General features: G+C 75.5%; 55 protein-coding genes and 1 tRNA gene (2 of these 56 cut by a window edge). 36 read left to right on the forward strand and 20 right to left on the reverse strand.

Annotated elements, in window-relative coordinates:
- From leuC to J1G43_RS08020, 5 genes are all read left to right on the forward strand, one after another.
- Window positions 1-95, forward strand: the end of a protein-coding gene (gene leuC / locus J1G43_RS08000; RefSeq protein ID WP_207370622.1) for a 3-isopropylmalate dehydratase large subunit. The gene continues 1,369 nt to the left of window position 1, outside the view; the window shows 95 of its 1,464 coding nt (coding positions 1,370-1,464); its start codon lies off the left edge, out of view; it ends in the stop codon at window positions 93-95.
- A gap of 31 nt (window positions 96-126) precedes the next feature.
- Window positions 127-795: a 3-isopropylmalate dehydratase small subunit gene (gene leuD / locus J1G43_RS08005; protein WP_207340983.1), complete on the forward strand. Its 669-nt coding sequence runs from the start codon at window positions 127-129 to the stop codon at window positions 793-795.
- Between the two features lie 147 nt (window positions 796-942).
- Entirely contained in the window at window positions 943-2,274 is a 1,332-nt protein-coding gene (gene murA / locus J1G43_RS08010) for a UDP-N-acetylglucosamine 1-carboxyvinyltransferase (RefSeq protein WP_207370621.1), read from the forward strand.
- Between the two features lie 47 nt (window positions 2,275-2,321).
- Entirely contained in the window at window positions 2,322-3,056 is a 735-nt protein-coding gene (locus tag J1G43_RS08015) for a 1-acyl-sn-glycerol-3-phosphate acyltransferase (protein ID WP_207370620.1), read from the forward strand.
- Window positions 3,053-4,096: an NAD(P)H-dependent glycerol-3-phosphate dehydrogenase gene (locus J1G43_RS08020; protein WP_307859517.1), complete on the forward strand. Its 1,044-nt coding sequence runs from the start codon at window positions 3,053-3,055 to the stop codon at window positions 4,094-4,096. The genes J1G43_RS08015 and J1G43_RS08020 overlap by 4 nt, the downstream gene beginning before the upstream one ends.
- A gap of 7 nt (window positions 4,097-4,103) precedes the next feature.
- Here J1G43_RS08020 and J1G43_RS08025 read toward each other — a convergent pair whose 3' ends face one another.
- Window positions 4,104-5,387 (reverse strand): PLP-dependent transferase, encoded by a 1,284-nt coding sequence (locus J1G43_RS08025; RefSeq protein ID WP_307859518.1) that lies wholly within the window; start codon window positions 5,385-5,387, stop codon window positions 4,104-4,106.
- Between the two features lie 74 nt (window positions 5,388-5,461).
- Between J1G43_RS08025 and J1G43_RS08030 the strand changes: the two genes are divergently transcribed.
- On the forward strand, window positions 5,462-6,634 hold the full coding sequence (locus J1G43_RS08030) for a D-alanine--D-alanine ligase family protein (protein ID WP_207340986.1): 1,173 nt from the start codon (window positions 5,462-5,464) through the stop codon (window positions 6,632-6,634).
- Between the two features lie 12 nt (window positions 6,635-6,646).
- Here the strand turns inward: J1G43_RS08030 and J1G43_RS08035 are convergent, their stop codons facing one another.
- Window positions 6,647-7,120, reverse strand: coding sequence for a DUF3515 family protein (locus J1G43_RS08035; RefSeq protein WP_207340987.1), 474 nt, complete (start codon window positions 7,118-7,120; stop codon window positions 6,647-6,649).
- 78 nt (window positions 7,121-7,198) lie between these two features.
- On the opposite strand from J1G43_RS08035, the gene J1G43_RS08040 reads away from it, so the two are divergent.
- Window positions 7,199-8,173, forward strand: coding sequence for a thiamine-phosphate kinase (locus J1G43_RS08040; protein WP_207340988.1), 975 nt, complete (start codon window positions 7,199-7,201; stop codon window positions 8,171-8,173).
- Between the two features lie 30 nt (window positions 8,174-8,203).
- Here J1G43_RS08040 and J1G43_RS08045 read toward each other — a convergent pair whose 3' ends face one another.
- Window positions 8,204-8,728, reverse strand: a complete 525-nt coding sequence (locus J1G43_RS08045) for a GNAT family N-acetyltransferase (RefSeq protein ID WP_207340989.1) — start codon at window positions 8,726-8,728, stop codon at window positions 8,204-8,206.
- A 124-nt stretch (window positions 8,729-8,852) separates the two neighbouring features.
- Entirely contained in the window at window positions 8,853-9,044 is a 192-nt protein-coding gene (gene rpmB / locus J1G43_RS08050) for a 50S ribosomal protein L28 (protein WP_046528726.1), read from the reverse strand.
- 404 nt (window positions 9,045-9,448) lie between these two features.
- On the opposite strand from rpmB, the gene J1G43_RS08055 reads away from it, so the two are divergent.
- The 5 genes from J1G43_RS08055 (at window position 9,449) to rsmD (ending at window position 16,144) form a co-directional block, all read left to right on the forward strand.
- Window positions 9,449-10,939, forward strand: coding sequence for a DAK2 domain-containing protein (locus tag J1G43_RS08055; protein WP_207340990.1), 1,491 nt, complete (start codon window positions 9,449-9,451; stop codon window positions 10,937-10,939).
- A 1-nt stretch (window position 10,940) separates the two neighbouring features.
- A complete protein-coding gene (locus tag J1G43_RS08060; RefSeq protein ID WP_207340991.1) occupies window positions 10,941-13,184 on the forward strand; it encodes an ATP-dependent DNA helicase RecG in 2,244 nt (747 codons plus the stop codon).
- Between the two features lie 73 nt (window positions 13,185-13,257).
- Window positions 13,258-13,944 carry an ABC transporter ATP-binding protein gene (locus J1G43_RS08065; protein ID WP_207340992.1) on the forward strand — a complete coding sequence of 229 codons (687 nt, stop codon included), beginning with the start codon at window positions 13,258-13,260 and terminating at the stop codon, window positions 13,942-13,944.
- Window positions 13,941-15,575 (forward strand): DUF6297 family protein, encoded by a 1,635-nt coding sequence (locus tag J1G43_RS08070; protein WP_249670565.1) that lies wholly within the window; start codon window positions 13,941-13,943, stop codon window positions 15,573-15,575. The genes J1G43_RS08065 and J1G43_RS08070 overlap by 4 nt, the downstream gene beginning before the upstream one ends.
- A complete protein-coding gene (rsmD, locus tag J1G43_RS08075) occupies window positions 15,572-16,144 on the forward strand; it encodes a 16S rRNA (guanine(966)-N(2))-methyltransferase RsmD (protein ID WP_207370616.1) in 573 nt (190 codons plus the stop codon). The genes J1G43_RS08070 and rsmD overlap by 4 nt, the downstream gene beginning before the upstream one ends.
- A gap of 186 nt (window positions 16,145-16,330) precedes the next feature.
- Here the strand turns inward: rsmD and J1G43_RS08080 are convergent, their stop codons facing one another.
- Window positions 16,331-17,305 carry a GlxA family transcriptional regulator gene (locus tag J1G43_RS08080; protein ID WP_207340994.1) on the reverse strand — a complete coding sequence of 325 codons (975 nt, stop codon included), beginning with the start codon at window positions 17,303-17,305 and terminating at the stop codon, window positions 16,331-16,333.
- A gap of 70 nt (window positions 17,306-17,375) precedes the next feature.
- Between J1G43_RS08080 and J1G43_RS08085 the strand changes: the two genes are divergently transcribed.
- Window positions 17,376-18,056, forward strand: coding sequence for an HD domain-containing protein (locus J1G43_RS08085; protein ID WP_207378313.1), 681 nt, complete (start codon window positions 17,376-17,378; stop codon window positions 18,054-18,056).
- A gap of 94 nt (window positions 18,057-18,150) precedes the next feature.
- Window positions 18,151-19,098: a class A beta-lactamase gene (bla, locus tag J1G43_RS08090; protein WP_242635522.1), complete on the forward strand. Its 948-nt coding sequence runs from the start codon at window positions 18,151-18,153 to the stop codon at window positions 19,096-19,098.
- A gap of 31 nt (window positions 19,099-19,129) precedes the next feature.
- Here bla and J1G43_RS08095 read toward each other — a convergent pair whose 3' ends face one another.
- From J1G43_RS08095 to J1G43_RS08105, 3 genes are read right to left on the reverse strand one after another with little or no spacing between them, the layout of a single operon-like run.
- A complete protein-coding gene (locus J1G43_RS08095) occupies window positions 19,130-20,359 on the reverse strand; it encodes a trans-acting enoyl reductase family protein (RefSeq protein ID WP_207340996.1) in 1,230 nt (409 codons plus the stop codon).
- 4 nt (window positions 20,360-20,363) lie between these two features.
- Window positions 20,364-20,981, reverse strand: coding sequence for a hypothetical protein (locus tag J1G43_RS08100; protein ID WP_207378314.1), 618 nt, complete (start codon window positions 20,979-20,981; stop codon window positions 20,364-20,366).
- A 45-nt stretch (window positions 20,982-21,026) separates the two neighbouring features.
- Window positions 21,027-21,629, reverse strand: coding sequence for a GNAT family N-acetyltransferase (locus J1G43_RS08105; protein WP_207370612.1), 603 nt, complete (start codon window positions 21,627-21,629; stop codon window positions 21,027-21,029).
- A 61-nt stretch (window positions 21,630-21,690) separates the two neighbouring features.
- Between J1G43_RS08105 and coaD the strand changes: the two genes are divergently transcribed.
- The 6 genes from coaD to mutM all read left to right on the forward strand — a co-directional run bounded on the left by coaD (window position 21,691) and on the right by mutM (window position 25,549).
- Window positions 21,691-22,197, forward strand: coding sequence for a pantetheine-phosphate adenylyltransferase (gene coaD / locus J1G43_RS08110; RefSeq protein ID WP_207340999.1), 507 nt, complete (start codon window positions 21,691-21,693; stop codon window positions 22,195-22,197).
- Window positions 22,194-22,694 carry a hypothetical protein gene (locus tag J1G43_RS08115; RefSeq protein ID WP_207341000.1) on the forward strand — a complete coding sequence of 167 codons (501 nt, stop codon included), beginning with the start codon at window positions 22,194-22,196 and terminating at the stop codon, window positions 22,692-22,694. Before coaD ends, J1G43_RS08115 begins: the two co-directional genes overlap by 4 nt.
- Before the next feature lie 237 nt (window positions 22,695-22,931).
- Window positions 22,932-23,432 carry a DUF177 domain-containing protein gene (locus tag J1G43_RS08120; protein WP_207800394.1) on the forward strand — a complete coding sequence of 167 codons (501 nt, stop codon included), beginning with the start codon at window positions 22,932-22,934 and terminating at the stop codon, window positions 23,430-23,432.
- Between the two features lie 2 nt (window positions 23,433-23,434).
- Window positions 23,435-23,632: a 50S ribosomal protein L32 gene (gene rpmF / locus J1G43_RS08125; protein ID WP_089799764.1), complete on the forward strand. Its 198-nt coding sequence runs from the start codon at window positions 23,435-23,437 to the stop codon at window positions 23,630-23,632.
- Window positions 23,633-23,809: 177 nt separating this feature from the next.
- The gene (gene rnc / locus J1G43_RS08130; protein WP_307859519.1) at window positions 23,810-24,610 is read left to right on the forward strand and encodes a ribonuclease III; all 801 of its coding nucleotides are present in this window, start codon (window positions 23,810-23,812) and stop codon (window positions 24,608-24,610) included.
- 3 nt (window positions 24,611-24,613) lie between these two features.
- Window positions 24,614-25,549 (forward strand): bifunctional DNA-formamidopyrimidine glycosylase/DNA-(apurinic or apyrimidinic site) lyase, encoded by a 936-nt coding sequence (mutM, locus tag J1G43_RS08135; protein ID WP_207370611.1) that lies wholly within the window; start codon window positions 24,614-24,616, stop codon window positions 25,547-25,549.
- A gap of 6 nt (window positions 25,550-25,555) precedes the next feature.
- Here the strand turns inward: mutM and J1G43_RS08140 are convergent, their stop codons facing one another.
- The gene (locus J1G43_RS08140; RefSeq protein ID WP_307859520.1) at window positions 25,556-26,500 is read right to left on the reverse strand and encodes an NAD(P)-dependent oxidoreductase; all 945 of its coding nucleotides are present in this window, start codon (window positions 26,498-26,500) and stop codon (window positions 25,556-25,558) included.
- An 85-nt stretch (window positions 26,501-26,585) separates the two neighbouring features.
- Here J1G43_RS08140 and J1G43_RS08145 point away from each other — a divergent pair, with 85 nt between their 5' ends.
- Complete coding sequence (locus J1G43_RS08145; protein WP_207341005.1) at window positions 26,586-27,212, forward strand: response regulator transcription factor; 627 nt, start codon at window positions 26,586-26,588, stop codon at window positions 27,210-27,212.
- 64 nt (window positions 27,213-27,276) lie between these two features.
- On the opposite strand, the gene J1G43_RS08150 is transcribed toward J1G43_RS08145, so the two are convergent.
- From J1G43_RS08150 to J1G43_RS08170, 5 genes are read right to left on the reverse strand one after another with little or no spacing between them, the layout of a single operon-like run.
- On the reverse strand, window positions 27,277-29,028 hold the full coding sequence (locus J1G43_RS08150; protein WP_207370663.1) for a GAF domain-containing protein: 1,752 nt from the start codon (window positions 29,026-29,028) through the stop codon (window positions 27,277-27,279).
- A 17-nt stretch (window positions 29,029-29,045) separates the two neighbouring features.
- Window positions 29,046-30,899: a thiol reductant ABC exporter subunit CydC gene (gene cydC / locus J1G43_RS08155; protein WP_207370609.1), complete on the reverse strand. Its 1,854-nt coding sequence runs from the start codon at window positions 30,897-30,899 to the stop codon at window positions 29,046-29,048.
- Window positions 30,896-32,563 carry a thiol reductant ABC exporter subunit CydD gene (cydD, locus tag J1G43_RS08160; protein WP_207370608.1) on the reverse strand — a complete coding sequence of 556 codons (1,668 nt, stop codon included), beginning with the start codon at window positions 32,561-32,563 and terminating at the stop codon, window positions 30,896-30,898. The genes cydC and cydD overlap by 4 nt, the downstream gene beginning before the upstream one ends.
- A gap of 19 nt (window positions 32,564-32,582) precedes the next feature.
- Window positions 32,583-33,632, reverse strand: coding sequence for a cytochrome d ubiquinol oxidase subunit II (gene cydB / locus J1G43_RS08165; RefSeq protein WP_207341008.1), 1,050 nt, complete (start codon window positions 33,630-33,632; stop codon window positions 32,583-32,585).
- Window positions 33,633-33,642: 10 nt separating this feature from the next.
- Entirely contained in the window at window positions 33,643-35,166 is a 1,524-nt protein-coding gene (locus tag J1G43_RS08170; protein ID WP_207341009.1) for a cytochrome ubiquinol oxidase subunit I, read from the reverse strand.
- 470 nt (window positions 35,167-35,636) lie between these two features.
- Here J1G43_RS08170 and J1G43_RS08175 point away from each other — a divergent pair, with 470 nt between their 5' ends.
- From J1G43_RS08175 to J1G43_RS08230, 12 genes are all read left to right on the forward strand, one after another.
- Window positions 35,637-38,984: an Rne/Rng family ribonuclease gene (locus J1G43_RS08175; RefSeq protein WP_207370606.1), complete on the forward strand. Its 3,348-nt coding sequence runs from the start codon at window positions 35,637-35,639 to the stop codon at window positions 38,982-38,984.
- Window positions 38,985-39,295: 311 nt separating this feature from the next.
- Entirely contained in the window at window positions 39,296-39,604 is a 309-nt protein-coding gene (rplU, locus tag J1G43_RS08180) for a 50S ribosomal protein L21 (RefSeq protein WP_201775302.1), read from the forward strand.
- Between the two features lie 58 nt (window positions 39,605-39,662).
- Window positions 39,663-39,920: a 50S ribosomal protein L27 gene (rpmA, locus tag J1G43_RS08185; protein ID WP_207341011.1), complete on the forward strand. Its 258-nt coding sequence runs from the start codon at window positions 39,663-39,665 to the stop codon at window positions 39,918-39,920.
- A gap of 107 nt (window positions 39,921-40,027) precedes the next feature.
- The gene (obgE, locus tag J1G43_RS08190; RefSeq protein WP_207370605.1) at window positions 40,028-41,548 is read left to right on the forward strand and encodes a GTPase ObgE; all 1,521 of its coding nucleotides are present in this window, start codon (window positions 40,028-40,030) and stop codon (window positions 41,546-41,548) included.
- 77 nt (window positions 41,549-41,625) lie between these two features.
- The gene (proB, locus tag J1G43_RS08195) at window positions 41,626-42,774 is read left to right on the forward strand and encodes a glutamate 5-kinase (protein WP_207341013.1); all 1,149 of its coding nucleotides are present in this window, start codon (window positions 41,626-41,628) and stop codon (window positions 42,772-42,774) included.
- A 69-nt stretch (window positions 42,775-42,843) separates the two neighbouring features.
- Window positions 42,844-44,145 (forward strand): glutamate-5-semialdehyde dehydrogenase, encoded by a 1,302-nt coding sequence (locus J1G43_RS08200; protein WP_207341014.1) that lies wholly within the window; start codon window positions 42,844-42,846, stop codon window positions 44,143-44,145.
- A 111-nt stretch (window positions 44,146-44,256) separates the two neighbouring features.
- Window positions 44,257-44,433, forward strand: coding sequence for a hypothetical protein (locus J1G43_RS08205; RefSeq protein WP_177199618.1), 177 nt, complete (start codon window positions 44,257-44,259; stop codon window positions 44,431-44,433).
- A 2-nt stretch (window positions 44,434-44,435) separates the two neighbouring features.
- Entirely contained in the window at window positions 44,436-45,053 is a 618-nt protein-coding gene (nadD, locus tag J1G43_RS08210) for a nicotinate-nucleotide adenylyltransferase (RefSeq protein WP_207341015.1), read from the forward strand.
- Between the two features lie 1,048 nt (window positions 45,054-46,101).
- Window positions 46,102-46,389: a hypothetical protein gene (locus J1G43_RS08215; RefSeq protein WP_207341016.1), complete on the forward strand. Its 288-nt coding sequence runs from the start codon at window positions 46,102-46,104 to the stop codon at window positions 46,387-46,389.
- A gap of 140 nt (window positions 46,390-46,529) precedes the next feature.
- Window positions 46,530-46,913, forward strand: coding sequence for a ribosome silencing factor (gene rsfS, locus J1G43_RS08220; RefSeq protein ID WP_207341017.1), 384 nt, complete (start codon window positions 46,530-46,532; stop codon window positions 46,911-46,913).
- Window positions 46,910-47,611: a histidine phosphatase family protein gene (locus J1G43_RS08225; protein ID WP_207341018.1), complete on the forward strand. Its 702-nt coding sequence runs from the start codon at window positions 46,910-46,912 to the stop codon at window positions 47,609-47,611. Before rsfS ends, J1G43_RS08225 begins: the two co-directional genes overlap by 4 nt.
- A gap of 113 nt (window positions 47,612-47,724) precedes the next feature.
- Window positions 47,725-47,797: transfer RNA gene (locus tag J1G43_RS08230), tRNA-Ala, on the forward strand.
- Window positions 47,798-47,873: 76 nt separating this feature from the next.
- Here the strand turns inward: J1G43_RS08230 and J1G43_RS08235 are convergent.
- Window positions 47,874-48,167, reverse strand: a complete 294-nt coding sequence (locus J1G43_RS08235; RefSeq protein ID WP_207341019.1) for a hypothetical protein — start codon at window positions 48,165-48,167, stop codon at window positions 47,874-47,876.
- A 241-nt stretch (window positions 48,168-48,408) separates the two neighbouring features.
- Between J1G43_RS08235 and J1G43_RS08240 the strand changes: the two genes are divergently transcribed.
- Window positions 48,409-49,977, forward strand: coding sequence for a polysaccharide lyase family 1 protein (locus J1G43_RS08240; protein ID WP_307859522.1), 1,569 nt, complete (start codon window positions 48,409-48,411; stop codon window positions 49,975-49,977).
- 58 nt (window positions 49,978-50,035) lie between these two features.
- Here the strand turns inward: J1G43_RS08240 and J1G43_RS08245 are convergent, their stop codons facing one another.
- Together J1G43_RS08245 and J1G43_RS08250 are read right to left on the reverse strand one after the other, a co-directional pair.
- Window positions 50,036-50,533: a MarR family winged helix-turn-helix transcriptional regulator gene (locus tag J1G43_RS08245; protein WP_207341021.1), complete on the reverse strand. Its 498-nt coding sequence runs from the start codon at window positions 50,531-50,533 to the stop codon at window positions 50,036-50,038.
- A 59-nt stretch (window positions 50,534-50,592) separates the two neighbouring features.
- The gene (locus tag J1G43_RS08250) at window positions 50,593-51,027 is read right to left on the reverse strand and encodes a hypothetical protein (RefSeq protein ID WP_207370603.1); all 435 of its coding nucleotides are present in this window, start codon (window positions 51,025-51,027) and stop codon (window positions 50,593-50,595) included.
- Window positions 51,028-51,109: 82 nt separating this feature from the next.
- Between J1G43_RS08250 and J1G43_RS08255 the strand changes: the two genes are divergently transcribed.
- Window positions 51,110-53,785 (forward strand): phosphoenolpyruvate carboxylase, encoded by a 2,676-nt coding sequence (locus J1G43_RS08255; protein WP_207370602.1) that lies wholly within the window; start codon window positions 51,110-51,112, stop codon window positions 53,783-53,785.
- A 147-nt stretch (window positions 53,786-53,932) separates the two neighbouring features.
- Here the strand turns inward: J1G43_RS08255 and J1G43_RS08260 are convergent, their stop codons facing one another.
- From J1G43_RS08260 to J1G43_RS08270, 3 genes are all read right to left on the reverse strand, one after another.
- Window positions 53,933-55,429 carry an AAA family ATPase gene (locus tag J1G43_RS08260; protein WP_207370601.1) on the reverse strand — a complete coding sequence of 499 codons (1,497 nt, stop codon included), beginning with the start codon at window positions 55,427-55,429 and terminating at the stop codon, window positions 53,933-53,935.
- Between the two features lie 153 nt (window positions 55,430-55,582).
- A complete protein-coding gene (locus J1G43_RS08265; protein WP_207370600.1) occupies window positions 55,583-56,089 on the reverse strand; it encodes an NUDIX domain-containing protein in 507 nt (168 codons plus the stop codon).
- A gap of 35 nt (window positions 56,090-56,124) precedes the next feature.
- Window positions 56,125-56,550, reverse strand: a complete 426-nt coding sequence (locus tag J1G43_RS08270) for a VOC family protein (protein ID WP_372437913.1) — start codon at window positions 56,548-56,550, stop codon at window positions 56,125-56,127.
- A gap of 118 nt (window positions 56,551-56,668) precedes the next feature.
- On the opposite strand from J1G43_RS08270, the gene J1G43_RS08275 reads away from it, so the two are divergent.
- Window positions 56,669-56,870, forward strand: the beginning of a protein-coding gene (locus J1G43_RS08275; RefSeq protein WP_249670562.1) for a sigma-70 family RNA polymerase sigma factor. Its footprint extends 881 nt past the window's final position; only the first 202 of its 1,083 coding nucleotides appear in the window; its start codon is at window positions 56,669-56,671; the stop codon falls past the right edge of the window.

Here is a 56,870-nt window from a genome sequence, read left to right on the forward strand (position 1 = left end):
GCGGGACGCTGTCCTCGGTCGCCGACCTCGGCCCCGACGTCGAGGTCCCCGACGGCAGCCCGCTGCACACCGACGACGCGCTGCAGACCGTCTGACGCCCCCGAGACCCCGACAGGCAGGCCCATCATGGAGAAGTTCACCCGGCACACCGGGGTCGGCGTCCCGCTGCGGCGCAGCAACGTCGACACCGACCAGATCATCCCCGCCGTGTACCTCAAGCGGGTCACGCGCACAGGCTTCGAGGACGCGCTGTTCGCGGCGTGGCGCGGCGACCCCGCGTTCGTGCTCAACCAGGACGCCTACCGGTCCGGCTCCGTCCTCGTCGCCGGCCCCGACTTCGGGACCGGCTCGTCGCGCGAGCACGCCGTGTGGGCGCTGAAGGACTACGGCTTCCGTGTCGTGATCTCGCCGCGGTTCGCCGACATCTTCCGCGGCAACTCCGGCAAGCAGGGCCTGCTGGCGGCCCAGGTCGCGCAGGAGGACGTGGAGCTGCTCTGGAAGGTCCTCGAGACGCGGCCCGGCACCGAGGTGACGGTCGACCTCGGGGCGCGCACGGTCGTCTGCGACGACATCGTGGTGCCGTTCCAGGTCGACGACTACACGCGCTGGCGCCTCATGGAGGGGCTGGACGACATCGGTCTGACGCTGCAGCACGCCGACGAGATCACGGCGTTCGAGCAGCGTCGCGAGTCGTGGCGCCCGGCCACGCTCCCCGCGAAGCACCTGCCGCCGGTCCCGGTGCGCCCGGCGCGGCCGGTGGTGACGCTCGACCTCGGACCGACCCGCGGCGTCTGACGACGTCCCGACCCGCCGGCTCGACGGGGGCGGGGGTGCGGCACCGGCCGTGCTCCCGCCCCGCCGCCTTGTGAGGGTTCTGCGAGAACCACGCGCAGCCGGGCCCGGATGACGCGCACATCCCGTCGGGTGGGGGACGATATGGGCATGAGCGACCTGCTGTACGTCGAGGGTGGCAACCCGTTGCGCGGCGAGATCACCGTCCGCGGAGCCAAGAACTTCGTGTCGAAGGCGATGGTGGCCGCCCTGCTGGGCGAGACGCCGAGCGAGCTGCGCAACGTCCCCCAGATCCGGGACGTCGCCGTCGTCTCGGGGCTGCTGCGGCTGCACGGTGTGACGGTCGAGATCGACGACGACGCCGGCACGATCAGCCTGGACCCGACGGACGTCGAGTCGGCGCACGTCGCCGACATCGACGCCCACGCCGGGTCCAGCCGTATCCCGATCCTGTTCTGCGGCCCCCTGCTGCACCGCCTGGGGGAGGCGTTCATCCCGGACCTGGGCGGCTGCCGCATCGGCGACCGGCCGATCAACTACCACCTCGACATCCTGCGGCAGTTCGGCGCGGTCGTGGACAAGACCGACAACGGCATCCGCATCCGTGCCCCGCACCGCCTGCAGGGCACCAAGATCGCGCTGCCGTACCCGAGCGTCGGCGCCACCGAGCAGCTGCTGCTGACGGCCGTGCGTGCCGAGGGCATCACCGAGCTGTCGAACGCCGCGATCGAGCCCGAGATCATGGACCTGATCAACGTGCTGCAGAAGATGGGCGCGATCATCTCCGTGGACACCGACCGGGTGATCCGCATCGAGGGTGTCGACCGGCTGGTCGGGTTCCGGCACACCGCCCTGTCCGACCGCATCGAGGCCGCGTCGTGGGCCTCGGCGGCGCTGGCCACCGGCGGGGACGTCTACGTCCGCGGGGCGACCCAGCCGGAGATGACGACGTTCCTCAACACCTTCCGCAAGGTCGGCGGGGAGTTCGCGATCGACGACGAGGGCATCCGGTTCTTCCACCCGGGCGGCGACCTGCGGTCGATCCAGCTCGAGACGGACGTGCACCCGGGGTTCATGACGGACTGGCAGCAGCCGCTGGTCATCGCCCTGACGCAGGCGCGCGGCCTGTCGATCGTCCACGAGACGGTGTACGAGAACCGGTTCGGGTTCGTCGACGCCCTGCTGGGCATGGGCGCGACGATCCAGGTCTACAAGGAGTGCCTGGGCGGGCGGCCCTGCCGCTTCGGCCAGCGCAACTTCTACCACTCGGCCGTCATCTCCGGGCCCACGCCGCTGTCGGCGGCCGAGATCGAGGTGCCGGACCTGCGTGGCGGCTTCAGCCACCTCATCGCGGCGCTGACCGCCAAGGGCACGTCCGCGGTGCGGGGCATCAGCCTCATCGACCGCGGCTACGAGCACTTCGCCGACAAGCTCGAGGCCCTGGGCGCGACGTTCAGCCGCGAACCCGACACGCGACGCTGACGCAGCGCGGACCGCGGCACCCTGCGGCGCGGCTACGATCGGGTCCCGTGCCGTCGCCGTCGCGTTCCAACCTCGCCTACCGCAACGTCGCACGCATCGTGCGCCCGTTGATGTTCGCGACGACCCGCCCCGACTGGCACGGTGCCGAGCACCTGCCGACCGAGGGCGGGTTCGTCGCGGTCGCCAACCACATGACGGAGGCCGACCCGCTCACGTTCGCCCACTACCTGTGGGACAACGGGCACGTCCCGCGTGTGCTGGCCAAGGCCTCGCTGTTCCGGGTCCCCGTCGTGGGGGCCGTGCTGCGCGCGACGGGTCAGATCCCGGTGCACCGTGACACCGCGGCGGCGGGCGACTCGCTGCGGGCTGCCGTCGAGGCGGTGCGGCAGGGGGAGTGCGTGGCGGTGTTCCCCGAGGGCACCCTCACGCGTGACCCCGACCTGTGGCCGATGGCCGGACGGACGGGCGCCGCGCGCCTCGCGCTGACGACGCGGGCGCCCGTCGTGCCCGTCGCGCAGTGGGGTCCGCAGGACCTCCTCGCGCGGTACGGCAAGGTCCCGCACCCCGTGCCGCGCAAGAAGGTCACGATCGTCGCCGGGCCCCCCGTCGAGCTGTCCGACCTCTACGACCGGCCGCAGGACACCGCGACGCTGCGTGAGGCGACCGAGCGCATCATGACGGCCATCACCGTGCTGCTCGAGGGGATCCGCGGGGAGCACGCGCCGGCGGAGCGGTACGACGTGCGCCGGCGACGCACGGCCGAGGACGGGACGGCACCGTGACGCGGCCGACCGGTCCGCTGCGGGCCGCCGTCCTCGGGTCGGGGAGCTGGGGCACGACCTTCGCCGCCGTCATGGCCGACGCAGGGTGCGACGTCACCGTCTGGGGGCGCGACGCGGCCACGGTGGACGAGATCGCACGCGACCGCCGCAACTCCCGGTACCTGCCGGGCGTGGAGCTGCCCGCCGCGGTCACCGCGACGCAGGACGCACGCGCGGCGGTGGCCGACGCCGACGTGGTGGCGGTCGCCGTGCCGTCGCAGCGCGCCCGTGCCGTGCTCGCGCCCCTGGCCGACGCGGTGCCCGGCCATACCGTGCTGGTGTCGCTCATGAAGGGCGTCGAGCTGGAGACCGACCAGCGGATGAGCGAGGTCGTCGCGGAGAGCCTGGGCATCGCCGCCGACCGTGTCGCGGTGCTGTCCGGGCCGAACCTCGCGCGGGAGATCGCCCTGCGCCAGCCGACGGCCACCGTCGTGGCGTCCACGAGCCCCGACACGGCTGCCCTCGTGGCGCGGGCGTGCGCGTCGTCCTACTTCCGCCCGTACACCAACCCCGACGTCGTGGGGGTCGAGCTGTGCGGCGCGGTGAAGAACGTCATCGCGCTGGCCGTCGGCATCTCGCAGGGGCGGGGCATGGGCTTCAACACCATGGCCACGGTCATCACGAGGGGCCTGGTCGAGATCACCCGCCTGGGGCTGGCGCTCGGTGCCGACGCCGAGACGTTCCCCGGCCTGGCCGGGATGGGTGACCTCATGGCGACCTGCGCGTCCCCGGACTCGCGCAACCACACGCTGGGCGTGCACATCGGGCGGGGGATGCGCCTCGACGAGGCGGTCGTCGCCACGGGTGGGACGGCCGAGGGTGTGAAGTCCTGCCGCTCGGTGCTGGAGCTCGCCACGTCCCTCGGCGTGGAGATGCCCATCACGTCGGCCGTCGTGCAGGTGCTGCACGAGAACCTGCCCGTCGACGAGCTGGCCGGGCTGCTGCTCGCACGCCCGCACAAGGCCGAGGGCGTCCGACCCGACGCGACCCGCGTGCCCTGACGGGACGTCAGCCGGCTCCGCCCGGCTGCGGTGCCGCTGTGCCCGTGCGCGTGGCCGCGCTGCGGGTCCGCGCTGCCGCGGCCAGCGCGGCGTCGAGGTCCGCCCACAGGTCCTCGACGTCCTCGATCCCGACCGACAGCCGGACCAGGTCGTCCGGCACCGTGGGCGACTCGGTGGCGAAGCGGCGGCGGCGCTCCAGCGTCGACTCCACCCCACCCAGGCTGGTGGCCGGCACCCACAGCCGTACCGCCGCGACCAGGGCGTCGGCGCCGCCGGCGCCGCCGACGGGACGCACACCGAGGATCGCCCCGAACCCGTCCATCTGCGCGGCCGCGCGCAGGTGGCCCGGATCGTCGGGCAGGCCCGGGTAGCGCACCTCGACGACGTGCGCGTGCGCGGCGAGCCGCCGCGCCAGCTCGGCCGCGTTCTGCTGGGCGCGCTCGACGCGCAGCGCGAGCGTGCGCAGGCCGCGCAGCGCCAGCCACACCTCGAACGGGCCCGCGATCGCGCCGCGCGTGGTGCGGTGGGCAACCAGGCGGGCGTGCAGCTCCGGGTCGTCGGTGACGGTGGCGCCCAGCACGACGTCGGAGTGGCCCGCGAGGTACTTGGTGACCGAGTGCACGACGACGTCCGCGCCGTGCGCCAGCGGGCGCTGCAGCAGGGGGGTGGCGAAGGTGCTGTCGACGGCCACGAGCGCCCCGACCTCGTGCGCTGCCGCCACCAGCGCCGGCAGGTCCGCGACCTCGAGCATGGGGTTGGTGGGCGACTCGAGCCACAGCAGGTCGGCGGGACCGTCCGCACCGCCCCGTACGGCGGCGACCACCGCGTCCGTGTCGGCCACGTCGACGGGCTCCACCCGCAGCAGGCCGCGCCCGGCGAGCTCGCCCAGCAGCACGAGCGTCACCTGGTACGCGTGGCGCGGCACCACCACGCGCCCGCCCACCGGCACGAGCGAGAGGGCGGCGTCGACGGCCGCCATGCCGGACGCGTACACAGTGGCGGGCGGGCCCGTGACCGCGCGCCCCGTCGCCGGGTGGTCGGTGCGCTCGAGCACCGCCAGCGCCTCCTCGAACGGCTCCCACGCCGGGGTGCCGATGCGGCCGTACACGTGCTCGCCCGCGGCGGGCGCGCCCTGCGAGACGAACGTCGAGGTGAGCACCACCGCCGGGTTGAGCGCCGCACCGGGCGTGCGTGCAGGGCGGCCGGCGCTGACCGCGAGGGTGCGCGGCGAGGGGGCCGCGGGGCGGCCGTCGGGTCGCGGGGCGGGGGCGTCGGGCACCGGCGTGGTCACCGGGGCAGGCTACGCCCGGCGGGGGTGCCGCGCGGGTCCCCGACCGCAGCGCGGGAGGGTAGGGTCGGTGCGCGATGGACGCCACCGAGATGCCCCTGCCCGACGACGGCACCCGCAGCGGTGGTGACGCTCCCGCGGGCGGTCGCCGCCCGCGGGTCATGGTGCTCTTCGGAGGTCGCTCCGGTGAGCACGCCATCAGCTGTGCGACGGCCGGTGGCGTCCTGCGCGCCATCGACCGCACCCGCTACGACGTGGTCGCCGTCGGCATCACGCGCACCGGCCAGTGGGTCCTGGCCGACGACGACCCCGAGCGCTGGGCGATCCGCGACGGGCACCTGCCGGAGGTCGAGGACACGGCGACGCGCGTGCTGCTGCCGCAGGGGACGGGCGAGCACGACGTGCAGGTCGTCCGCGACGGGCGCCTCGACGCCCCGCTCGGTGCCGTCGACGTCGTCTTCCCGCTGCTGCACGGCCCGTTCGGTGAGGACGGCACGCTGCAGGGCCTGCTGGAGCTGGCCGACCTGCGGTACGTCGGCTCCGGCGTCCTCGCGTCGGCCGTGGGCATGGACAAGCACATGATGAAGCTCGTGCTGGCCGGCTCCGGCCTGACCGTCGGCCCGTTCCGCGTGCTCCCGGGCGGGCGGCCGGCCGACGACGCGCTCCTCGCGTCGTGGGTCGAGGAGCTCGGCCTGCCGTTGTTCGTCAAGCCCGCACGCGCGGGGTCGAGCCTGGGGATCTCCCGGGTCGACGACGCCGCGGACCTCGCCGCGGCCGTCGCCGCCGCGCGCGAGCACGACCCGAAGGTCATCGTCGAGGCCGGTCTCGCCGGCCGCGAGATCGAGTGCGGCGTGCTCGGCGGCCGCGGCGGCGCCGCGCCCCGCGCGTCCCTTCCCGGGGAGATCGTCGTCACCGACGCCCGCCACAGCTTCTACGACTTCGAGGCCAAGTACCTCGACGAGGCGGGCGTGACGCTGTCCTGCCCCGCCGACCTCGACCCCGACGTCGTCGCCCGGGTGCAGGACGCCGCGGTGCGGGCCTTCGAGGCCGTGGGCTGCGAGGGCCTCGCGCGCGTCGACGTGTTCGTGACCCCCGACGGCGAGGTCGTGGTCAACGAGATCAACACCATGCCCGGCTTCACGCCGTACTCGATGTACCCGCGGATGTGGCAGGTCACGGGCCTGGAGTACGCGGACCTCGTCGACGAGCTGGTCGGCCTCGCGCTCGAGCGGCCCACCGGCCTGCGCTGAGCGCGACGCCCGTCACAGGCAGCTGCGCTGCTGCTCCGTGAGGGCGACCGCCGGTCCGAGCAGGTCGACGAACGACGTCGAGTGGGTCGTCGCGACGGCCTCGGGCACCAGGAGCTCGACCGCCGGCACGCGGCCGTACGTCGTGAAGGTCCAGTCGCCGTCGTCCTCGACGACCACCCAGTCGATCGTCGGGCCCTGCGGTGTGGTGACCGACCGGCACTGGTCGGTGGTGGGGCCCGGCGGCTCGACGCCGCACCGCAGCACGAGGGCCGCACCGGGCTCGCCCCACGCCGTGGTGGCCTGGGCGTCGGTGTCGAGGCGGTCCAGGCCGTCGCCGAGCGAGTCGGGCAGCGCCAGCACGACCGAGGCGCACACGGGGTCGGTGGCGTGCGGCGCGACCGTCACGGGCACGGTCGGGGCGCAGGCCGTCAGGAGGAGGAGCGCGCCGGTCGCGGCGAGGGCGGCGGCGGTGGGACGGTGGTGCACGCCGCCACGCTACCCGGCGCGCGGCGGTGCCCACGCCCGCGGGCCCGCGCACCGCGGCGCAGCGTCTAGCGTGGTCCCGTGCCCCGGGATCCTGCCGTCGTGTCCGACCTCGCCGAGCAGGACCTGCTGGACCTGATCCTCCCGCACCTGCCCGTGGGCTCGGGCACGCTGGTCCCGCCCGGGGACGACGCGGCCGTGGTCGCGGCCCCGGACGGCCGCTACGTCGTGACCTGCGACGTGCTGGTCGAGGACGTGCACTTCCGCCGCCGCTGGTCGAGCGGGCAGGACGTCGGTCGACGGGCAGCCATGCAGAACCTCGCCGACGTGGCCGCCATGGGCGCGCGGTCCGTCGCCCTCGTCGTCGGGCTGGTGGTGCCGGGCGAGACGCCCGTCGCGTGGGTCGAGGACCTCGCCCGCGGGCTCGGGGACGCGTGCCGCCCGCTCGACGTCGGCGTCGTGGGCGGCGACCTGTCGTCCGGGCCGGCGCTCATGGTGTCGGTCACGGCGCACGGGGACCTCGAGGGGCGCGTGCCGGTGCGGCGCGGGGGCGCGCGGCCCGGTGACGTGATCGCCCACGCGGGACGCCGGGGGTGGTCCGCGGCCGGTCTCGGTCTGCTGACGGCGGGGCGCGAGGACACCGACCCCGGTCTGGTGGCCGCCTACCGCTCGCCCGAACCGGTCCTGGCCGCGGGGCCGGCGGCGGCCCGCGCGGGGGCCACGGCCATGCTCGACGTGTCCGACGGGCTGCTCGTCGACGCCGGGCGCCTCGCCCGGGCGAGCGGGGTGACGCTCGCGCTCGACGCCCCCGGTGACGCGTTCGCCGACGACGTCGCGCGCCTCGCGCCCGCGGCCGCGCTGCTGGGCGCGGACCCGCTCGACTGGGTGCTGGCCGGGGGTGAGGACCACGGTCTGCTCGCGACGTTCCCGCCGGGCGCGGTGCTGCCGCCGCCGTTCCGTGCGGTCGGCGTCGTGCGCGAGCGGGGGACCGAGGCCGTGCTCGTGGCGGGTGCGGCGCCGACGGTCGCCCCGGGGTGGGACCACTTCGGTCGGTGACGCACCCGGCCGTGGCGCACCGCGTGCGGGTCAGCCGCGGCGGTACCGCACCTCGAGCAGGTCGGCGCCGCCGATGGTCTCGAGGCGCTCGACGCCGTCCGGTGAGAACCCGTGGCGCCGGTAGAAGTGCCGGGCGCGGGTGTTGTCGGCGAGCACCCACAGCGCCATCGGCGTCCGCTCACCCACCTCGGCGAGCACGGTGCGGATCAGGTCCCGTGCGACGCCGTGCCCCCACGTGCCGGGGTCCAGGTAGATCGAGTAGATCTCGCGCTCCCCGCGTCGGGCGTCCTCGTCACGGCTCGGGCCGTACGTCGCGAAGCCGAGCAGGTGCCCGTCGGACTCCGCGACGAGCGTGCGCACGTGGTCGGCCGGCCCGTCGGCGAGCATCCGGGCCCACCGCTCCCTGCGGCTGTCGGGGTCGAGCGAGCGCAGGTGCTCCGCCGGGACGATGCCGGCGTACGCCTCCTGCCACGAGCGCACGTGCACGGCGGCGATCTCCGCCGCGTCGTCGGTGGTCGCGGGACGGATGGTGACCTCGTCGATGTGCTCGACCATGCCGACACCCTGCCACAGGTCCCGGGCAGCACGAAGGCCCGCGAGCTGATGCTCGCGGGCCCTCGGCGTGTCGTTCGTGTGTCCGCGCCGTGCGTCCCGTCGGGTCGCCGGGCGGTGCAGCGGCTCAGACGGCGCGCTGGACCTTGCCGGCCTTGAGGCACGAGGTGCACACGTTGAGGCGCTTCGGGGTCCCGGCGACGACGACGCGCACGCGCTGGATGTTCGGGTTCCAACGCCGCTTCGTACGCACGTGGGAGTGCGAGATGCTGTGCCCGAAGCTCGGGCGCTTGGCGCAGACGTCGCAGTTGGCAGCCACGGTCTTCTCCTGGTTCTGTCCTGTCGCGGGCCGACGGGCGACCCGGGGTCGTGCACGTCCCGCGCTCCCGCGCATCGGCCGGGCCCGCGGGCCCGGGACCGCACGGCGGTGCGTCGGAAGGTCTGTGGGGGTGCCGGACGGTGGTCCGGGCAACCGGGCAAGACTAGCCCATCGTCGGGGCAGCACCCAAATGTGGGCGGCGTGCGGCACAGTGGGCGCCGACGGTCCCGCGGGGTGCCAGTCGATACCGTCGGTCGCCGATGCCGTCGGTCGTCGATGCCGTCGTTCGTCGACTCCGTCGTTCGTCGATACCGTCGATGGTCGACCGCCGTCGGTCGTCGACCCACCGTCGGCTGCCGCAGCACGTCACCCGCGCCGGACCGGCGCAGCGAGCGGAGAGGGAGATGCGCGTGGAGGTCGCGGCGCGACAGGTCGTGCTCGACGGCGACGCCGTGCGCGCGTGGGCGGCCGGGGCGCTCACCGCGTGCCGGGCCGCGCGGGAGCTCATCGACGCCGTCAACGTGTTCCCCGTCCCTGACGCGGACACCGGCTCGAACGTCACGCTGACCGTCGCGGGCGGCGCGGCGGCCGTCGCAGCGGACGGGGGGCTCGACGGACCGACAGAGCTCCTGGCGACCTTCGCCCACGGTGCTGCCAGGGCCGCGCGCGGCAACTCCGGGATCATCCTGAGCCAGTGGCTCGTCGGCCTGTCGGCGGGCCTGGCGGACGGTTCGCCGACGGACCGGGACGGCACGGCGGCTCTCGTCAGCGGCCTCGAGCGGGCCGCCCGCGCCGCACGGGCCGCGGTGCCGGACCCCCAGGAGGGCACGGTCCTCACGATCGCCCGCGAGGTCGCGACGCACGCGCGGCACGGCATGCGGCGCACCGAGGGCTCGCCCGCCGACGTCCTGGCGGCTGCGACGGACGCCGCCCGCGCCGACCTGGACCGGCTCAGCGCGAGCCACGACGTCCTGCGTGCGGCGCACGTGGTCGACGCGGGGGCGTGCGCGCTGCTCGTCGTGCTCGACGCGCTCGTGCACACCCTGCGCACCGGTGGGCGGGCCCTGCAGGAGGCCGACCTCGACCTGACGTGGCTGCCCCGGGCAGGACCGGACGTCGTCGCGGGGTGCGCGCCGGCGTCGGGCGGCGCGTACGAGGTGATGATGCTGGTCCGGGCCACGTGGCCGGGAGTCACCGACCTCGCCGTCGCGCTGCAGGGCGTCGGGGAGGCCGTCGCCGTCGTCGACGCCGGGGCATCGCGGCACGCGCACGTGCACTGCGACGACCCGGCAGCGGCGATCGCGCTGGTGCCCGACGCCGCGCGGGAGCAGGTCGTGGTGCGGCGGGTCGACGAGCCGACGCCGGCCGATCGCGGGCTCGTCGTGCTCACGCCGTCGCCCGGGTTGTCGGCCTGGTACGCGACGTGCGGCGCGGTGACGCTCGTGGGCCCCGACCCCGACGTCGAGCAGGTCGCCCGTGCGGCCGTCGACACGCGCGCCGGGCGGGTCGTCGTGGTCGGCGCGGGCGTCGCGCCGGTGGCCGCTGCTCCCGCCGATCCGCGCTTCGACCTGCTGGCGACGACGGGGGACGGCCCCGCGGTCGTCGCGTGCCTCGCCCTCGTCGCGGACCCGCAGGTCACGCCCGAGGCGGGAAGCGACGCCCTGCGACGTCTGCGTGCCGGCACCCCGACCGGCGCTGACGAGGTGCCGGCGGTCGTGGCAGCCCTGCTCGCGGACGCGCGCGGCGCGCAGGGGGTCACGCTCGTGCACGGCGTCGACGTCGACCGAGCGGCGGTACGCGCCGCGGCGGACGTGCTGCGTGCGGCGCACCCTCAGCTGGAGGTGGTCGTCGCCGGCCCGGCCGCCGGTGCCGCGTGGTGGGTGGGGGTCGACTGACGTGCTCGCCGCCGACCCGCTCACCGTCCCCCTGACGCGTCTGAACGCCCGCACCGCGAAGGCGCTGGGCAAGCTCGGGCTCGTGACCTCCGGCGACCTGCTGCGGCACTACCCGCGCAGGTACGCCGAGCCGGGCACGCTGACCGACATGGCGAGCCTGCGCGTGGGCGAGCACGTGACGGTCGTGGCGGAGGTCGTCCGGACCTCCTTGCGCCCGACGGCGCAGGGTCGCGGTCTCCTGCAGTCGACCATCACCGACGGGCACAGCCGCATCGAGCTCACGTTCTTCGCGTCGCACGTCAAGAAGCTCGAGTGGCGCCAGGGCCAGCTGCGCCCCGGTCGGCGCGGCCTGTTCACCGGCGAGGTGTCGCTCTACCGCGACACCCTGCAGCTCATGCACCCGGAGTGCCGGCTGTTCGGCGCCGACGACGACGCGCACGAGGAGGACGAGGCGCTGGTCGAGGCCGGTCGCCCGATCCCGGTGTACCCGGCGGTCGCGGGCTTCGAGTCGTGGAAGGTCGCCCAGGCCGTGCGCACGGTGCTCGACCCCCTGCGCGAGGATGACGTGCCGGACCCCGTCCCGCCGCAGCTGCGGGAACGCGACGCGCTGCCGACGCTGGTCGAGGCGCTGCGCCTGGTGCACCTGCCGCAGGACGAGTCGGACTGGCAGCGCGGTCGCGCCCGGCTGCGCTACGAGGAGGCCCTCGTGCTGCAGGCCGAGCTCGCGCGCCGCCGGGCCCGCGTCGCACGCGAGGAGGCGGTGGCCCGTCCGGCCCGGGAGGGTGGGCTGCTCGAGGCGTTCGACGCGCGCCTGCCGTTCACCCTGACGGCCGGGCAGCGAGCGGTCGGTGAGGAGATCGCCGGTGAGCTCGCCGCCCCGCGTCCCATGCAGCGCCTGCTGCAGGGCGAGGTCGGCTCGGGCAAGACCGTGGTCGCGCTCCGCGCGATGCTGCAGGTCGTCGACGCCGGCGGGCAGGCGGCGCTGCTCGCGCCCACGGAGGTCCTGGCGGCGCAGCACGCGCGCACGCTGCGCGGGCTGCTGGGCGACCTCGCCGAGGGCGGGTTCCTCGGTGGAGCGGCCCTGGCCACGCGTGTGGCGCTGCTGACGGGCTCGCTGCCGACGGCGGCGCGGCGCAGCGCGATGCTCGACGCCGCGAGCGGGGCCGCCGGCATCGTGGTGGGCACCCACGCGCTGCTGTCGCAGGACGTGCAGTTCGCGGACCTGGGCCTGGTGGTCGTCGACGAGCAGCACCGGTTCGGGGTCGAGCAGCGCGACGCGCTGCGGGCGAAGGCCGGCCGCACGCCCCACACGCTGGTGATGACGGCGACGCCCATCCCGCGGACGGTGGCCATGACCGTCTTCGGCGACCTCGAGACGTCGGTGCTCAGCGAGGTGCCCGCCGGGCGGCAGGGCATCACGACGCACGTCGTGCCCGCGGACAACCCGCGCTGGACCGACCGGACCTGGCAGCGCGTGCGGGAGGAGGTCGACGGTGGTGGCCGCGCGTACGTCGTGTGCCCCCGCATCGACGGCGACGCGGTGGCGGGCGACGCGGCCGACGAGGACGGCAGCGACCTCGTGCTGGACGCCGGCCCGACCGTCGGGGCACCTGACGCCGGGGTGCGCCGCCCGCTGCGGGCGGTGCTCGACGTCGCCGAGGAGCTGCGTGCCCGCCCCGACCTCGCCGGTGTCGGGGTCGGCGTCCTGCACGGCCGGCTCACCCCCGAGGAGAAGGACAGGGCGTTCGCGGCGTTCGCGACGGGCGAGGCGCCCGTGCTCGTGTCCACGACGGTCGTCGAGGTCGGTGTCGACGTCCCCGACGCCACGGTCATGGTCGTGCTCGACGCCGACCGGTTCGGCATCTCGCAGCTGCACCAGCTGCGGGGCCGGGTCGGGCGGGGGACCCGCCCGGGCCTCTGCCTGCTGGTCAGCGCGGCGCAGCCGGGGACGGACGCCCACACACGTCTCGAGACGCTCGCGGCGACGACGGACGGCTTCGAGCTCGCCGCGCTCGACCTCGAGCTGCGGCACGAGGGCGACGTGCTGGGCGCCGCCCAGCACGGGCGCGGCAGCTCGCTGCGGCTGCTGCGAGTCACCCGGGACGCCGACGTCATCGCGCGGGCCCGCACCGACGCGCGCGCGCTCGTCGAGCAGGACGGTGACCTCGACGCGTGGCCGGCGCTGCGGGCCGCCATCGAGGCGTCGCTGGCGGGGGAGCGCGAGGAGTTCCTCGATCGGACGTGACCGTCGGCCCACGACCCGGTCCACCGGTCCGTCGCCGGGCCGGACGGCCGCGGTTGCTGACTACCCTGGCCGCATGGCTCCCGTGGTGCACGCTCGTGACTTGCAGGTCGGCTACGGCGAGGCACCCGTGTGCGCCCCCGTCACCTTCACGCTCGAGGAGGGTGCCGCGGTCGCGCTCGTCGGGGCCAACGGGTCCGGCAAGTCCACGGTCCTCAAGACCGTCCTCGGGCTGCTCGACCCGCTGGGCGGGGACGTCCAGGTCCTCGGTCGCCCGGTCGACGAGCGTGAGACGTCGTTCCGGCGCGAGGTGTCCAGCGTGCTCGACGACGACGCGTACTTCCCCGCCCTGACCGTGGCGGAGCACCTGTACCTCACCGCGCGCGGCCACGGCGTCCTCGGGGCGAAGGCGGAGGTCGCGGCGCTCCTCGAGGAGTTCGGCCTCGCGGACCACGCGCGCGCCACGCCCGTCTCGCTGTCCTCGGGTCAGCGCCGCCGTCTCCTGCTGGCCGCGGGCTTCGCCCGGCCCCGGTCCCTGCTGGTGCTCGACGAGCCCGAGCAGAGGCTCGACCAGCGCATGCGCGCGCGCCTCGCGGACCTCCTCCGGGCGGAGCGGGACGCCGGCGGTGCCGTGCTCATCGCGACGCACGACCCCGACCTCGTCGCCGCGGTCTGCACCCGGGCCGTGCACGTCTCCGACGAGGCGTCGCTGGTCCTGGAGCCCGCCGAGGCGGCCGACCGGATCGCCCGGGTCGCGTTGTGACCGACGTCGACGCCCGCGCGGACGACCCGCGCGACGTGCGCGACGACCCGCGGGTCGGGGACTTCGAGCTGGGGGAGGTGCCCTCCGCGCGGGAGATCCGCCGGTTCACTGCCAGGGCCGCGCGGGCCCGAGCCGGCGTGGGTGCCGGATCCCTGCTGACGGAGCTGTACACCGTGGCGGTGAGCGTCGCGCTCTCGGTGCTCATCGTGCTGGGGATCGTCCAGCAGCTCGGTGACGCGCTGCCCCCGGCGCCGCCGACGGCCGAGCCGGGCGGGCTCAGCCTGCCGGTGCTCGTCGCGACGATCCTGCTGGCGGCCGTCGGTGCGCTCCTGTCCACGGCCGGACGTCTCGGGCCCGTCGGCGCCGAGGGGGCGCAGGCCGCGTGGTGGCTCCCGCTGCCGGTGGACCGGCGTGGCCTCCTGCGCCCTGCCGCCACCCGCGTCCCGCTCGTGGCGGCCCTCGCCGGGGGCATGGTCGTGGTGGTGCTCGAGGCCGGCCTGCTGGAGCGCCGGGGCGCGGAGCTGGTCCGCGCCGGCGTGCTCGGCGCGGCGGTCGCCGCCCTCGTCGTGCTCGCCGCCGCGGTCGCGCAGTCCCGCGGCGTGCCGCGGCGCCGGACCGCGCTGGTCGGCGACCTCCTCCTCGTCGCCGCACCCGTGCTCGCGGCCCTGGTGGTCCTGAGCGGACGCACACCCAGCTCCCTGCCGTCGGTGACGTGGGCGGCCGTCGCGGTGGTGGTCGTCGTGGCGGGCGCGCTGGCCGCACTCGTGGACCGCCGCCTCGGCGCGCTGCCGGGCCGCACGCTGCGCGAGGGCGGCTCCGTCGCCACCCACGCCGTCGGGGCGGTCGTGTCGCTCGACTCGCGCGAGCTGGGGCGCGCGTTGTCCGGTGGTGTGGCGGCACCCTCTCGTCGCCGGACGTCCCGGTTGTCGACCGTCCGCGGGCCGATGACCGCGCTGGTGACGGCCGACCTGGTCGTCCTGCGCCGGTCGTTGCGGCACGTGGTGCAGATCGTCGTGGCGACGGGCCTGCCCGTGCTGGCCACGGTGGTGCCGCAGCTCGCCGGCCCCGTCGGCATCCTGGTGACGGTGCTGCTGGGGGGCTGGATGATGTCGAGCGCGAGCGCCGAGGGCTCGCGGTGGGCCGAGATGGCGCCCGTGATCGACCGTCTCCTGCCGCTCGGCGACCGCACCGTGCGGCGGCTGCGCATGGTCGTCCCCGGTCTGGTCGCCCTCGTGTGGTCGGTCGTCGTGTTCACCGCGGTCGGCCGCTGGGCGGGCGCGACGCTGGACTGGCTCCTGCTCGGGGTCGGCGCAGCGCCGGTGTGGGCTGCGGCCGCCGTCCGGGCCGCCTACCGCCCCTCCCCGCGCTGGGACAAGCCGCTGATCTCGACGCCCGCCGGCGCGCTGCCCATGGGGGTGATGCAGGTGATCGCCCGCGGGCCGGACCTCGTGGCCTTCTGCCTGCTTCCCGTGTGGGTCGCGATCGCGCTCGGCACGGTGACGACGATCATGGTGACCGGGCAGGTCTGGATGTCGGCCATCGCGGTGATGATCGCGTCGTCGACGGCGGAGAAGGGCTGGATGGAGCGCATGCTCGAGGAGCAGGACCAGCGCAAGGCCGGTGCGCCGTGACGCGGATCGTCGCGGGCAGCGCGGGCGGGCGCACGCTCGCGGTACCCGCCTCGGGGACACGCCCGACGAGCGAGCGGGTGCGCGAGGCGCTGTTCTCGCGGTTGGAGCACCTCGACGCCGTCGACGGTGCGCGCGTGCTCGACCTGTTCGCCGGCTCCGGCGCCCTCGGCCTGGAGGCCGTCAGCCGGGGGGCGGCCCACGCCGTGCTCGTCGACGCCGCGCGTGGGGCCGTCGACGTGTGCCGCCGCAACGCCCGCACGCTCGGGCTCGCCGACCGCGTCGACGTGGTCGCCGACAAGGTCGACCGGTACCTCGCGCGCGTCGCCCCGGTGGGATCGCCGGATGTCGAGGCCTTCGACCTGGTGCTGGTCGACCCGCCCTACGACCTGCCCGACGACGCCCTCGCCACGGCCGTCGCCGGCGCGGCGCGCTGCACCGCACCGGGAGGCGTGGTCGTCGTCGAGCGCTCGTCGCGCGCCGCGGCGCCGACGTGGCCGTCGCCGCTCGTCGCGCTCGCCGACCGGCGCTACGGCGAGACCCGGGTGTGGTTCGCGGAGCACCCCGTCTGAGGGCGTGCACCATCCTGCCGCTCACTCCACGGCGACCGTGACCACCGCGATGTCGTCGCGCGCGTCACCCGCCTGGTGAAGCGGTCCGTGTCCGCACGCCGCAGCGCTCGTGGAGCGCGCGCAGGACGTCGCGCGGGGCGTCGTGCTCCACGGACGCCGCCCGTACCGTGCGCCGGGCGAGCGCCGTCACGGCGGCGGCCCCGGCGCCCTTGCCGGCGTGCCGAAGGCGCTCCGGTACGCGGACGGCGTCGTGCCCAGGTGCCGACGGGTGTGCAGGCGCAGGTTGTCGCCCGTGCCGAGCCCTGTGCGCCGGGCGACCTCCTCGACCGGCATCGTCGGGTCGGCCTCGAGCAGCTCGCGCGCGCGGTGGACCCGCTGCTCGCTGAGCCAGCGGAGCGGTGAGGTCCCCGTCTCGTCGCGCCAGCGCCGCTGGAGGGTGCGCGTCGAGACGTGGGCGTGGTGGGCGAGGGCGTCCAGGGTCATCGCCTCGCCCAGGTGCTCGAGCGCCCAGGCCCGGGTGTCGGCGAGCGAGCCCCCGGCGACGTCGGGCACGGGTGCCGCGACGAACTGCGCCTGACCTCCCTCCCGGTGGGCGGCGACGACGAGCCGCCGCGCGACCTCGCGTGCCGCCCGGGCGCCGTGGTCACGGCGCACGACGTGCAGGCACAGGTCGATCCCGGCCGCCATGCCGGCCGACGTGAGCACGTCGCCCTCGTCGACGAACAGCACGTCGCGCTCGACGACGACGGTCGGGTGGCGTGCCACGAGCTCGTCCGTGTGCCGCCAGTGCGTCGTCGCGCGGCGACCGTCGAGCACCCCTGCGGCCGCGAGGGCGAACGCGCCGGTGCAGATGGACACGAGGCGGACGCCGCGGTCGTGCGCCGCGCGCAGCAGCTCGAGGGCCGGGCCCGGAGGCGGCGCCCAGGTGGGCCAGAAGCCCGGGACGACGACGGTCCGTGCCTCAGCGAACGCCTCGGGCCCGGCGTGCGGGGTGACTCCGTAGCCGGAGCTCGTGGTCACCGGCGCGCCGTCCGCGGTCACGAGTCGCACGGAGTACGGCGCGTCGGTCCCGGCGAAGACCTCGAGCGGGATCGTCATGTCGAACGCGACCACGCCGGGCAGGGCGAGGACCGCGACGCGGTGGGGCTGCGGCTGGTCCATGGCGGGATCCTACGGAAGGCCGGCGTTCACGACACTGGTCCACGGTGCGCGACGGCGCCACGATCGAGCCATGACGACGCCCGCCGCACTCCCACCGGCCCTGGCCGACCTGCTCGACGGGGGCCGTCTGGTGCTCCCGCCCGGCGACGTCCCGCGCGCGGCGCTCGCGCTCGCGCGGGACCTCGAGCCCGACTACCTCCTGCACCACAGCGTGCGCAGCTGGGTCCTCGCACGGGTCGCGGCCGCAGAGCGCGGGTGGCGGCCGGCCGACTTCGACGACGTGGCGCTGTTCGTCGCGTGCGTGCTGCACGACACCGGGCTGCACCTGGCCTCACGCGGTGACCGGCGCTTCGAGGTCGAGGGTGCCGACCTGGCGCGGTCGTTCGTGATCTCCCAGGGCCTGCCGACGAGCACGGCCGACACGGTGTGGGACGCGGTCGCCCTGCACACGTCGGTCGGGATCGCCGAGCACAAGCAGGCCGAGGTCGCGCTCGCGCGCGCGGGCATCGCCATGGACTTCGGGTCCGGCGCGGACGCCGTGCCGGACACCCTGGCAGCGGTGCTCACGACGGAGCTGCCTCGCCTCGACCTGACGCGCCGGATCGTCGACGCGATCGTCGAGCACGCCGCCGGCAGCGACGTGCGCGCTCCTGCGGCGAGCCTGCCGGGCCTGCTCGTGCGTGAGAGGCGCGAGCCGCCGCACGTCACGTCGATGGAGCGCGCGGCCGCGGCGGGGCGCTGGGGCGTCTGACGTCCGAGGAGGTGGTGCTCGGCAGTTGTTCGGCCGTCGCACGGGACCCGAGCCCGCACGGCGGATGTCCGTGCCCTGTCGCAGCATGGTCGTCATGCCCAGCACGTCGACCATGAACCGTGTCCTCGTCGTCCTCGTCGCCGCGGGTGTCGCCGTCACCGCAGGGTGCGGTGCCGCGCCGCGGGAGGCGCCGACGGCGGTCCCCACCGCGAGCAGCACCCCGGCCCCGACGACCACGCGGTCGCCGACCGCCACGCAGCTGCCGCTCGCACTCGAGGAGCTCGAGGCCCGCTACGACGCCCGCCTCGGCGTGCACGCCGTCGACACCGGCACCGGTGCCGCGGTCGCGTGGCGCCCCGACGAGCGGTTCGCGTACGCGTCGACGATCAAGGCCCTCGCGGCCGGCGCGGTCCTCGACCTCGTCGGCGTGGACGGGCTTGCCCGCGAGGTCCCGGTCCGGGCCGAGGACATCGTGACCTACTCGCCGGTGACGGAGACGCGCGTCGGGGGCACGATGACGCTCGCCGAGGTGGCGGAGGCGGCCGTGACGCGCAGCGACAACACCGCCGGCAACCTGCTCTTCGAGGTGCTGGGCGGCCCTGCGGCGCTCGACGAGGCGCTCGCGGTCCTCGGCGACGACGTCACCGTCGTCGCCCGCACCGAACCCGACCTCAACGAGGCCACGCCGGGTGACGAGCGCGACACCACGACGCCGCGGGTGCTGGCCGCGGACCTGCGCGAGTACGTCCTCGGAACGACGCTCACGGACGACGAGCGGGCCGTCCTCACCGCCTGGCTCACCGGGACGCAGACCGGCGACACCCTGGTGCGCGCCCTGCTGCCTGCCGACTGGGTGGTCGGCGACAAGTCCGGCACCGGGGGCTTCGGCACCCGGAACGACGTCGCGGTCGTGTGGCCGACGGACGGTGCACCGATCGTGGTCGCCGTCATGTCCGACCGTGCGGAGCGCGACGCCGAGCCCGACGACGCCGTCGTCGCCGAGGCGGCGGCAGCCGCGGTCGCGGCCCTCGGGCGGTCCTGACGTCGCGCCTCGTCCGGCTGTCGCCGAACGCTCAGCGCACGGACGCCACGTACCGGTGGTCGGCTGCCCGTAGCCGCTCGACCAGCACGTCGCCGACGGCCGTCGCGGGCGTGAGCGACCCGGCACGGTCCGGGAGCCGGTCGCCGTCCAGCGCCAGGGCGAGCGCCGCCTCCCCGAGCATCACGGCCGTCGCGGAGTAGCCGGGGTCACCCCGGCCGGCGGCCAGCGCGCGGTAGTGCTGACCGGTCGTCGTCACCGCGTGGAGGTCCATGCGGAACCACCCGGCGCGCCGGGTCTCCGCGTCCGGGCCCGTGCCCGGGGCCGGCAGCACCCGGTCGAGCAGCGCACGCGTCGGTGGCGCCGCCAGCGCCGCGAGCGCGAGCGGCAGCCCGACCGTCAGCCCGGCGGCCCTCGCCGCCCCGCGCAGCCCGGAGCCGGTCGCCGCCACCTCCTGGTAGCGCAGCTCGCGGCCGTACGCCCAGCCTTGCAGCGCGTTCGACCGCCGCACCACGCGCGTGTTGAACGACCCCATCGGCGACGTCGCGACCCAGCGGCCGTCGACCGTGCGCCCGGGCGCCGGGGTGTCCGAGGGCTGCGGCACGTCCGGCTCGGCGGTGCGGTCGGGACTCAGGGAGAACGGGTCGGCGAGCAGGCGGCGGACTGCCGGGTCCCGTCCGGCCAGCTCGGCGATGCCGCGCGCCGACGCGACGGTGCCGCCGCTGACACCGCCGCGCGCGCTCGCGACCAGGCGGACGCGCCCCAGCGAGCCGGCGCCGTCGGCGGCGACGCGCCGGTGCAGCACCAGGACGGCGAGGTCGGACGGGACGGCGTCGTACCCGCACGCGTGGACGAGGCGCGCTCCGGTCGCCCGGGCGACCTCGTCGTGCGCGTCGGCGGCCTGCCGGACGAACGGCACCTCGCCGGTCAGGTCGGCGTAGTGGGTGCCGGCGCGGGCGCACGCCTCGACGACCGGAAGCCCGTGCTGCAGGTACGGCCCCACGGTGCTGACCAGGACGCGCGTCGACGCGGCCAGCGCGCGCAGGGACGGCGCGTCGTCGGTGTCCGCGACGAGGACCGGCCACGCGTGGGCGCGCTCGGGAAGCGCCGCCCGCGTCCGTACCAACCTCTCGTGGGACCGTCCTGCCAGCGCGATGCGGGTCCCGGCAGGGGCCTGCCGCGCGAGGTGCTCGCACAGGAGCGTCCCGACGAACCCGGTCGCCCCGAGGACGACGACGTCGTGCTCGCGTGCGGTGCCGACCATCCGGTCAGCGTGTCGCCGCCCGCGGGGGAGTGCAACCGCGGGCGTCGCCGACGGTCGTGACGAAGCGGTCCAGCACGGCGACCCAGCGGTCGCGGGCCTCGTCCTTCGCCGCGGGCGTGGGCAGGCCGGTCTGCGTCGCGACGAGCGTGGCCGTGGCGCCACCGCGTGGCTCGCTCGTCACGGCGACGGGCCACCCCTCGCGCGAGCGGGCGCGCCAGGTGATCCGCCGTTCGGTGCCGCTGACGCGCGGCTCGCCGACGACGCAGTCGCGGACCTCGTCGTCCTCGGTGGCGAAACGCGTCCACGCCGCCATGAGGTCGGTCATGTCCCACGGCGTCGCTCGGCTCACGCTGGTCTGGAACGTGCCGTCCGACCGCTGCCCGGGCGGCCGCCGGCCGATGTGCTGCTCGTACGCGACGGTCACGGACCGGGCCCACCACGCGGCGGAGGGCGTCGTGCCCTCCATCTCGGCGGTCACGCGTCCGGCGATCGTGCCGTGGTCCGGCCGCGCGGCACCCCACGACCCCAGGAGCCCGAGCCACGCGTCCCAGGTCCGGCCCGTCGCGCGTTCGAGCTGCTCGATCCGGCGGTTCGCCGTCGTGGTCCCTCCTGCGTCGAGCATGCGCTCTGCACGCGGGGCGACCCGGTCCGGCGGGGCGGTGCCTGCTCAGCCGTGCAGGACGGTGAGCACGGGCCCGTCGTCGCCGAGCACGTGCGTGCCGGCCGTCGAGAAGCCGTGCCGCTCGTAGAACGGCAGGTTGCGTGGATCGGTCGTGCCGAGCCACGGCGTGCCGGTGACGTCGCGCAGGGCGCCGATGCCGTGGTCGAGCAGCTCGCCACCCCGACCGCGCGACTGGTGCGCCGGGTGCACCGCGAGGTAGTTGAGGTAGGGGCCGGGGGTCGTCGGGGCGAGGGCGCCCGCACCACCCAGCGCGCCGAGCACCTGCGTCGCCCTGCGCGCGCCGACGAGGGCGCGCAGCACGCCGGCGGGTGACGGCAGCGTCGAGGTGGCGGACGTGGCGGCGACGTCGGCACCCGGCAGCCGCCACGCCGCGACGGCGACCGGGACGTCGTCGACCGCCAGGACGTCGACCCGACCGGCCGCCAGGTAGCGCTCGAGGGACGGGCCGAGCCAGGCCGCGCACGCCTCGGTACGGGTCTCGTCGTCCGGCAGCACCCAGCGCATCAGCGGGTTGTCGTCGTAGGCCAGCGCGCACACCGTGCGCAGGACCGGCAGGTCGGCGTACGTCGCGGTGCGGACGTGGCTCACGGAGGAACGCTAGCGCGTCGCCGTCGGGTCCGTCGGGGGCCGGTGACGTAGGTTGGCGTCCGTGAGAACCGCCGTCTGCCCCGGGTCGTTCGACCCGATCACGCTGGGTCACGTGGACGTCGTCCGGCGCGCCCGGTCGATGTTCGACGAGGTCGTGGTGGCGGTGGCGCACAACGCCTCGAAGCGGTCGCTGCTGCCGCCCGACGAACGGGTCCGGCTGGCGGCGGACGCGCTGGCGGGGTGGGAGGGCGTGCGGGTCGTGTCGACGGACGGGCTGCTCGTCGACCTCGTGCGGGACGTCGGGGCGTGCGCGGTCGTCAAGGGCCTGCGCAGCGGCGCGGACCTCGACGCGGAGCTCGCGATGGCACTGATGAACCGGCACCTGTCCGGCGTGGAGACGGTCTTCGTCCTGGGCGACCCGGCGCGTGCGCACATCGCGTCGTCCCTGGTCAAGGACGTGGCACGGCACGGCGGGCCGATCGACGACATGGTGACGCCCGAGGTGGCGGCAGCGGTGCGACAGGCACTGGCACCGTCCCCGGGCGTCGGGGGAGAGGACGGACGATGACCGAGCACGTGGACGACGGCGTGGAGCGGACGGAAGGTGTCGGCGGTGTGCTCGACGCGCTCGAGGACGCGGTGACGCAGGCACGGGCGATGCCGATGTCCTCGTCCGTCCTGGTGAACCGGGCGGAGATCCTGGAGCTGGTCGACCAGGTGCGCGCGGCGCTGCCGTCCCAGCTGCACCAGGCGGACGAGGTCCTGGCCGACGCGGACGCCGCGCGCGCCGCGGCGCAGGCGGAGGCCGACGCGCTCCTGGCCCGTGCTCGCAGCCGTGCGGCCGCGCTCGTGGAGCAGGAGAGCATCGTGACGGCGGCCCAGTCGCGGGCTGCCGAGATCCTCGCCGAGGCGCAGGAGACGGCCGAGGCGCTGCGCCGTGACGCGGACGACTACTGCGACCGTCGGCTCGCGGACTTCGAGATCGACCTGGGCAAGGTGCTGTCGCAGGTGCAGGCAGGACGCGCGAAGCTCGCGGGCCGGCTGGTCCCGGGCGAGAACGCGTAGCGGCTGCGGCCACGGCGGGCGACACCGGTTTGGGACAGCGCACCACGTGCCGTAGAGTTCTCGGTTGGTCCTGCCGGTCGTGGCGTGGGCCGAGCCGTCATTGCCGCAACTAGGTGCCGCGCGCCCGCGCACGGTGCCGCCTGGAAACGAGGGGACCGGACCGTGCGCCCATCCCACCTCGATCCCAGCTCGCCGTTCGTGCTCGAGACACACGAGCTCGGACGACGTCCGGGATCGATGCGGACGGTGCAGCGGACGGTCGCGGCACCTGACGAGCTCGGCAGCGGCATGATCGGCATCCCTGCCGGGAGCGACCTGGAGCTGGATCTTCGGCTCGAGGCGGTCATGGAAGGGGTCCTGGTCTCCGGATCGATCCGCGGCGAAGCCGTCGGGGAGTGCGTGAGGTGCCTGGAGCAGGTGGTCGAGCCAGTCGACGCGCCGCTGCAGGAGCTGTACGTGTACCCCGAGCGTGCCGACGCCGCGGCGGCGAGCGGTGACGAGGACGAGGACGTGCGTGAGCTGGAGGGCGACCTGGTCGACCTCGAGCCCGCGCTGCGTGACGCGGTCGTGCCCGCGCTGCCCTTCCGGCCCCTGTGCCGGGTGGACTGCCCGGGCCTGTGCTCCGAGTGCGGGGCGCGGCTCGCCGACGACCCGGACCACGCGCATGAGACGATCGACCCCCGGTGGGCGGCCCTCGGCGGCCTGCAGGGCACAGACGACGAGAAGAGAGAGAGCTGACCGTGGCGGTTCCGAAGCGCAAGATGTCGCGCAGCAACACCCGTGCGCGTCGGTCGCAGTGGAAGACCACTGCCACGACGCTCACCACCTGCCCCCAGTGCAAGTCGCAGACGCGCCCGCACATCGCGTGCCCGTCGTGCGGTGCGTACAACGGCCGTCGCTACGTCGAGGCCGTGCGCAGCGAGCACGAGGCCGTCTGACCGACACGGCCACGATGACCGGCACACCCGTCGACACCGACGTCGCGTGAGCACGGCAGCGCAGTCGCTCCTCGAGAAGCGGGGGGGGCCCCCCGCCCCCCCCCCGCGGGGGGGCGCCCCCGCCCCCCCCCCCGGCGCCCCCCCGATGACCGGCACACCCTTCGACACCGCGGTCGCGTGAGCACGGCAGCGCAGTCGCTCCTCGAGAAGCTCGGGGTCCACCTGGACCCCGAGCTTCTCGTGCTCGCCCTGACGCACCGCTCGTTCGCCCACGAGGCCGGCGGCATCCCCACCAACGAGCGCCTGGAGTTCCTGGGCGACACCGTGCTGGGGCTCGTCGTCACCGAGCACCTGTACCGGGCCCACCCCTCGCACTCCGAGGGCGACCTGGCCAAGATGCGCGCGGCCACCGTGTCGCAGCGCGCCCTCGCTCGGGTCGCCCGCACCCTCGACCTCGGCGACTACGTGCTGCTGGGCAAGGGCGAGCTCGCCACCGGCGGCAAGGACAAGGACTCGATCCTGTCCGACACGCTCGAGGCGATCTTCGGCGCGGTCTACCTCTCCCACGGCCTCGAGCCGGCGCGCGAGCTGGTCGACCGCCTGGTGAGCCCGACCCTGGCGGCAGCAGCCGACCTGGGCGCCGGCCTCGACTGGAAGACCTCCCTGCAGGAGCTGTCCGCCGCGCTCGGGCTCGGTGCCCCGTACTACGAGGTCACGGGCGAGGGCCCCGACCACGCCCGGACGTTCACGGCCCGGGCGGTCGTGGGCGGCGAGGTCCGCGGGAGCGGCACCGGACCGGCCAAGAAGGTCGCGGAGCAGGAGGCCGCCGCAGCGGCGTGGACCACCCTGAGCGCGCTGCGCGACGCCGCAGCGTCCGACGCCGCGACGGCCGACGCCGCGACGGCCGACGACGTGACCGCCGACGACGTGGCCGCCGACGACGTGGCCGCCGACGACGTGGCCGCCGACCCGCGCTGACGCGTGCCCGAGCTCCCCGAGGTCGAGACCGTCCGTGACGGGCTCGAGCGGCACGTGCTCGGCCGCACCGTCGTCGGTGTCGAGGTGCGGCGGGACTACTCCGTGCGCCGGCACGACGGCGGCCCGGTCGACCTCGCCGCGCGCCTGACGGGACGACGCCTGGAGGCCGCGGTGCGGCGCGGCAAGTTCCTGTGGCTGCTCCTCGACACCGGGGCGCGGCAGGGTGACGACGCCCTGCTGGCGCACCTCGGGATGAGCGGGCAGCTGCTGGTGCGTGGGCCCGGCCCCGCGGCTGCGCCCGGCCCGGCGGGCTGGGTCGACCACCCGCACCTGCGCGTGCGGTTCGCCCTCGACGACGGGTCCGCCCTGGACTTCGTGGACCAGCGCACGTTCGGGCACCTGTCGGTGCCGGACCTGGTCCCCACCGCGGACGGGGCGCCCGGTGGGCGCGGCTCGCCGCGCGCCGTCGTGCCGGCGCCCGTCGCGCACATCGCCCGCGACCTGCTTGACCCCGCGCTGGACCGCCCGGCCCTCGTCGACGCCGTGCGGTCCCGGCGCACGGAGCTCAAGCGCGCGCTGCTCGACCAGACGCTCGTGTCGGGCATCGGCAACATCTACGCGGACGAGGCGCTCTGGCGGGCGCGGCTGCACGGCGCCCGTCCCACGGCGACGCTGCGACGCGCCGAGGTGACGCGCGTCCTGGACGCCGCCGCGGAGGTCATGTCCGAGGCGCTGGCCCAGGGCGGGACGAGCTTCGACGCGCTGTACGTGAACGTGAACGGGGCGTCGGGCTACTTCGACCGGTCCCTGGCCGTCTACGGCCAGGAGGGCGGCCCGTGCCCGCGGTGCGGCACGCCCGTGCGGCGCGACGCCTTCGCCAACCGCTCGTCGTTCAGCTGCCCGCGCTGCCAGCCGCGGCCCCGGCGCCCACGCGTCTGACGCCGCTCAGCGCGGCACGACGTTGCGCAGGGGGCGGTCGGCCAGGAAGAGGTCGACGTTCTGCGCCACCAGGTCCTGCCAGCCGACCGGGCGCCCGCCGGCCGCGTGCGGGCTGATCAGCACGTCCGGCTCGTCCCACAGCGGTGAGTCCGCCGGCAGCGGCTCGGTGGCGAGCACGTCGAGCGCCGCGCCCGCGACGGTGCCCGCGCGGACCGCGGCGAGCAGCGCGTCCTCGTCGAGCGTGGAGCCGCGGCCCGCGTTGACGACCCACGCGCGGGACGGCAGCAGCCCCAGCACCCGCGCGTCGATCGCACGGTGGGTCGCGTCGAGCGCCGGGAGCAGGCCGATGAGCACGTCGGTCGTCGGCAGGATCCCCGGCAGGTCGGCGGGCGTCACCACGCGCACCCCGTGGCGCACCCCCGCCGTGGTCGCCACGCCCGTCACGCGGGCCCCCAGACCCGTCAGGAGGGGCGCCAGCCGCGCCGCGATCGAGCCGAAACCCCAGACGGTGACGTGCGCGTCCGTCAGGGTGCGCACCCGCCCGGGGTCGTGCAGGGGCTGCAGGCCGCCGAGCTCGGCGGCCCAGCGGTGCGCCGCCTGCGCCCGGACCATGGCGGGAACGCTGCGCAGGCAGGCCAGCGTCAGCGCCAGGACGTGCTCCGTGACGGTCGCGTCGTGCAGGCCGCGTCCGTTGGTGATGACGGCCTCGGGGGCGAACCCCGCGGCGAGGACGGCGTCGGGCCCCGCCGCCAGGGTCTGCACCCACCGCACGTGCGGCGCGGCGGCGGCGAGCTCCGCCAACCGGTCGGCGGGGTTGCCCCAGACGACGATCGCGTCGGCGTGCGCGGCCTGCGGCGGGGGCGCTGCGGCGACGTCGTAGGGGACCGGCACGACGCCCGCCGGCAGGGGCGGCGCGCCGTCGACGGACGTGGGCAGGAGGATCGTGGTCACGGGTCGATACGATGCCAGTGTGTCAGCCACGAGCCAGTCGACGCCGCCGCCCGCACCGGGTGCTCGGCCCGGGCCCATCTCCGTCATGATCGTCGACGACCACGAGGTCGTCCGCCGCGGCATCGCCGAGGTCGTCGAGCGCACCGACGGCATGACCGTCGTCGCCGAGGCCGGGTCCGTCGCCGACGGCGTCCGGCGCGCCAACCTCGTCCGGCCGCAGGTCATGCTCGTCGACCTGCAGATGCCGGACGGCACGGGCATCGACCTCATCCAGGCGGTCCGCGAGACGCTGCCCGAGGCGCGCGCCATCGTCCTGACGTCGTTCGACGACGACGACGCGCTCGCGGCGGCGCTCGACGCCGGGGCGGCCGCCTACCTGCTCAAGAGCGTGCGCGGGGCGGAGATCACCGACGTGATCCGCGCTGTCGCGGCCGGACGCACGCTGCTCGACGACCGCACGGTGGCCCGCCGCCGCGCCGGGCACGAGGACCCGACGGAGTCGCTGACGCCCAGCGAGCTGCGCGTCCTGGACCTCATCGGTGAGGGCATGTCCAACCGCGAGATCGCCGAGCGTCTCGGCGTCGCCGAGAAGACGGTGAAGAACCACATCACGTCGCTGCTGGCGAAGATGGGGCTGCAGCGGCGCACGCAGGTCGCCGCCTGGGTGGCGTCGCGCAAGAACTCCGGCTGGCGGGCCGAGCCCGGGCACTGACGGGCCCGCGGCGCACCGCCGGACGGTGCGCCGCAGGCGCCGCCCGTGCGCCCACGGCGCCCGGTCAGCCGAGCGGCGCCTGCCACATGAGCAGCGTGCCCGTTCCGCTGGGTGCGGTGCCGATGCTGAACGTCCCGCCGTGCTGCCGCGCGCGGGCCGCGAGGTTGCCGGTCCCGGAGCTGCGCTCCCGGCCGGCAGGCAGGCCCACGCCGTCGTCCTCGACGTCGACCTCCACCGAACCGGTCGGACCCGACCCGCGCACCGCGACGCGCACGGTGACCGACGACGCCTGCGCGTGCCGCGCGGCGTTGGCCAGCCCTTCGCGCACCACCGCCACCACGTCGTCCGTCAGCTGCTGCTCGAGGCGTTCGTCGAGGTGGTCCTGCGCGTCGGCGTCGTCCTGCGACAGGTCCTCGCCGTCGAGCGAGAGCACCAGGGACGGGGCGAAGCCCAGGCCGGTGCGGGCGAGCGACGCCTCGCGGCGCAGGCGCTCGACCAACCCCGTGGCGGCGTCCGGGTCACGCAGCGCGTAGACGATCTGCCGGATCTGCCGCACCGAGCTGTCGACGTTGTCCAGCGCCTCCTCGACGATGCTCGTGAGCTCCTGGGGGTCGACGCCGCGCGCCGCCCGGCGGCGCACGGTCTCCAGCTGCATGCCGGTCGCGAACAGCTGCTGGATGGCCAGGTCGTGCAGGTCCCGTGCGATGCGCTCGCGCTCGTCGAGGAGGGCCGCGACGTCCTGCGCGTGCCGGGCCTCGGCGAGCACGTACGCGAGCGCGGCCTGGGCGGCGAACGACTCGGCGGTGGCCAGGTCCCGCTCGTCGAACGGGGTGCGGCCGATGCGGCGCAGCAGGACGAGCACGCCGACGCCGCGGCCCGAGGAGTGCAGCGGGGCGAACATCGCCGGGCCGAAGGCGCGCATCTCGTCGACCTTGACGGTCCGCGACGCGGACAGGGACGGCGTGAGCAGCCCGCGCCCCTCCTCGAGGACCGTCCAGGCGCGCCCGCCGCGGGGCATGACCAGGCCCGTCAGCTCGGCCGCGTGGTAGCCGTCGGCCAGCTCGATGAACAGCTCTCCGCCCATGCCGGGCAGGGCGAGCGCGGCGGTGTCCGCACCGGCGACCTCGCGCGCGGTGCGCGCCACGTGCTCCAGCGCCGACTCCTCGTCCACGCCCTCGAGGAGCATGGTGGTGATGTCCTGGCCGGCGCGCAGCCAGTGCTCACGACGCTCCGCCTCGGCGTAGAGCTGAGCGTTGGCGACGGCGACCCCGGCGGCGGCGGCCAGGGCGAGCACCATCCGCTCGTCGCCCACGGTGAACGCGCCGCCGCCCTCCTTCTCCGACAGGTACAGCTGGCCGAAGACGTGCTCGCCGACCTTCACCGACGCCCCGAGGAACGACCCCATGGACGGGTGGTGGGCGGGCCAGCCCTGGAACGCCGGGTGCTGGGTCAGGTCGTCCAGCCGCAGCACGCCCTCGTGGGGGATCTGCCCCAGGACGCCGTGCGCGTGCGGGGGGTGCCGCAGCATCCGGGCCACGGCCGTCGGCACGCCGGTGTAGACGAACGTCGTCGAGGTCCCCGAGTCGTCCAGCACGTTGATCGCGCCGTACCGGGCGTGCGTCAGCTCGGCGCTGACCTGGACGAAGCGGTCGAGGACGGCCGACAGCTCGAGGTGCCCGGCGACCGCCAGCATCGCGCCGAGCAGGTCCGTCAGCGCGTCCCCGGTCAGGAGAGCGGGCGGCGGTGGGCGGTCGGAGATGACCCCGTGCTCGAACGGCGTCCCCGCCGTCGGCAACCTGCCGGGCACCTCCCGCATCTCGCCCCGGTACTCGTTCACGACGTCTCCTGCTGCTCGGCCTGCACGGCCTCACGGTAGCCCGGCACGCGCGTGACCAGCTCCGCGTGCGTGCCGCGCGCCGCGACCCGCCCGCCCGCGAGCCACAGCACCTCGTCGGCGGCGGTCAGCGGTGCGAGCCGGTGGCTGACGACGAGGACGCCCCGGGCCCGGCCGTCGCGCGTCGGTGGCGCGTGCCACAGCTCGTCCAGGAGGGCGTCCGCGGTGGGGGCGTCGAGGTGCTCGGCGGGCTCGTCGACGAGCAGGAGCAGGGCGTCGCTCAGCAGCGCGCGGGCCAGCAGCAGACGCCGGCGCTCGCCGCCGGACACCGTGCGGGCGTCGGAGCCCACGATCGTGTCGAGCCCGTCGGGCAGGCCGGCCAGCCACGGGCCCAGACCCGCGCGGCGCAGGGCGTCGGTGGCCTCGTCGGGCGACACGTCGCCGCGCGCGACGCGCAGGTTCTCCAGGACGGAGGTGCCGAAGACGTGCGCGTCCTCGCTCGTCATGACGACGTCGCGCACGACCCGCTCACGGCCGGCGACCGCCAGCGGCGACCCGTCGAGGGTGACCTCGCCCTCCACGGGCGGCAGCAGTCCCGCGAGCGTGAGCAGCAGGGTGGTCTTGCCCTCGCCGCTGGGTCCGGCGACGGCCAGCCGGCGGCCCGGCGACAGCGTCAGGTCGACCCCGGTGAGGACCGCGGGACGCCCGGGCCAGCCGCAGGCCAGACCGCGCGCGACGAGCCTCGGGGCACCCGCGGTGCCCGACGGTGCGGGCGCCGGTGCGGACGGCCGCGGCGCCACGGCGGTCGGGGCAGACGGCTCCGCGGTCCCGCGCGCGTCGTCGGCGTCGTCGAGCAGCGCCAGCACGCGCGCCGCGGCGGCGCGCGAGCGCTGCACCTGCACGGCCGCCGCCGGCAGCAGCGAGGTCGCCTCGAACGCGGCCAGGGGCGTCAGCACGATCACCGCCAGCTCGACCGGGGCGAGCAGCCCCGCCCGGACCGCCGGCACGCCGGTGACGAGCGCCGCCAGGACGGCCGCGCCGACGGCGAGCTGGCCGATCGCCGCCGCCACCGCCGCCGGGCGCGCCCCCGCGTCCGTGGCACGCGCCAGGTCCGCGTCCGCGGCCCGCAGCGCGTCGAGCTCGCCGCCCAGGCGCCCCGAGACGGCCAGCGGACCGGCGTCGTCGAGCACGCCCAGCGACGTGGCGCTCATGCGCGCGCGGGCCAGGACGCCGCGCTCCTCGGTCGTCCGGGCGCCCCGGGCCGCGAGCCAGGGGGCGAGCACGCCCGCCGCCAGCAGGCTCAGCGCCAGCGCGAGCCCCGCCGGTGGCCAGAACAGGGCCATCGCGACCGACGTGCCCACGCCGAGGGTCACCGCGACGCCCGCCGGGAGCAGCCCGCGGACCACGACGTCGCCCACGGCGTCGACGTCGGCACCGACCCGCGCGAGCAGGTCCCCGCGGCGCACTCCCAGCAGGGCGCGGGGCGAGCCCGCGGCGAGCCGCTCGTAGAGGGTGGTGCGCAGGTTCGCCATGCCGCGCAGCGCGACGTCGTGCGACACGAGGCGCTCCAGGTACCGCATGAGGCCGCGCCCGATGCCGAAGGCGCGGACCGCCACGGTGGCGACCGAGAGCTCCAGCACGGGCGGCATCTGGGACGCGCGGGCGATGAGCCACGCCGAGACGGCGGCGAGCGCGACCGCGCACCCGAGCGCGAGGGTGCCGAGCAGGACGGCCAGCGCGACGCGCCGCGGGTTCACGTCGAGCAGGCGGACCGCGCGTCGCAGCGTGCCCCGCGGCGGCGGGGTCGGCCCGTCGACGGCCGGGGGAGCGGTGGTCGGGGGAGCGGTGCTCATCGCGTCACCTGCTCGGTGACCGTGGCCGAGGAGACGACGTGCACCAGGTCGTCCGCGCGGCTCGCGAGGGACGCGCGGTGGGCGACGAGCAGCACGGCGCAGCCCGCGGCCCGCAGCGCGTCGAGCGTCGCCAGGACCACCTGCTCGCCGGCGGCGTCCAGGTGGGCCGTGGGCTCGTCGAGCACGACCACCGGGCTGGGACGCAGCAGCGCCCGGGTCAGGGCGAGCCGTTGGCGCTGCCCGACGCTCAGTCCCGCCCCGCCGGTGCCCAGGACGGTGTCCCAGCCCGCGGGCAGGGACGCCACGACGGCGTCCAGGCCGGTGAGCGCGGCCGCCCGGTCCCGGTCGCCCGGTGCGGGGGACCCGAGCACCTCCTCGACCGTCCCCGGCTCGAGCACCGGGCGCTGCGGGAGCCAGGTGACCTGACGCCAGTAGCCGTGCAGGTCCACGTCGCTCAGCGCGGTCACCGTGCCGTCCGCCGCCACGAGCTCGACGCGCCCCTCGTCGGGGGGCAGCAGGCCGAGCAGCACCTCGACGGTCGTGGACTTGCCGACGCCCGACGGCCCGACGAGCGCGACCACCCGCCCGGGGCGCAGTGCGACGTCCACGGGGGCCGGCGCCCAGCCGCCCCGGGCGCGCACGGCGACCCCGCGGGCCCGCACGACGCCGGCCGTCAGGTCGGGAGCTGGCCGGGTCCCGGCGGCCGGCACGGGGACCTCGAGCACCGCGAAGGCGCGGTCCGCGGCGGCGACGCCGTCGGTGGACGCGTGGAAGTGCAGGCCGACCTGGCGCAGCGGGTTGAACACCTCCGGTGCCAGCACCAGCACCGCGAGGCCCGTCACGAGGTCGAGGTGGCCGTACACGAGCCGCAGGCCGATGCCGACCGCCACGAGCGCGACGGAGAGCGTGGTGAGCAGCTCGAGGACCATGCCCGAGAGGAAGGCGATCCGCAGGGTGCCCATGGTGGCCCGGCGGTGCGCGTCCCCCAGGTCACGGACGCGGGCGGCCGGTCCGCGCTCGCGCCCGAAGGCCCGCAGCGTCGTCAGGCCGGCCAGGAGGTCGAGCACCTGCGCGCCCAGCCGCTGCATGACCGCCAGGCCACGCTCGGAGCGTCCCTGCGTCATGACGCCCACGAGCCACATGAACAGCGGCACGAGCGGCACGGTGCCCGCGAGGATCGCTGCCGACACCCAGTCCAGCCCGAGGACGACGAGCAGCGTCGCCGGCGTGAGCGTGGCGGCCAGCACGAGCTGCGGCAGGTAGCGCACGAAGTACGGCTCGAGCGCGTCGAGGCCGCGGGTGGCCAGGGTCACGAGGCTCGCGCCGTCGGTCGGTGCCGCGCGCCGTGGCCCGACCGCGGCGGCGTGCGCGACGACACGCTCGCGCAGCTCGGCGACGGCGCGCGTCGCGGCCCGGTGCGCGTAACGCTCCTGCGTCCCGGCCACGAGCGCCCGTGCGACGACGACGAGCACCAGCCACCCGGCGAGCGGGGCGACCTGCGCGAGCGTCGCCCCGTCCGCGACGGCGGATCCCAGGGCGTGCGCCAGCAGCAGGGCCTGGGCGACGACGAGCCCGCCCGTCAGCACTCCGAGCGCGACCGTGAGGGCGAGGTAGCCCCGGGCTGCCCGTGCGTACCGCAGCAGGCGGGGGTCGAGGGGCTTCACACCGTCCAGCAGATCATGCTCAGGACCGCGAGACCACGCGCTCGAACGTGAGCCCGGTCGCCTCGGGGATGTGCTCGATGGTCAGCCGCTTGCGGAAGACCCAGTAGGTCCAACCCTGGTACAGCAGCACGATCGGCGTGAGGATCACCGCCACCCAGGTCATGACCGTCAGGGTGTAGTCGGTGGACGACGCGTTCTCGACCGTCAGCGAGTTCGCCGGGTCGAACGCGGGCATCACGTCGGGGAACATCGAGCCGAAGATCAGCACCACGGCGGCGACGATCGTCACGACGGAGGCGCCGAACGCCAGGGCCTCGCGGCGCTGCCGCGTCGCGACCACGACGAGGACGAGCGCGACGGCGGCGACCAGCACGGCCGCCCACGTCCAGGCCTCGCCGCTGTAGGCGACCTGCGCCCACACGGCCCACACGCCCGCCGCGAGCAGCGTGACGACCGAGCTGCGGGCCGCGAACGTGCCCGCCCGCTCGCGCATCTCGCCGTCGGTCTTCATCGCGAGGAAGATCGCGCCGTGCGTGAGGAAGATGCTGAGCGTCACCACGCCGCCGAGCAGGGCGAACGGCGAGAGCAGCGCGAAGAACCCGCCGACGTACTGGTGGTTCGCGTCCAGCTCGACGCCGCGCACGAGGTTGGCGAACGCGACACCCCAGAGAAGGGCGGGGACGAACGAGCCGAAGATCAGCGCCCGGTCCGCCCAGGTGCGCCACTGCGGGGAGTCGATCTTGCCGCGCCACTCGAACGCGACGACGCGCACGATCAGCGCGATGAGGATGAGGAACAGCGGCAGGTAGAACCCGGAGAACAGGGTGGCGTACCACTCGGGGAACGCGGCGAACGTCGCTCCGCCGGCGGTGAGCAGCCACACCTCGTTCCCGTCCCACACGGGGCCGATGGTGTTGATCATCAGCCGGCGCTCCTTCTCGCGGCGCAGCTTGTCGCCCCGCGGCAGGATCGCGAGCAGCATGCCGACACCGAAGTCGAAGCCCTCGAGGACGAGGTAGCCGGTCCACAGGACCGCGATGAGGAGGAACCAGACGACGGGGAGGTCCATGACGGGCTCCTCAGTAGGCGAAGGACAGCGGACGGGTGGTCCCGTCGGCGTCGTCGGCGGGCGGGTTGGCCTCGGGACTGGGGTCGTGCTCGGTGTCGGCGACGCCCTGGACGGCGTACCGCTTCATGAGCCGGAACCACACGACCATGAGCACGCCGTACAGCAGCGTGAACCCGATCATCGAGAACAGGACCATGCCGGGACTGACGACCTCGCTGACGCCGCGGGCGGTGAGCAGCCACACGCCGTCGACGCCGGACGCGTCGGGGTTGGGCGCCACCACCCAGGGCTGGCGTCCCATCTCGGTGAAGATCCAGCCGAACGCCGAGGCGAGGAACGGGGTCGCGATCGCCGCGAGGCCGAGCCGGCCGAACCACACGTTGCCGGTGACCGACCCCTTGCGGCGCAGCAGCCACAGCGCGGCCAGCGACAGCGCGGCGGACCCGACGCCCAGCCCGATCATGAGGCGGAAGGACCAGTAGGTGACGGCCAGGTTCGGGTAGAACCGCGTGTCCTCGTCGACGCCGGACGAGACGCCGTTGGCCTCGTCCCACTCGGCGATCCACTGCGCGTACTCCTCCTGGAGCTCGTCCACGCCGCGGATGGGTGCGGTGAAGTCGTTGGTCGCCAGGAAGGACGTCAGGCCGGGGATCTCGATGAGGTGCTTCACGTTGGCGCAGTCGTTCGTGAGGTCACCGATCGCGAGGATCGAGAAGGGTGCGCCCTCCTGCGAGGTGCACAGGCCCTCGGCGGCCGCCATCTTGGCCGGCTGCTGCTGGAACATCAGCTTGGCCTGCCAGTCACCCGACAGCGCCACGCCGGCGCCCGAGACGAGCATCGTGACCAGCCCGAGGACCACCGCGGGGCGGTACACGTCGCGTGCCTTGTCGACCTGCCCCGAGCGCACGAGCCGCACCATCCACCAGGCGGCGATGCCGGCGACGAAGGTGCCCGCGGTGAGGAACGCGGCCGCGATGGTGTGCGGGAACGCCGCGAGCAGGGTGGGGTTCGTGAGGACCGCGACGATGTCGGTCATCTCGGCGCGACCGGTCTCCAGGTTGAACGTGGTACCGACCGGGTGCTGCATCCAGGAGTTGGCCGCGAGGATGAAGTACGCGGACAGGTTCGTCGCGATGGCCACGGCCCAGATGCAGGCGAGGTGGATCTTCTTGGGCAGCTTGTCCCAGCCGAAGATCCACAGGCCGAGGAACGTCGACTCGACGAAGAACGCGGCGAGCGCCTCCATCGCCAGCGGAGCCCCGAACACGTCGCCGACGAACCGCGAGTACTCCGACCAGTTCATGCCGAACTGGAACTCCTGGACGATGCCGGTGGCGACACCGATCGCGAAGTTGATGAGCAGGAGCTTGCCGAAGAACTTCGTCAGCCGCAGCCACCGCTCGTTGCCCGTGCGCACCCACGCGGTCTGCATGATCGCGACGAGCGGCGACAGGCCGATCGTCAGCGGCACGAAGATGAAGTGGTAGACGGTCGTGATGCCGAACTGCCAGCGGGCCAGGTCGAGGGCGTCCACGCGGGTCCTCCATGCGTGTGCGAGGGGCAGGGCGTGTGTGCGGCCGGACCGGGTGGGGGCGTGGTCGCAGGACGCGCCTGCACGGCGCGTCTCCTTGGAACGGTAGGCCGGGCGTCCCGGGGCGGCAGGGACGAAGGTCCCGGGTGCTGACGACACGTCGTCAACTCACCCTGGTCATCAGGGGGGTTGTGGCGGGGTCCTGTGCGATACTCGACACGGTCCCGACGTCCACACCGCCGGGACCGACGAGCTCGCCGCACCAGTGACCGTGCAGGCCAGCCGCCGCCCCGCCCTCGGCGGGCTCCAGCCTGGAGCCCCGAGACGGCCTGGCAGGCGATGGCGCCGGAGGGTGCGGCGGCTGCGACCGACGACTTCCGTCGCCGCGCCGGGTAGCACCGCCGTGAGCGACGACCGACCGCCTGGGGGTGCACGTCGTGTGGGCGGGCTCCCCGGTACCCAGGAGCACCCGCTTGCCTCCCGTGAACACCCCCGAGAACTCGTCCGACGCCGACGTCAGCGAGGTCGCCGACGCGGCGCCCCGCAAGCGACGTCGCCGTGTGGTCCGTGACGTCGTCACCCCCGACGCGACGCCCCACGCCCCGGCGTCCGAGGCGGCCGCCGAGCCCGCGGTCGAGCCGGCCCCGGAGCCCGTGGCCGAGGAGCCCGTGGCCCCGGAGCCCGTGGCAGGGGAGCCCGCGGCCGTCGAGCCGCCCGCCGCACCGCCGGCCGCCGCTCCGACGCGTGCGCGCCGGTCGCGCCGCGTGACGCGCACCGTCGTGCTCGACGACGCCCCCGCCGCGGCGGCCGCGCCGCAGCCTGCGGCGGAGCCTGCGCCGGCGGTCGACGTGCCCGAGGCCGCGGCGCCCGTCGCCGAGGACGTCGTGGACGAGGACGCCGACGCCGCTGCCGACACGGCTGCCGACACCGCCGAGGTGAGCGCGCCCGAGGCGCAGGACGCCGACGAGCCCGAGGCCAGTGGTGTGGCCGAGTCCGTGGCCGAGGAGGCCGAGGAGCGCGCACCGCGCCGACGCCGCTCGGGCCGCCGCGGCGGCCGCGCCGGCCGTGCCGCGCAGGACGTCGACGCCGCCGAGGCCACAACAGCCGACGCTGCCGTCGGGTCGGACGACACCGACCCCGGATCTGCGCCGGACGCCGTGCCGGGCGACGTGGCGCCGGGCGACGTGGCGCGCAGCGCCGCCCCGCTCGACGTGCTCGCCGAGCTGGGGCCCGTCCGCACCGCCGACGAGCCCCCGGCCCGCGCCCGCCTCGCCACGACCGCGCTGCTGTTCCAGGCGCCGGACCCCGCGGTCCGCCCGCGGCGCCGCCGGGCGCAGGCCTCCACGGGGTCGCCCGAGGAGATCTCCGGCACCGCGCGCGCCGAGGCCGAGGAGCAGGACGCCCCTGCCGCCGAGGTCACCACGCCCGACGCCGCCCAGCCCGCCCCGGAGGAGGGCTCGGGCCGGCCGCGCCGCCGCCGGGGTCGTGGCCGCCGTGGCGCGTCGGACGTCGAGGAGACGGGCTCGGCCGACGACACGACGTCCGAGCCGACCGACGACGAGGTGACGGACGCGTCCGTCGCCACCGAGGACGCGTCGGACGACGTCGAGCCCGCTACCCCCGAGGGTGCGGACGGCGACGACGAGCAGGACGAGGACGGTGCGTCGGGCCGCCGCCGCCGTCGCCGCGGGGGCCGCGGCCGGCGCGGGCGTGCGGACGCCGGTGGCGACGACGACGCGTCCGACGAGGCCGCCGGTGACGACGACGCGGACGCCGGGTCCGGCACCGACACGGCGGACGACGCCGGTGACGACGAGGGCTCGGGGTCGAGCCGTCGTCGCCGTCGCCGTCGCCGCGGTGCCCGGGGCGACGCGGCGGAGGAGCCGCGCCGCCGGACGTCGGGCGACGAGGTCACCGCGCTGCGCGGCTCGACCCGGCTCGAGGCGAAGCGGCAGCGTCGCCGTGAGGGTCGCGACGCCGGTCGGCGCCGCCAGATCATCACCGAGGCGGAGTTCCTGGCGCGCCGCGAGTCCGTCGAGCGCTCCATGGTGGTGCGCGAGGTCGACGGCCGCACGCAGATCGCCGTCCTCGAGGACGGCGTGCTCGTCGAGCACTACGTCTCGAACCAGGCGCAGGCCTCGATGGTGGGCAACGTCTACCTGGGTCGCGTGCAGAACGTGCTGCCCAGCATGGAGGCCGCCTTCGTCGACGTGGGCAAGGGCCGCAACGCCGTGCTCTACGCCGGCGAGGTCAACTGGGACGCGGCCGGGCTCGAGGGCCAGCCGCGCCGCATCGAGCAGGCGCTGAAGTCCGGCGACGCGGTCCTGGTGCAGGTCACCAAGGACCCGATCGGCCACAAGGGCGCGCGCCTGACGAGCCAGATCACGCTCGCCGGCCGCTACCTCGTGTACGTGCCCGGCGGCGGCATGACCGGCATCAGCCGCAAGCTGCCCGACACCGAGCGCTCGCGCCTGAAGAAGATCCTGCGCGACCTCGTGCCCGACTCGGCCGGCGTCATCGTGCGCACCGCGGCCGAGGGGGCCAGCGAGGACGAGCTGCGCGCCGACGTGGCCCGCCTGCAGGGCCAGTGGGAGGCGATCGAGAAGAAGCGGAAGACCGCGAACGCCCCCGCCCTGCTGCAGGGCGAGCCGGACATGGCGATCCGCGTCGTCCGCGACATCTTCAACGACGACTTCTCCTCCCTGGTGGTGCAGGGCGACGACGCCTGGTCGACGATCTCGACCTACGTGGGCGACCTCGCACCCGACCTGGCGGCGCGCGTCGAGAAGTGGACCGGCACGCAGGACGTGTTCACGGTGCACCGTGTCGACGAGCAGCTCGCCAAGGGCATGGACCGCAAGGTCTGGCTGCCGTCCGGCGGGTCGCTGGTCATCGACCGCACCGAGGCCATGACGGTCGTCGACGTCAACACCGGCAAGTTCACCGGTGCGGGCGGGACGCTCGAGGAGACGGTCACCCGCAACAACCTCGAGGCGGCCGAGGAGATCGTGCGCCAGCTCCGCCTGCGCGACATCGGCGGCATCATCGTCATCGACTTCATCGACATGGTGCTCGAGTCCAACCGTGACCTGGTGCTGCGTCGGCTCGTCGAGTGCCTCGGGCGCGACCGCACCAAGCACCAGGTCGCCGAGGTCACGTCGCTCGGGCTCGTGCAGATGACGCGCAAGCGCGTCGGGCAGGGCCTGGTCGAGGCGTTCAGCGAGACCTGCGAGCACTGCCACGGGCGCGGGTTCATCGTCCACACCGACCCGGTGGGCCGGAACGGGCGACCGGAGACCCCGGCGCAGCAGCCGGCGGCCGAGCAGGGCGAGTCGAAGCGGTCGCGGCGCAAGCGTGCGGCGGCCGACGCGGGCGCCGCGCCCGCCGCTGCGGTGCCGGTGCTCCCGGAGGCGCGCGAGGCGGTCAAGGCCACGCTCGCGACGATCGCCGCCGCGGCGGCCCACGCGCACGAGCACGACGCCGACCGGCCGGAGGATGCGGACGTCGACGTGGCGCCCGACGCGTCGTCCCGCGCCGTCACGCCGGTGGACGCCGAGCAGGCGCCCGCAGCGGCGGAGGACGCCGGCCACGGCGCCGCGACGCTCGACGTCATCGCCGAGCTCGGCGCCGTCGTGCGGGAGCCCCGCCGTCGGCGCGCGACCAGGGTCGCGAGCACGGACGCCCAGCTCGAGCTGCACGCCGTCGCCCCCGAGGTCTTCGCGGTCGACGACGAGGCGGACGAGACCGGCCCGGACGCGCAGGACGCGCCCGCGGACGGTGCCGTGGAGCGCACGGCGGCCCCGCAGCCGGCCGACGACTGACGTCCCCGCACGTGACGCCCGCCACCAGGGCGGGCGTCACGGCGGGGCCCGTTTGACCGGGCGGGAACGGGTCCGTACCCTAGAACGTCGGTGCGTCACGCACGTACCGGGAGGTGGATGTGCCCCCGAGGACACCCTCGGACCCGGGTGCGTCGCACGGCCCCGGTCAGGCGCCGCGGACGACACCGCCGACGCGAACCCCCGCCCTCGTGGCTGGGCGGCGCGCGGGGTCCGGCGGGTCGCGCGGCACCGACGAGCAGGACAGACGTAGCACCGATGAGCAGGTCCGACGAGCAGAGATGAGCAGCAACGTGGTGTACGCGATCGTGAAGGCTGGCGGCCGCCAGGAGAAGGTCGCCGTCGGCGACGTCGTCGTCGTCGACCGCCTCGCCGCCGAGGCGGGGTCGTCGGTCCAGCTGCCGGCGCTCCTGCTCGTGGACGGCGAGAAGGTCACCACCGACGCCGCGGCGCTGGCCAAGGTGACGGTGACGGCGGAGGTCGTGCGGGACGAGAAGGGTCCCAAGATCGACATCCTCAAGTACAAGAACAAGACCGGCTACCGCAAGCGCCAGGGTCACCGCCAGAAGCTGACCCGGCTGAAGGTCACCGGCATCAAGTGAGCCCGCGCCGCTCACGCGGCCGTCCCCCTTTTCGCAGCATCCGGAGAGCAGGTCAGTCATGGCACACAAGAAGGGCGCGAGCTCCTCGCGCAACGGTCGCGACTCGAACGCCCAGCGCCTCGGCGTCAAGCGCTTCGGCGGTCAGGTCGTCAAGGCCGGCGAGATCCTCGTCCGCCAGCGCGGCACCCACTTCCACCCGGGCGACAACGTCGGCCGCGGTGGTGACGACACGCTGTTCGCACTGGCCGCCGGCTCGGTGCTGTTCGGCACGCGTCGTGGCCGCAAGGTCATCGACATCGTGGTCGCCGACGCCTGAGGTCGCGACACACCCCAGCTTCACGGTCGAAGGGGCGCACCGGTACGGTGCGCCCCTTCGGCGTGTGACGATCGAGAGCAGTACCCGCAGAGCAAGGAGGTCCAGCCGTGGCGACGTTCGTCGACCGTGTCGTGCTGCACGCGACCGGCGGTGACGGTGGGCACGGTTGTGCGTCCATCCACCGCGAGAAGTTCAAGCCGCTCGCCGGCCCCGACGGCGGCAACGGCGGCAACGGCGGGTCGGTGATCGTCGAGGTCGACCCTCAGGTCACCACGCTGCTGCCGTTCCACCACCTGCCCCACCGGCGCGCCGCGTCGGGCGGCCAGGGCATGGGCGACCACCGCAGCGGCGCGACCGCCGACGACCTCGTCCTCGGCGTTCCCGACGGGACGGTCGTGAAGTCGCCCGACGGCACGGTGCTCGCGGACCTCGTCGGCGCCGGCGCGCGCTACGTGGTCGCCGCGGGCGGGCGGGGCGGGCTCGGCAACGCCGCGCTGTCCTCGCCGCGTCGCAAGGCCCCGGGCTTCGCGCTGCTGGGGGAGCCGGGCGAGGAGGCGGAGGTCGTCCTCGAGCTCAAGACCATCGCCGACGTGGCGCTGGTCGGATTCCCGTCGGCGGGCAAGTCGAGCCTGGTCGCGGCGATCTCCGCCGCCCGGCCCAAGATCGCCGACTACCCGTTCACCACGCTCGTGCCGAACCTCGGCGTCGTGCAGGCCGGTGACGCGCGCTACACCGTGGCGGACGTGCCCGGGCTGATCCCCGGTGCCTCGCAGGGCAAGGGCCTCGGGCTGGAGTTCCTGCGGCACATCGAGCGCTGCGCCGTCGTGGTGCACGTGCTGGACTGCGCGACGCTCGAGCCGGACCGTGACCCCGTCACGGACCTCGACGTGCTCGAGCATGAGCTCGCCGCGTACGCGGAGGACCTCGCGGTGGCCGCCGGGGGCGTGCCGCTCACCGAGCGGCCGCGCATCGTCGTGCTCAACAAGATCGACGTCCCCGAGGCACGCGAGCTCGCGGACCTCGTGCGCCCCGAGCTCGAGGCACGTGGCCTGCCCGTCTTCGAGATCTCGACCGCGAGCCACGAAGGGCTGCGGCCCTTGACGTTCGCGCTCGCCGAGCGGGTCGCGGCAGCGCGCCGCGCCGCGTCGGCGCCCGAGGCGACGCGCGTCGTGCTGCGTCCCCGCGCGGTGGACGACACCGGCTTCACGGTGAAGCGGCGCGAGGGCGGGGGTCAGGTCTGGTTCGCCGTCCGCGGCGAGAAGCCCGAGCGGTGGGTGCGGCAGACGGACTTCTCCAACGACGAGGCCGTGGGCTACCTGGCCGACCGCCTCGCGCGCGCCGGGGTCGAGGACGCGCTGTACAAGGCCGGGGCCGTGGCGGGTGACGAGGTCCGCATCGGGCCGGACGAGAACGCGGTGGTCTTCGACTGGGAGCCGACGCTGCTCACGGGGTCCGAGCTGCTCGGTGGCCCGCGCGGCACGGACGTGCGCCTGGAGGACCGCGCCCGCCCGACCCGCGGTCAGAAGCGTCGCGAGTACACCGAGCGCATGGACGCCAAGGCGGCCGCCCGCTCCGAGCTGTGGACGGAGCGCGAGCAGGGTGTCTGGACGGATCCGGACGACGCCTGACCGGTGCGCCGCCCGCTCCGGGACCGCCGCGTCCGCGGGTCGGGCGGTGCGCGGGACCGGGGGCGGCGCGGGGCATCATGGGTGCCGTGAGTGCCGCCGCCCTGTTGGGACGTGACCAGCTGCCCGGTGCGGGCCGCATCGTCGTCAAGGTGGGGTCGTCCTCGCTGACGACGCCCGACGGGCACCTCGACCCTGCGCGGCTCGGCGCGGTGGTCGACGTCCTCGCCGCCCGGCGGGCCGCCGGGGCGCAGGTCGTCCTCGTGTCGTCCGGTGCCATCGCCGCGGGCATCGGCCCGCTGGGCCTGGCCGCGCGTCCGCGTGACCTGGCGACGCAGCAGGCCGCCGCGTCGGTGGGGCAGGGGCTGCTGGTGGCGCACTACACGCGCGCGTTCGCGGCGCACGGCCTGACGGTCGCGCAGGTGCTGCTCACGGCCGAGGACACGTGGCGCCGCGGGCAGTACCGCAACGCCCACCGGGCCCTGACGCGGCTGCTGGACCTCGGCGTCGTGCCGATCATCAACGAGAACGACGCGGTCGCGACCGACGAGATCCGGTTCGGTGACAACGACCGGCTCGCGGCCCTGGTGTCGCACCTGGTGCACGCCGACGCGCTCGTGCTGCTCACCGACGTCGACGCGCTCTACACCGGTCCGCCCTCACGTGCCGGCTCCCGGCGGATCGCCGACGTGCAGGCGCTCGACGAGCTCGCGGGCATCGACGTCACGGCCCGGGGCAGCGCGGTGGGGACCGGCGGCATGGTGACCAAGCTGGAGTCCGTCGCCATCGCCACGCAGTCCGGGATCCCGGTGGTGCTCACGTCGGCCGCCCGAGCCGGCGACGCGCTGGCGGGGCAGGACGTGGGCACGTGGTTCGCGGCCACGGGGCGGCGGCGTTCCATCCGGCTGCTGTGGCTCGCGCACGCCGCGCGCACGCGCGGCCGCCTCGTGCTGGACGACGGCGCGGTGCGGGCGGTCGTCGAGCGGCGCACGTCGCTGCTGCCGGCGGGCGTCACCGACGTCGAGGGGACGTTCGAGGCAGGTGACCCCATCGAGCTCGTCGACGGCTCCGGTGCGGTCGTCGCGCGCGGGCTGGTCGCCTACGGCTCGGAGGAGGTCCCGCAGCTGCTCGGCCGCACCACGGCCGACCTGCGGGCCGAGCTCGGCCCGGGGTGGGACCGCGAGCTCGTGCACCGCGACGACCTCGTGCTGGTCCGTCGGCGGCGCTGACGCACTGCGGCTGCCCACGGTGCGGGAGGGGTCGGCGCGCGCGACCCGCGCGCGACTAGCCTGGGTGGCATGACCACGTCGCTGGAGCAGTCGACACCCGCGCTCGTCGACCCCGAGGAGGCGGTGCTCGCCGTCGCGCGTCGCGCCCGGGAGGCGTCCCGTGCCCTGGCGACCGCGACGCGCGCCACCAAGGACGCCGCGCTGCGGGCCATGGCCGACGCACTGGTGGCCGCCACCGACCGCGTGCTGGTCGCGAACGCGCAGGACGTCGACCGGGAGCGCGCCGCCGGGATGTCGCCCGGCCTGCTCGACCGGCTCACGCTGACGCCGGAGCGCGTCGCCGCGATCGCCGACGCCCTGCGCGAGCTCGCGGCCCTCCCGGACCCGGTCGGGGAGGTCGTGCGCGGCTCGACGCTGCCCAACGGGCTGCGGCTGCGGCAGGTCCGCGTGCCGATGGGGGTCGTCGGGATGATCTACGAGGCCCGCCCGAACGTCACGGTGGACGCCGCGGGGCTGGCCCTGAAGAGCGGGAACGCCGTGGTGCTGCGCGGCGGGTCCGCGGCGGCGCGGTCCAACGAGGTCGTCGTGCAGGTCCTGGCCGCCGCGCTGGACGCGCAAGGGCTCCCGGGCGACCTGGTCCAGTCCGTGGACGCCTGGGGGCGGCCGGGGGCCGTCGCGCTGATGCACGCGCGCGGCCTGGTCGACGTGCTCGTGCCGCGCGGGGGAGCGGACCTCATCGCGACGGTCGTGCGGGAGGCCACGGTGCCGGTGATCGAGACCGGCGTGGGCAACTGCCACCTGTACGTCGACGCGAGCGCCGACCACGCCGACGCCCTGGCGATCCTGCTGAACTCCAAGACGCAGCGCGTCGGGGTGTGCAACGCGGTCGAGACGCTGCTGGTGCACCGTGACGTGGCCGACACCTTCCTGCCGGCCGCGCTCACCGCGCTGGCGACGGCCGGCGTGACGGTCCACGGGGACGACGTGACGTTGGCGCACGTGCCGGCGGGTGCTGCCGCGGTCCCCGCGACCGAGGAGGACTGGGGCACGGAGTACCTGTCGCTCGACCTCGCGGTCCGCGTGGTGGAGGACCTCGACGACGCCGTCGCGCACGTGCGCCGCTGGTCCACCGGGCACACCGAGGCCATCGTCACGCAGGACCTGCGTGCGTCGGAGCGGTTCGTGGCGGAGGTGGACGCGGCGGCGGTCATCGTCAACGCGTCGACGCGATTCACGGACGGCGGGCAGTTCGGCCTCGGTGCCGAGATCGGCATCTCCACGCAGAAGCTCCACGCGCGCGGGCCGATGGGTCTGTCCGAGCTGACGACGACCAAGTGGATCGTGCACGGTGACGGCCACGTGCGTCCCTGACCCGCCCGCCCGGCGGTCGGTGGTGATGTACCACGGCCCCGCGTGCGAGACTGGGTGGCCGCGGCGCGGGCCCCTCGCGGGCGCCCGCCGCCACCGACCCGCAGGACCGACGTGAACCCCCAGGAGGACGACGTGCACGCCACCCTCATCGCCGCGGCAGAGACCGCCGCCGAGCACTCCGAGGCGCTGCCGTTCGCGCCGGCCGTCTTCGGTGTCGGCGCGTTCGTGGGGCTCCTGGCGATGCTCCTCGTGACGTACGCCTTCCGCTCCGTCGGGACGCGCCACTGACGGTGCCGGCCACCACGGGGGTCCCTGCCCGCCCACGCCTCGGGGTGATGGGTGGCACGTTCGACCCCGTGCACCACGGCCACCTGGTGGCCGCGAGCGAGGTCGCCGCCCGCTTCGACCTCGACGAGGTCGTGTTCGTGCCGACGGGGCAGCCCACGTTCAAGCAGCACGCGAACGTCTCGCCCGCCGAGCACCGGTATCTCATGACGGTGATCGCGACGGCGTCGAACCCCCGCTTCACGGTGAGCCGCGTGGACATCGACCGCGCGGGACTCACGTACACGGTCGACACGCTGCGGGACCTCAAGACCGAGCGCCCGGACGCCGACCTCTTCTTCATCACCGGCGCGGACGCGATCGCGCAGATCCTCACGTGGAAGGATGCTGCCGAGCTGTTCGACATGGCGCGGTTCGTGGCGGTCACCCGCCCCGGGCACGCGCTGTCGGTGGACGGCCTGCCCGCCGGGCGGGTCGACGTGCTGGAGGTCCCGGCCCTCGCGATCTCCTCGTCCGACATCCGTGCGCGTGCGCGTGCCGCGGAGCCGGTGTGGTATCTCGTCCCCGACGGGGTCGTCCAGTACATCGCCAAGCACAGGTTGTATCGAGGTCGTGATGAGTGAACCCGGAGAGCGTCGCCGCCGTCGTGAGATGGAGCGGGCGGCCCAGGACGGTGGCCAGGGCCCCGGCGCCCCGGCGCCCCCGTCCGACGAGCCGGTCGCACCCGCGTCGCGCCGCGCCATGCGCAGCAGGCTCGTGACCCCGCCCGCGGGGACGTCGTCGGCTGCCGGCGGCGGTACGCCCGCCTGGTCGGCGGGTGCCGGCCAGCCGACCCCGCGGCCCGCGGCGACGGGGCCGGGCACCCCGGCTCCGTCACCGGCGCAGGGTCCGACCACCGGCGACGCGTCCCGCTCGCGACGGTCGTACCGTGACGCGGCCCTCGACCCGACGGCCGGCCCGCGGACGACCGGCGCCACCGCGCCGCGCCCCGGGACGCCGCCGCCCGCGCCGCGCGCCGCGACCCCGCAGCCGCAGCACCGGCCGGTGCCGTCGACGGCACCCCGACCCGCCGCCGCGGGCCCGGCCTGGGGCGGCGCCCCGCAGGGTGCCGGCGCCCCTGCGACGTCGCGCCCGGCCGGTGCCCCCGCACCGTCGTCGCCGGCACGGCCGTGGGCGCAGCCCTCGGCGCAGCCGTCCGGGTCCGCGGCGACATCGCGCCCCGAGGCGCGCACCCCGTGGAACCGGGAGCCGGGCGGCGCCGCCTCGCCGTCCGGTGCGCCCAGCTGGGCGGCGTCCGCGGCCCCGCCGGCACCCGCCGCCCCGCCGGCGGCCACGACCCCGCCGCGTACCTCGGCCTGGGGCTCCGGTGCGCCGGCGGCTCCCGCCGGCCAGCCGTCGGCACCCTGGACGCCCTCGCAGCCCTCGTCCGACGGCCCGCGGCCGACCGGGCCGGCGCCGTCGCTCAGCTCGTTCCAGTCGTCAGCAGCGACCGCACCGCGTACCGAGCCGGCCCCGTCGCGCATCGAGCCCGTGGTGCCGTCGGCCACGGCGTCCGCCGCGTCGACGGCGTCGCCCGTCTGGACGCCGAGCGGTGCCCCGGCCGCACCCGCGGCGCCCCAGCGGGCGGCGGGGGAGCCGCCGGCCGCCGGCTGGCCGCGGACGCCGGCTGCGGTGCCTGACCCCGTCGCCGGCCCCTCCGACGAGAAGCCCGCCCCGCCCTGGGGCGTGTCGCGCCCGCCGTACGACGAGGACGACCTGGACGACGAGGACGACGACGACGAGCCGGGACGGCGGATCCACCCGTACACCTGGCTGCACGTGCTGATCCTGGCCGCCGTGGCCTTCGTGCTCGGCTTCCTCATCATGCTGCTCTACATCCGGACGCGGGGCGCCGACGGCGCCGCCGAGGCTGCGGCCGCCGTGAGCGGCTGGGTCACGAGCCGCGCCGGCCCGCTCTGAGCGACGGCACCGGCCGGCCTGCCCCGCCGGGTTCGGCAGTGCCGCGCCCGGCACCACCGCATCCCGGCACCACCCGTACCACCGCATCCCGCGGCGGCGGCCTCCCCGGCCGCGCCGCCCCCCGACCCCCAGGAGCCCACGTGTCTGCGAGCCCCCGCGCGATCGAGCTGGCCCACGCCGCCGCCCGCGCCGCATCCGACCTCAAGGCGCAGGAGATCATCGCGCTCGACGTGAGCGAGCAGCTCGTCCTCACCGACGTCTTCCTCATCGCCTCCGGGACGAACGAGCGGCAGGTCGGCGCGATCGTCGACGCCGTCGAGGAGTCCCTGCACAAGCTCGGCGCGAAGCCCGTGCGCCGGGAGGGCAAGGCGCAGGGTCGGTGGGTCCTCATCGACTTCGGTGACGTCGTCGTGCACGTGCAGCACGCCGAGGACCGCGTCTACTACGCGCTCGAGCGACTCTGGAAGGACTGCCCCCTGATCGAGCTGCCCCCGGAGGAGCGGGGCGAGCAGGCCGACGCGTGAGGCAGCACCTGCTGCTCTGGCGGCACGCGCGGACGGCCTACAACGCCCTGGCCCGGCTGCAGGGGCAGATCGACATCCCCCTGGACGAGGTCGGTCACTGGCAGGCGCGCGTCTCCGCGGCGCGCCTGGCCGCCCGGCACCGCCCGGTGCGCATCGTCGCGTCGGACCTCTCGCGCGCGGTCGACACCGCGGGCTACCTGGCCCGTGCGGTCGGCGTCCCGGTGGAGCTGGACCCGCGGCTGCGGGAGCGCGCCTTCGGCGAGTGGGAGGGCATGACGGGCCACGACATCGAGGCCCGCTGGCCGCAGGAGTTCCGCGAGTGGCGCGCCGGCGGGGACCCGGTCGGGGTCGGCGCCGAGACCCGCGCCGAGGTCGCGGCCCGCATCGGCGAGGCCGTCCGCGACCAGGTCGCGCGCACCACCGAGGGCGGGACGCTCGTCGTCGTGTCCCACGGTTCCGCGCTCGGCTCGGTCGTGGCCGACCTGCTCGGGCAGGACCCCGCGTGGCGCGGCATCGTCGGCATGCACAACGCCCACTGGGCCGAGCTGCTGGCCGCGGGCTCGGCCGATGCGGACCCCGCGTGGCGTCTGCTGGGCTACAACGTGGGCCCGACCGACGCATCGTCGGACTGGAACGCCGGCCCCGACCCGGAGCCCGCGCAGGAGGCCGCCGACGACGCCACGCGCGACCCGGACTGACGCCATGTCGCACGTCACACGGCCCCTGCCGGGGCGCGATTGGCGTTCTGCGGCTCGTTCGTCCTAGACTCACCGGGCGCCCTTCGGGGCGACGGGGTCCGTCCGCGGACCACGGGGCTGTGGCGCAGCTGGTAGCGCACCTGCATGGCATGCAGGGGGTCAGGGGTTCGAGTCCCCTCAGCTCCACCCGAGAACGACGGCGAGGGCCGCGTCAGGATCCTGGGACCAGGAACCCGACGCGGCCTTCGGCGTTCCGGGGGCGTCAGGTCCTCAGGTCGACGGGGAACACGTCGGTCCGGGCGACGACCCGGTCCCGCTCGTCGGCCATCCGTACGCGCCGGGGGTCGGCGACGTACCCGTCGAGCGCGGTCGCGTCCGGGAACCGCAGGATCTGGACCTCGTGAGGCTGCCCGTCGCCGCCGTCGCCCACCGCGCGCTGCAGGACCGTGCCGCCGTGGTCGGCCACGAGGACCAGGACGGCGTCCTCGTAGCGGTGCAGGCCCGCCTCCTGCCCGGGGACGGCCCGCAGCAGGCAGCACAACGTCAGTGCGCTCATCCCGGCAGCGTGGCACGGGTGGCGTCCTGCGGTCGACGGACGGGAGCGAGCGTCTAAAGGTTTCGTCGCCCGCGGGCGCCTTGCCGATGAGGAAAGCGCTCGCCTACGGTCGAGAAACCGGTTTCCGACCCGGGATGCCGCATCGCCGCGGCGCGATCGGGTCGGACGGCGCGTCCCGCGGGGCACGCGCCGGTCCGACCGCGCTCGACGACGAGAAGAGGCAACGATGAGACGACCTGTCGTGACACGACTCCTGGCGACCGGGGTCGCTGCGGCCCTGGCCACGGCCGTCGGCGTGTCCACGCTCACCCTCCCCGCCCAGGCGGCCACCGGAGCCGCCGACGGCTTCGCCTCGCAGAACGGCGGCACCACCGGCGGCGCCGGCGGGCGGACGGTGCGGGCCACCACCGGCACCCAGATCCACGAGGCCCTGTGCGGCCGTGCCGGCAGCGACACCCCGATCGTCATCGAGGTGTCCGGCACCATCACCCACGGCAACACCGCCAAGGTCTCCGGCAGCAGCTGCAACACGGCCGCCGGGGTCATCGAGCTCAAGCAGGTGAGCAACGTGACGCTCGTGGGCGTCGGCAGCGGCGCGGTGTTCGACCAGGTCGGCATCCACATCCGCGAGGCGCGCAACATCATCGTCCAGAACGTCACCGTCAAGAACGTCAAGAAGTCCGGCTCCCCGACGTCCAACGGCGGCGACGCCATCGGCATGGAGAGCGGCGTCAGCAACGTCTGGGTCGACCACGTGACGCTCGAGGCGTCCGGCGGGGAGTCGGAGGGCTACGACGGCCTGTTCGACATGAAGGGCGACACGCGGTACGTGACGCTGTCGTACAGCATCCTGCGCAACTCCGGGCGCGGCGGCCTCGTGGGCTCCGGGGACAGCGACCTGGGCAACGGCCCGGTGACCTACCACCACAACCTCTACGAGAACCTCGACTCGCGCGTGCCGCTGCTCCGCGGCGCGACGGCGCACATCTACAACAACCACTACGTCGGCATCAAGGAGTCGGGCATCAACGCCCGTGCCGGCGGCAAGGCCAAGGTCGACAACAACTACTTCGAGGACTCCAAGGACGTGCTCGGCACGTTCTACACGGACCTGCCCGGCTACTGGCAGGTCGCGGGCAACGTCTTCGACAACGTGTCGTGGTCCAGCAAGGGCGGCGACACCAACCCCGCGGGGCCGAACGTCACGTCGACGACGACGGTCTCGGTCCCGTACTCCTACCGGCTCGACGGCGCGAGCTGCGTGCCCGCGCTGGTGCGCGCCACGGCCGGGGCGAACACGGGCAACCAGGTGTCGAACGGGTCGTGCACTCCGCAGACCCCGGCGCCGACGACGGCACCCACGTCCGCGCCGACCACGGCCCCCACCGCCGGCCCGACCTCGTCACCGCAGCCGTCCACGCCGCCGCCCACCGCGCCGCCCCTGGGACGCAACCTCAGCCTGGGTGCGGGCGCCGACGGCTCCGGCAAGGCCGGCGGCACCAGCTACGGCAACGCGATCGACGGGTCGCTCAGCACGTACTGGCAGCCGAGCGGCTCGACGGGCCGCATCTCGGTGAAGTGGGGGTCGGCCACCACGGTCGCCCGGGTCGTGGTGCGCGAGCCGGCGGGCTCCGTGGGGTCCATCGGGGCGTGGCGGGTCGTCGACAACGCCACGGGGGTCGTGCTCGCCACGGGCAACGGGGCCGGGACGCTGACCTTCAGGGCCACGTCCCTGACCAAGCTCAACGTGGAGATCCTCGGGTCGACCGGTACGCCGCGCGTCGCGGAGGTCGAGACGTACGCCGGCTGAGCCGGTCCGGTCGGGGGTCGGGGCCCGTGCGCCCCGGCCCCCGACCGTGCGGGTGTCGTCAGCCGGCGAGCTCGTCCAGCGGCGGCGCGAGGCGCCCCTCGGGGTCGAGGCGGTGCAGCATCGCCCGGCTCAGCTCCTCCAGCTGCGAGACCTGCTCGGGTGTCAGCGCGTCCACCACCAGGGCGCGGGCGGTCGCGACGTGCCCCGGGGCCGTCCGCACCACCAGGTCCCAGCCGGCGGGGGTGAGGTGCGCCTCGGTGGCCCGGCGGTCCGTGGCGCACGGCGCCCGCTCCACCAGCCCGCGCTCCTCGAGCCGGCGCACGACGTGCGAGAGGCGGGGGAGCGTGGCGTTGGTGCGGCGGGCCAGCGCCGACATCCGCAGCGTGCGGTCCTCCGCCTCGGACAGCATCGCCAGCACCTGGTACTCGAAGTGCGTGAGACCGGCGTCGCGCTGCAGCTGCGAGTCGAGCTGGGCCGGCAGGAGCTCGGCGACGGCCACCAGCCCGAGCCAGGCGCGCAGCTCGGCAGGCGTCAGCCAGGGGGTCTCGGAGGTCACGCGTCCAGCGTACGCCGATGTTGAAGCGACAACCCTGAGGGTGCTCGCCGCGGCGTGTGTCAGCGGCCGTCCAGGCGCCGCACGGGCACGCCGAGGATCGTCTGCTCCGGCGGGGGCAGCGTGTCCAGGTCGTCGGGCACCGGCGGGAAGCCGTCGTCGGGGACGTCGCCGACCCAGACGCGCCAGGTGCCGTCGCTGCGGTGCGCCACGCCCGGCACGACGAGCGAGGCGTCCCCGGCCGCCGCGAGCGCGGCCGCGAGCGGCGGTGCCGCGTCGGCGGGCACGAAGCCGACGATGACGTTGCGCCAGACGAGGACCAGCCGGTCGTCGGCGCCGTGCTCGACCACCAGGCGCGCCGGCACCCGCGCCGGCGCCGGGCGGTCACCCATGCCGAAGGCGGCCAGGATCGAGCGCTGCATCGCCGGCGCCTCCGCCGCGCAGAACCCGGTGGTGACGTCGGCCGGCACGTCGGGGCGACGGCGGAACCAGCTCACCCGCCCAGCATGGCACGTGCCGTCGCGACCACAGGGCGGTCGCCGCGGGCGGGCGGTGCACCGGGTCAACTACCTTTCTCCCGTGACAGAAGCGGAGATCAGGCCGGACGTCCCTCGCGGCGTCGTCAGCCATGAGGTACCCGAGCTCCTGCGCAACGACGTCCGGCTCCTCGGGGAGCTGCTGGGTCGTGTGCTGCGCGAGGCCGGCGGGGAGGACCTGCTCGCCGACGTCGAGCGGCTGCGCGAGCTCGCCATCGCGTCGCACAGCGACCCGAACGGGCACGCTCTCGCGCAGGCCGAGGAGCTCGTCGCCGGGTTCAGCCACGAGCGTGCCGAACAGGTGGCGAGGGCCTTCACGTGCTACTTCCACCTCGCCAACCTGGCCGAGGAGTACCACCGGGTCCGTGTGCTGCACGACCGCGAGTCGCGCCTGGCGCCCCACGAGCTGGCACCCGACGACTCGCTGCCGGCGGCGTACCAGCAGCTCGTGGCCGAGGTCGGCGAGGACGAGGCCCGTGCCCGTCTGCGCGAGCTCGAGTTCCGCCCCGTCTTCACCGCGCACCCCACCGAGGCGCGACGCCGCGCGGTCGCGCGGTCCATCCGACGCATCGCCGAGCTCGTCGCCGAGCGCGACGCGCTGCACATCGGCGGCACCACGCTGGCGGAGAACGAGCGGCGCCTGCTGGCCGAGATCGACACGCTGTGGCGCACCTCGCCGCTGCGCGCGGAGAAGCCGACCGTCCTCGACGAGGTCGCCACCGTCCTGTCGATCGTCGACTCGACCCTGGCCGACGTGCTGCCCACGGTGTACCGCCGGCTCGACGACTGGCTGCTGGAGCGGGACGCCGGGACCACCGCGCCCCTGGTCGCGCCCTTCGCCCGGCTCGGGTCGTGGATCGGGGGCGACCGCGACGGCAACCCCAACGTCACGGCCGAGGTGACGCGCGCCGCGGCTGCGCTGGCCTCCGAGCACGCGCTGGACGCGCTGCTCTCCTCCGCGCGCCGCACGGCCGACGGCCTCACGCTCGACGCGGCCGGGACCCCGGCGTCGCCGGAGCTCAGCGCCCTGTGGCAGCGGCAGCGCTCGCTGTCGGACGCCATGACCTCCCGCATCGCGGGAGACGCGCCCAACGAGCCGCACCGGCGCGCGCTCCTCGGCATCATCGAGCGGATCGCCGCGACCCGTCGGCGCGACGCGGACCTCGCGTACGCGAGCCCCGACGAGCTCGAGGCGGACCTGCGCACGGTCCAGGACTCGCTGCAGGCGGCCGGCGCCCGGCGCGCCGCGTACGGCGACCTGCAGCGGCTCATCTGGCAGGTGCAGACGTTCGGCTTCCACCTCGCGGAGCTGGAGATCCGGCAGCACTCGCAGGTCCACGCCGCCGCGCTCGCGGACATCGAGGAGCACGGCGTCGACGGCGAGCTGCAGCCGATGACCGTCGAGGTCCTCGACACCTTCCGCGCGCTGGGGACGGTCCAGCGCCGCCTGGGCGTGGCCGCGGCGCGGCGCTACATCGTGTCGTTCACCCAGTCGCCCGACCACCTGCCGGCGGTCTACCGGCTGGCCGAGCTCGCGTTCGGCGGTCCGGAGCACGCGCCGGTCATCGACGCCATCCCGCTGTTCGAGACGTTCGCCGACCTGCAGAACAGCGTCGACATCCTCGACGCCGCGCTCGCGCACCCACGGGTGCAGGAGCGGCTCGCGGCCAACGGCCGGCGGGTGGAGGTCATGCTCGGCTACTCCGACTCCTCCAAGGACGTCGGGCCGCTCTCGGCGACGCTGGCCCTCGACGACGCGCAGCGCCGGATCGCGGACTGGGCGCGTCGCAACGACATCGTCCTCACGCTGTTCCACGGGCGTGGCGGTGCGCTCGGCCGCGGGGGCGGCCCGGCCAACCGTGCCGTGCTCGCCCAGCCCCCGGGCTCGGTCGACGGCCGGTTCAAGCTCACGGAGCAGGGCGAGGTCATCTTCGCCCGGTACGGCGACCCGGACATCGCCACGCGCCACATCGAGCAGGTGGCGGCCGCGACGCTGCTCGCCGACGCGCCGAGCGTCGCACAGCGCAACACCGAGGCCGCCGGCCGGTTCGCCGACCTGGCGTCCCGCCTGGACGTGGCGTCCCGCGAGCGGTTCCACGCTCTGGTCCGTGCCGACGGGTTCCCCGCCTGGTTCGCGCAGGTCACCCCGCTCGAGGAGATCGGTCTGCTGCCGATCGGCTCCCGCCCGGCCCGCCGCGGCCTGTCGGTCTCGTCGCTGGACGACCTGCGGGCGATCCCGTGGGTGTTCTCCTGGTCGCAGGCCCGCATCAACCTCGCGGGGTGGTACGGCCTGGGCACGGCGCTGGACACGGTCGGCGACGTGGAGGAGCTGCGCACGGCCTACGCCGAGTGGCCGCTGTTCGCGACGATCATCGACAACGTCGAGATGTCGCTGGCGAAGACCGACGAGCGCATCGCCGCCCGCTACCTCGCCCTGGGTGACCGGGACGACCTGGCGGAGCAGGTGCTCGACGAGATGCGGCTGACGCGGCAGTGGGTGCTGGCCACCACCGGCAGCACGGACGTGCTCTCGCGCCGGCGGATCCTCGGACGCGCCGTGCAGCTGCGCAGCCCGTACGTCGACGCCCTGTCGCTGCTGCAGCTGCGCGCCCTGCGAGGGCTGCGCACGGGCCAGGACCCGCAGTCGGCGGAGGAGCTGCGCCGGCTGCTGCTGCTCACGGTCAACGGCGTCGCGGCCGGTCTGCAGAACACCGGCTGACACCCCCGCGTCCGCCACGACGCCCCTGCACCGACCCGGGTCGGTGCGGGGGCGTCGTGCGTCCGGCGATCCGTGCCGCGCTGGTCCGTGCCGTGCTGGTCCGTGACGTGCGCCTCGGTGCCGTGCGGTCGGTGCTGCTCGGGCTCGTCAGCGAGCCGGCACCGTGCGCGTCGCCGCCCACGCGCGCAGCGCGGCGACGCGCTCGCCCATGACCACGGACAGCGGGCGGGTGGCCCGCAGCTCCTCGAGGACGGTGCCGGCGTCGAGCGCGGTGCCGCGGGCGTGCGCGGCGTACGTGGCCGAGACGACCGCCTGCTCCACCTCGGCGCCCGAGAACCCGGCCGACGCGGCGACGAGCGGGGCCGCCGTCCCGTCGTCCAGGACCAGCCCGCGGCGCCCGGCGTGCAGCCGCAGGAGCGCCGCGCGGGCCGCGTCGTCCGGCAGGTCGACGAAGAAGATCTCGTCGAAGCGGCCCTTGCGCACCAGCTCCGGGGGCAGGGCGGAGACGTCGTTGGCGGTCGCGGCGACGAACACGCGGGAGCGGCGGTCGGCCAGCCACGTCAGCAGGGTCCCCAGGACGCGCCGTGCGGACCCGCCGTCCTCGTCGCCCGCGACGGCCTTCTCGATCTCGTCGACCCACAGCACGCAGGGTGCGAGCGCGTCCGCCGCGGCGAGCGCCTCGCGCAGCCGGCGCTCGGACTCCCCGACGTACTTGTCGTGCACGCCCGCGAGGTCCAGGCGCAGCAGCGGCACACCCAGCACGGACGCGGCGGCGCGCGCTGCGAGGGACTTGCCGCAGCCCTGGACGCCGACGAGCAGCACGCCGCGCGGCGGGTCGAGGTGCGGTGCGGAGCCGTCGGTCGCCGGGCGTCGCAGCAGGAGCCAGCGCACCACCCGGTCCAGGCCGACCACGTCGCCCGGCGCGACCGTCGCGTACTCGTACGCGAGCACACCGTCCCCGGCGAGGGCGTCGAACCGCGCGCGGTCGACGACCGCGACGTCGTCGACCGTCAGCGCGCCGTCGTCGACCACGGCGCCGTGCGCCAGCCGCGCGACGTCCGCACGGGACAGCCCGGCGAGGCGCCGGACGAGCAGGTCCCGCGCCCGCGGGTCCACGTGCGGCACACGCCCCGTCGCGTTCGCCCAGGCGGCGACCGTGCGGTCGACGACGGTGGCGCGCTCGTCGGCGGAGGGGAAGGACACGGGGATGCTCACCGCCAGGTGCTCCACCTCGCGCGGCAGGTCGAGCCGGCGCGAGACCAGCACGAGCGTGCTGCGCAGGCCGAGGGGCCGCTGGGCGGCGTCCTTGAGCAGGCGCACGACCAGCGGGTCGTCGAACCAGGGGTGCAGGTCGAGCAGCACGTACACGGCGGGCGCGATGCTGTCGACGATCGTGCGCAGCAGGGCGGGGGGATCGGTGTTGTGCAGCTGGGAGCCGCCGAGGTCCACGTCCATGCGGCGCAGCCCGTCGGTCACGCTCCAGCGGAAGACCGGGCGCGGGGACCGGCCGCCGGGCGGTCGTGACGCCGCGCGCAGCACCAGCTCGACCGCCTCCGGCTCGTCGGCCGTCTCCAGGACGATGACGGGCGTGCGCGCCGCCACCAGTGCGGCGAGGTCGTCGAGCGTGGAGGTCTCGGGGCGCACGCGGGCCACGGTAGCCCGCCGGTGCCCGCGCGGAGCCGGGCACGGCGACCGGGGGCGCCGTTCCACCCGCTCGGCCCAGCCGGGGGACGAGGGGTGCCGGAGCGGCACGGACCGGCGGGGTCGGGCGAAGGCTCAGCCGGGCCGGGCGAGGGCTCAGCGGGGGAGCGAGACGACCGCCGGCACGGGGGAGCCGGACGCGAGCAGGTCGAGCACGAGCCGCTCGTGCGGCACGACCCGCTCCGGGAGCGCGTGCAGCGGGAACCAGCCCATGGCGGCTGCCCGGTCGGGCTCCTGCAGCGTGGGCTCGCCGCTCCACCGGGTGACCAGGAAGAAGACGTCGACGCGCTGCTCGACCTGCGGACCGCCGCGCTCGAACCGGTGCAGCGCGGTCAAGGGCTGCAGCGCGTCGGGTGCGACGACGACGCCCGCCTCCTCGGCGGCCTCCCGCACGGCCGCCTCGTGCACGGACTCGTCGCGGTCGACGTGGCCCGCGAGCAGCGCCCACCACCCGTCCATGTACCCGGTGCCGGCGCGGCGCTGCAGCAGCACCTCGTCGCCGTCGTCCCCCGGGCGCCGCAGGACGACGTAGGCGGCCGCGACGAGGAGCGTGCGCCCGTCCAGGTGGTCGTCCGGGGCGTAGGCGTCGACGGGGGCAGGCACGGCACCGAGTCTGGCACGCAGCGGGCAGCCCGACGTCAGACGTCCGCCGCGTCCCGGTCCGCCGCGTCCCGGCCCGGCGGGGCGCAGTCCGGGTGCAGGAGCTCCCAGACGTGCCCGTCGGGATCGGCGACCGTCCGCGCGTACGGCGATCCGTCACGGAGCCCCGCGCCGAGCTCCGTGCCGCCCGCGGCCAGCGCTCCGGCGGCCAGGGCGTCCACGTCGGCGCGCGACGTCGCCGCGAGGCAGAGCACGACCTGGGTCGCGGCGCGGGCGTCGACCACGGGCAGTCCGGTGACCTCGCCGAACCGGGCGGGGAGCAGCAGCATGACGCACACCGTGTGCGACACCAGCACGCAGACGACGTCGTCGTCGCTGAGCATCTCGTCCACGGCCATGCCGAGGCCCGTGTAGAACGCCCGCGACGCGCTGAGGTCCCGGGCCGGCAGGTTGACGACGATCATGCGGTCCACGGGTTCTCCCTGCGGTACGGGACGGGATCGTCCTGGGTGTGCCGACCGGCGAGGGCGGCGGGTCTCGTCGGGTGGTGACGATGTCGGTGGCGGCCGCTACCGTCGAAGTGTGACGACGACCACATCGGGAACGCCGACCCGAGCGACCAGCCGGCCCGGCCCGCCGGCCGGGGACGGGACCGTGGGCCCCCGCGCCCAGGAGCCCGGGACCGGACCGGCAGGCGAGGACCTGACCGGGGAGGAGTTCGCGGCGCGCCTCGCCCCGCTGCGCCGTGAGATCCTCGCGCACTGCTACCGGATGACGGGTTCGG

The sequence above is a fragment of the Cellulomonas sp. zg-ZUI22 genome, from assembly GCF_017353535.1.
In the GTDB taxonomy this organism is placed as follows: domain Bacteria; phylum Actinomycetota; class Actinomycetes; order Actinomycetales; family Cellulomonadaceae; genus Cellulomonas; species Cellulomonas wangleii.

Bases quoted from the DNA above. Each gene is read 5' to 3' on its own strand.
- leuD (WP_207340983.1), top strand. From the start codon at position 127: ATGGAGAAGTTCACCCGGCACACCGGGGTCGGCGTCCCGCTGCGGCGC.
- murA (WP_207370621.1), top strand. From the start codon at position 943: ATGAGCGACCTGCTGTACGTCGAGGGTGGCAACCCGTTGCGCGGCGAG.
- J1G43_RS08030 (WP_207340986.1), top strand. From the start codon at position 5,462: ATGGACGCCACCGAGATGCCCCTGCCCGACGACGGCACCCGCAGCGGT.
- J1G43_RS08045 (WP_207340989.1), bottom strand. From the start codon at position 8,728: ATGGTCGAGCACATCGACGAGGTCACCATCCGTCCCGCGACCACCGAC.
- J1G43_RS08055 (WP_207340990.1), top strand. From the start codon at position 9,449: ATGCGCGTGGAGGTCGCGGCGCGACAGGTCGTGCTCGACGGCGACGCC.
- J1G43_RS08065 (WP_207340992.1), top strand. From the start codon at position 13,258: ATGGCTCCCGTGGTGCACGCTCGTGACTTGCAGGTCGGCTACGGCGAG.
- J1G43_RS08080 (WP_207340994.1), bottom strand. From the start codon at position 17,305: ATGGACCAGCCGCAGCCCCACCGCGTCGCGGTCCTCGCCCTGCCCGGC.
- J1G43_RS08085 (WP_207378313.1), top strand. From the start codon at position 17,376: ATGACGACGCCCGCCGCACTCCCACCGGCCCTGGCCGACCTGCTCGAC.
- bla (WP_242635522.1), top strand. From the start codon at position 18,151: ATGCCCAGCACGTCGACCATGAACCGTGTCCTCGTCGTCCTCGTCGCC.
- J1G43_RS08095 (WP_207340996.1), bottom strand. From the start codon at position 20,359: ATGGTCGGCACCGCACGCGAGCACGACGTCGTCGTCCTCGGGGCGACC.
- J1G43_RS08100 (WP_207378314.1), bottom strand. From the start codon at position 20,981: ATGCTCGACGCAGGAGGGACCACGACGGCGAACCGCCGGATCGAGCAG.
- J1G43_RS08115 (WP_207341000.1), top strand. From the start codon at position 22,194: ATGACCGAGCACGTGGACGACGGCGTGGAGCGGACGGAAGGTGTCGGC.
- J1G43_RS08120 (WP_207800394.1), top strand. From the start codon at position 22,932: ATGCGGACGGTGCAGCGGACGGTCGCGGCACCTGACGAGCTCGGCAGC.
- J1G43_RS08145 (WP_207341005.1), top strand. From the start codon at position 26,586: ATGATCGTCGACGACCACGAGGTCGTCCGCCGCGGCATCGCCGAGGTC.
- J1G43_RS08150 (WP_207370663.1), bottom strand. From the start codon at position 29,028: ATGCGGGAGGTGCCCGGCAGGTTGCCGACGGCGGGGACGCCGTTCGAG.
- cydC (WP_207370609.1), bottom strand. From the start codon at position 30,899: ATGAGCACCGCTCCCCCGACCACCGCTCCCCCGGCCGTCGACGGGCCG.
- cydB (WP_207341008.1), bottom strand. From the start codon at position 33,632: ATGGACCTCCCCGTCGTCTGGTTCCTCCTCATCGCGGTCCTGTGGACC.
- rpmA (WP_207341011.1), top strand. From the start codon at position 39,663: ATGGCACACAAGAAGGGCGCGAGCTCCTCGCGCAACGGTCGCGACTCG.
- proB (WP_207341013.1), top strand. From the start codon at position 41,626: ATGGGTGCCGTGAGTGCCGCCGCCCTGTTGGGACGTGACCAGCTGCCC.
- J1G43_RS08200 (WP_207341014.1), top strand. From the start codon at position 42,844: ATGACCACGTCGCTGGAGCAGTCGACACCCGCGCTCGTCGACCCCGAG.
- J1G43_RS08235 (WP_207341019.1), bottom strand. From the start codon at position 48,167: ATGAGCGCACTGACGTTGTGCTGCCTGCTGCGGGCCGTCCCCGGGCAG.
- J1G43_RS08270 (WP_372437913.1), bottom strand. From the start codon at position 56,550: ATGATCGTCGTCAACCTGCCGGCCCGGGACCTCAGCGCGTCGCGGGCG.